The organism is Inquilinus sp. OTU3971 (genome assembly GCF_038440215.1).
Genome location: NZ_JASATH010000046.1, coordinates 1 through 44,406, shown reverse-complemented (window position 1 = coordinate 44,406; position 44,406 = coordinate 1). Strand labels below are relative to the sequence as shown.

The following is a 44,406-nucleotide window of genomic DNA, read 5'->3' as shown; positions in this document are numbered from 1 at the left end:
CGACCTTTCCCGAGTTTCGGGTCAGGCTCTGAGATACGTCGTTGGGGCCTTTGACGCGACCCGCGGATTCGATCTGTTGGCCGGCTTGAGACGGAAGCGCCCGCCGGCCCGAAGGCATTGGCGTTATATAAGAAGCGTCGTACGCTCTTCGCGAACCCCAAACGCACCCTGACCCAACTCCGTTGGGTCAATTCGCCGCCCCCGAGGCGGCGCTTTTATTTCGGGCACCAGGCGGCCGAGCCGCCCCCTCTGCGGAGCTGTGCCCGACCATGCCGCGCCTGTCGCCTATCGACCTTGGCTCTTCGAACCTCGCCGCGTTTTTGGACACCCTCGCGTATTCGGAGGGCACCAGCACGATCGCGGGCAGTGATGACGGCTACAACGTCATCGTCGGCGGCGAGCTGCTGAAATCTTACCTGGCGCATCCGCGCAAGCTCGTCTGGCTTCCCCGGTACCAGATTAAGTCGAGCGCCGCCGGCCGATACCAGTTCCTGGCCCGAACCTGGGATGATCTGGCGAAGCGGCTGCGCCTTCCCGACTTCACGCCGGAATCGCAGGACCTCGCCGCGGTGGAGCTGATCCGCGGCCGGCGCGCGCTCGACGTGATCAAAGGCGGGCGGATCGCGGAGGCGATCGACCGCTGCCGCAACATCTGGGCCAGCCTCCCCGGCGCCGGCTACGGCCAGCGCGAACACAAGCTCGAGGCGTTGCTCGGCGTCTATGTCCGCGCCGGGGGCGCCCTGTCCGACACCACCACCCTCTAGGAGCAGAAATGATCTCCCTGCGGCCCATGGCCATCTGGGCGGCGTTCGTGGCGCTGCTCGTCGTCTCCCTCATCGTCTCCGGTACGGCGGCCATCGCCGGCGACGGCACCACGGTGGATTTCTCGCCGACTGCGGCGCTTGTGCGCGAGTACCTGATGGTGGTGATCGATGTCCTGATCTCGGGCGTCGCCGGCCTGGTGCTGCGCTGGCTGCACCTGGCCGGCAACAGCAAGGCCGAGGATCTCGCCGTGCAGGCCCGCGACCACCTCCATGCCACGGCGCTCCGTGGTTTCGAGTGGGCCGAAGGGCAGATCAAGGACGACATCAGCAGTGTCGACGTGAAGAGCGAGATCATCGCCAGCGCCTTGACCTATGTGCAGTCCAACGCCCGCGGCGCGATCAAGCGGCTCGGGGCGTCTCCGGACGAGGTCCGGCTGCTGCTGGAGGGGCTGTTCCGACTGACCCGCGAGAAGCCGGGAGCCGCCTCGGCCGCGAGCCCGGCCGGCGGCCTCGTCCCGGCCGCGGCGTGATCACCGACCTGTTCAAGGGGCTGGCGGCGCTCATACGTGAGCTGCTGCCGGCCTTCCTGGCAACCCTGCTGGGGGCCGCCCGCGCGGAGCGCGACAAGGCCCAGAGCGACGCAGAGACCCTGGCGAAACAGAATGAAATCGCTTCCCGCCCTGATGTGCCTGATGGCGAGCTTGACGACTGGCTGCGGCAGCGGCGCTAGCGTCTGCCCGGCGTTCCCGCCGGCCGGCGCCGGCGTTGCGGACGAGTTCGCGGCGCCGCCGCCCAAGCCCGCCACCCGCGTCTGGTACCAGGATCTCAAGCGCCTCGACGCCCAGCTGCAGGCGTGCCGTGGCTGACGAGATCGACCGCGCGGCCGAGCTGGTCGAGCGCTTCCAATCGGAGGCGCTCGATCCGCACCGGGTCCGCCGCCGGCGCGAGGCGGCAGCCGAGGATACCGGGCCGCGCGATTGCGACGGCTGCGGGGAGCCGATTCCGACCGCACGCCGCAGGGCCGCACCCTGGGCGCGCCGCTGCGCCCCTTGCCAATCCTCGATCGAGCGCGGGGGGCGCTGATGGACGGCTTCTTCGACGCAGTGCGGCATCACTGGCTGTGGGTGATCGGGCTTCTGACGATCCTGGCCAACCTGGCGCTGCTGGTCCTGGCGCAGCGCTTCGCCCTCAAGACCGATGTCGGGGGATTGGCAAACCGTGTCGACCAGCTGGAGCGCGAAACTGTCCTCATCGGGGAGCGGATGAAGCACATGCCGACGAGCGACGACATGAAGGCGCTGCAGGCCGCCGTGGCGGTCCAGAACGCTTCGATCGAGAAGCTGAATGCCAAGTCCGAGGGGCACACCGGGGCGCTCAGCTCGATCTCGGACCAACTCGGGATGCTGACCAACCATCTGCTGGGTCGAGGTGACAAATGATCCCGCTTGCCGTGCGCCTGGCCGAGCATCGCCGCCTCGCCATCCTGCGCTGCCTCGCCGATCTGCCGGCCGAGGAGCGCGAACGCTTGCTCATTCTCGCGCTGCTGGCGCTGCTGCCGCAGGGCGCCGGGAACGTCTCGCTGCTGCGCGACCTGACCGCCGATGCCGGCGCGCCGATCCTGCGCGACAAGGTGCTGGCCCATGGCGCCTGGCTGGCCGATCACGGCCTGGCCGGCGCCGGCCGAGACCAGAGCGGCGTCGACACCCTGGCCGTCACTGAGCGCGGCGCCGAGGTGGCCGAGGGTCGGCGCGCCTGGCCCGGCGTGGCCCCCGTCGCCAATCTCGACTGGCTCTGCTCGCGCCTGGCCAGTCTCGCGATGGCCGCCAGCCGGCCCCAGGTCGAGGCCGACGTCTCGTTCCTGGTCGGCGCGGGCCTGCTCGACGCCAGCGCGACCGACACCATGCTGGTGCTGACCAGCCGCGGTGCCGATGTCGCCGCCGGCCGGGAGGTGGTGCCTGGCGTGCGCAAGCCGTCCTATGGCGCCGCCCTGCGGGCCGGGGCGCTGGCCGCGCGCTCGATCCTGGAGCGCTGACGATGGCGCACGCCCAGGAGATCAAGACGGCTGTCCGCGGCTCCTACATCTACGAGCGGATGTCGCTGGAGCAGGCATCGGCCAAGCACGATGTCGCGGTGGCCACCGTTCGGCGGTGGAAGAGCCTGGCCGCCGCCATGGGCGACGATTGGGACAAGGCGCGCGGCGCCGCCGCCCTGTCGACCTCCGGTGCGGGGATGATCGCCCAGATCGTGCTGGCCGACTTCCTGGTCCTGCACCAGGCGACCATGGAGCAGTTGAAGGACGCCGGCGACGTCGCGCCGCTGGAGAAGGCCGAGGCCATCAGCCGGCTCTCGGACGCCTTCCACAAGACGATGGCGGCCGTCGCCAAGGCCGCGCCGGATCTCGGCCGCTATGCCGTCGCGACCGAGCTGCTGCAGCTGCTGGCCGTGTTCGTCCGTGAGAAGTTCCCCCAGCACTCAGAGGCCCTGGCCGAGGTGCTGGAGCCGTTCGCCGGCCACGTGGCCGAGCGCTACGGGTGAGGCCATGGCGAAGCCCGCCTCGAAACAAGCGAAAAGCGCCGACTTCCTGGCGGCGATGGCGGCTTTGTCGGCCGAGATCCGCCAGGAGATCGAGAACAAGGTCCAGGGCTTCAGCCCGGACCCGGTGGCGCAGCGAGAGCGCAAGAAGCGGGCAGCGACCGACTTCGGCTATTTCTGCGCGACCTACTTCCCGCACTACGTCACCAGCGCCGCCAGCGGCTTCCACACCTGGCTCTATGAGCGGCTGCCGGGGCTGATCCACACCCCGGGGAAGTCGGCGGGCGCCCGCGAGGCCATCGCGGCGCCGCGCGGCAACGCTAAGACGACGCACGGCCAGATGTTCATCCTCTGGTGCATCGTCTACGGGTACAAGCGGTTCCCGGTGGTGATGTCGGACGCCAGCGACCAAGCCGCTGCCATCCTGGAAGGAATCAAGGTCGAGCTGGAGGTCAATCCGCGCCTGGCGCAGGACTTCCCCGATGCGGTCGGCCAGGGCCGGGTGTGGCAGGTCGGCGTCATCGTCACCCGCAACCAGGTCAAGGTGCAGGCGTACGGCAGCGGCAAGCGGCTGCGCGGCGTGCGCCACGGCGCCTATCGGCCGGATCTGTGCTGGCTGGACGATCTGGAGAACGACGAGAACGTCCGCTCGCCGGAGCAGCGCGACAAGCTCGAAGCCTGGATCGACAAGGCGGTCGAGCCGCTGGGGCCGCCGGACGGCTCCATGGACATCATCTATGTCGGCACCGTCCTGCACTATGACGCGGTGCTGAGCCGCAAGCTGCGGAACCCGCTGTGGCGCGCCACGGTGTTCCGCGCGATTGGCCGCTGGCCCGACCGGATGGACCTCTGGGAGCGGTGGGAGGAAGCCCTCCGCAACGAGGACGAGGCGGCGGCGGACGCCTTCTATGCCGAGAACCGGGAGCTGATGGACGCCGGCGCCGAGGTGCTGTGGCCGACCGTCCAGCCCTTCGTCAAGCTGATGAAGATTCGGGTCCGGATCAAGGTCGGCCCGTTCGATTGCGAGTATCAGAACGACCCGGTCAGCAGCGAGGATGCGCTGTTCGGCAAGGTGACGTTCTGGGTGAACCGCCTCGGCCACTGGATGATGTTCGGGGCTTGCGACCCGTCCCTGGGCAAGCAGAACCGGGGGCGCGACCCGTCCGCCCTCCTGGTCGGCGGCCTCAATCGCGAGACCGGCATCCTCGACGTGGTCGAGGCCCGGATCGCCCGGCGGCTGCCGGACAAGATCATTGAGGACGTGATCGCCCTGCAGCGCGAGCACCGGTGCCTGGTCTGGGGCGTCGAGGCCGTCCAGTTCCAGGAGTTCTTCCGCACCGAGCTGGTGCGCCGTTCGGCCGAGCGCGGTGTGCCCGTGCCAGCGGTGCCGATCATGACGAAATCGGACAAAGCCCTCAGGATCGAGAGCCTGCAGCCGCATGTCGCCAACGGCCTGATCCGCTTCCACCCGTCCCAGACCGTGCTGCTCGACCAGCTGCGGCACTTCCCCAAGGGCGATCACGATGACGGCCCCGACTGTCTCGAAATGCTCTGGGTCCTGGCGATCAAGCGCATGCGCATGACCGCCGGCATCCAGCGCGCCGGCCCGCGGCCGATGCCCTACGAGCAGATCCACAACGGGTTCCAGCAGCCATGACCGACACCTCCGCCACGGCGCCGGCCGTCACCCGCACCCGCGAGATCGCGACCGCGAAGCTGGACATCACCCTCCTGGGCTGGGGCGACACCCTCCGGCCGCAGGATGACATCCTGGCCCAGCGCAGCGTCGGCAAGGGGCTCAAGCTGTATGAGGACCTGGCGCGCGACCCGCGCGCCGGCGCCGTGCTGGACAAGCGCAAGCGGGCCGTGGTGGCTCGTGAATGGTCGGTGACGCCGGGCGGGCCGCGGCGGGCCGACAAGCAGGCGGCAAAGCTGGCGGAGCGCGTCCTGGACGGCGAATGGGGCTTGTCCTTCGACAAGCTGTGCCTCGACCTGCTGGACGCCCAGCTGAAGGGCTACGCGGTGTCCGAGGTGATCTGGGAGATGCGGGACGGCTTCGCCGTGCCGGTCGAGGCCAAGGCCCGTGACCCGCGCCGCTTCGTGTTCAATCGGGATTGGGAGCTGCGGCTTCTAACCCCGGAAAACCAGCTCGACGGGATTGCGCTGCCGCCGCGCAAGTTCCTGGTGCACCGGTTCGGCACCAGCTTCGATCCCTACGGCCTCGGTCTCGGGCACCGGCTGTTCTGGCCGATCTTCTTCAAGCGCAACTCGCTGCAGTTCTGGGCGAAGTTCTGCGAGCGGTTCGGCATGCCCTTCATCAAGGGCACCGCCGGCCCCGGCGAAGATCCCCGCGAGCTGCTCAAGGCCCTGATCGGCCTGGGTCAGGACGGCGCAATTGCGGTCCCCGAGGGGACCATGGTCGAGCTGCTGGACGCGGCCAAAGGCGCCGGCGTCAACACCTATGAGGGCTTCTGCCGCTATCTGGACGAGCAGATCTCGGAGGCCATTCTCGGCGAGACCCTCTCGACCAATGTCGGCCAGGCCGGCAGCCGGGCCGCCAGCCAGACCCACAACGAGGTCCGCGAGGATCTCTGCGACGGCGATTGCGACGAGCTGTCGGCCACGCTGAACGGCCAGCTGCTAACCTGGCTGGCCGAGGCCAACTTTCCGGACGCAGCGCCGCCAACCGTCTGGCGCCCCCGGCCGGAGAACCGCAAGGAGAATGCGGAAACCGACAAGGCCGAGACCGACGCACTATCGGCCGCGGTGGACTATGTCGAGAAAATGCGCCGGGCCGGCTATGAGCCCGAGGACGCGGGGGCCGAGTTCATCGACCAGGCCAGAGGGCGGTGGTTCTTCGTCGGCCGGCCGGAGCCACAGCCGCTGCCGGCGCCGGGGGGCACGCCACAGCCGGCAGCCTTCGCGACGCCGGCCGAGCGCGATCCGGCCCCCGATCCGGCTGACCACCTGGTCGATCAGGTCGAGGAGGCGGCCGGGCCGGCGCTGGACCAGATGATCGATGCGATCAAGACCGAGCTGGACGAGTCCATTCGTCTCCGCGAGACCCCGGTCCAGTTCGCCGCGCGCCTGGCGCGGATGGAGTCGACCATGCCGATCGACGGCCTGGCCGAGCTGCTGCGCGACAGCCTGGCGCTCTCGGCGCTGACCGGCATGGGCGACCAGCTCGATGGCCGGTGAAGCCGTCCCGGTCTCGGCGACGCCGGTCCACTTCACCGAAGCGATCGACTATTTCCGCAGCAAGGTGAACCTGCCGACCAACAGCTGGTCGGACCTGATGCATCAAGCGCACACCCGCGCGTTCACCGTTGCCGGTGCCACATCGGATGCGCTGCTGGCGGATTTCCGGCAGGCGCTAGACCGCGCGATCTCGGCCGGCGGCAGGCTGGAGACCTTCCGCGCGGACTTCGACCGCATCGTCGCACAGCACGGCTGGGCCTATCACGGCAGCCGGAACTGGCGCAGCCGGCTCATCTTCGAGATGAACACCCGGATGGCCTACAGCTCCGGCCGGTGGCAGCAGGCCCAGCGGCTGAAGGCGACCAGGCCCTATGCCCGCTATGTCGATGTCCACGATGCGCGCACCAGGCCGGAGCATTATGCCTGGCACGACATCATCCTGCCGATCGACCATCCCTGGTGGAAAACCCACTGGCCGCCGAACGGTTGGAATTGCCGGTGTCATGCCCAGACCCTGTCGGAGCGGGACCTCAAGCGGTTCGGCTTGAAGGTCACGCTCGAACCGCCCGCAATCGAGATGGAGCCGCGCGAGGTTCGCGCACCGGACGGCACCGCCGAGACGGTCTGGACGCCCAAGGGCATCGACACCGGCTTCGGATACAACCCCGGCGACTCCTGGCTGCGGGGTGTCACCCCGGCCGAGCTGCGGAAGCCGCTGCCGCCACCGGCGCCTCCGAACCCGTCGGCGCCAGGTGCGCCACCCTCGCAGCTAGATGCAGTGCCCGGCTCGACACCAATTCCGCAGCTGCCGCCTCTGCCCTCCACCCCGTTGCCGCCAGTGTCGAAGCTCCCGGCGGGTCTGGCGGAGGAAGACTATGTCCGCGCCTTCTTGCGGGAGTTTGGCGGCGACATTGGGCAACCCGTGCTGTGGCGCGATCCCAGCGGCACCCGAACGGTCATCACGGACGAGCTGTTCCGCAACTACGATGGGACCTTCAAGGTGGCAAAGAAGGGTCGGGAGAATTTGCTGCTCGCACTCGTTGCGGCCCTGAAGGACCCAGATGAGATCTGGCTGGGGTGGATCGACGCGGCTCTGTCTGGACAGCCCCCGCACTATGTCTTGCAGCGTCGCTATGTTAGGCGATTCGACATGGACGAGCGGAGCGGGAGGGTGGCAGTGTTCGAGTGGACATCTAAGGGTTGGTATGTCACTCGCCTGGCGCCGTCCGCCAGCTCTGCGGATTTCGATCAGGCACGCTACGGGGTTCTCTTGTATCGGCGTTGAAGGAAGATGACCGGCCATCCGCCCTCAATCATTCGTTGCATTCACACGGCACCATCGGAAGGCGACTGAAACATTGTTTAGTTTTCCAAGTAAAATCATCGCAGACCGAATGTTGACTCAATCGTGAATTGCAAGATTGGTGTATTATGGATTTGGACGAACAAACATCATCACGTTTCTTCACGCTATTTAGTTTAGCTTGTCGGAGGGTGGTGGCAGAAATTATAGAACGGCTGAATCAAGGAGAAAAGCCTCCGAGGCGATCCTACTATCCGGATGTAACCAAGTACGATCCCTACCCAAATTTCGAGATTCATCCGCCAAATTCTCCTCCTGATTATAGCCGCATGATCGCTGGCGCCGGCCTTCTCACGCCATACGCCGGGTTGGAGAATTTGGCCGAATGCGAGAATGCTTTGCATTTTATCCGAGACACTCCGGATCTGGCTGAATATTTCTCATTTCCATCGGCGACACAAAAGGATCCAACATTTCTATTTCTGAAGTGCGTAGCTAACACGGCAGACCACTATTTTCACGTTTCAAGCTGGCACAACAGTATTAATGATTCTGATTTATCGAAGATTTTGTCTATGATTGGAAATGGCATTCTATCAAAGGATCTTTTATTTCGCATTATAATTCCTTTTGCCATATCTCGTTTTGACTTCGAGAGAGTGAGGATCAATAAAAGAATGTTCATTACCAGGATGAGTAGAAATCTGCAAAAAGCACGATATGGTTGTGTAGATCATGGATCCGGCGCCCATCAGTCTGTGGTGCAGAGCAGCACACATGCTCTGGTGATAAAATTTTACCATTGGACAGGCAATTCGAATATTTTGTCCGCTGAGCAAAGTCTTGCAACGAGGTTTAGCTACCCAATAGCTGAATTTGACCGAATATTCTCGATCCTCCGGATGTGCTCCGAAGAGACGCTTGGTTATGCGCAGATTTTCTGCGTCCCGCACGGGTGGTGCCTCGATTTCGATGCTGATTTGATTGAATGTTACGGTTTTTCTATCCGCAGATATCCATCTCAGCATGATAATTTTGGCTGGATGCATTCACACGAAGGGCTATTACCTGAAGCATTTCAGGAAGCCGGAGACCTGATTGAAACTCTGAACCGATTGGATGACAATCGTTTTGAAGTAGCTCTTCGACGATACTCAACAAGTCTTCTGCGCGACAATCGAGATGATTCGATTATCGATGCGGCTATTGGACTAGAGGCTTTGATGTCCGAAAACAGTCAGGAAATCGCTCACAAGCTCGCCCTCAGAATCGCTGCTCTGTCTGGCCTAGATTCTTCGGAAAAGCGAACCAAGGCCGAAGTCTTTCGAGCCGTGAAGGAACTTTACAATCGCAGATCGAAGATCGTTCACGGCGGTCTATCGCAGAGGCGACCGACGCCCACCAACGTTCTGGGCGAGATGGCGAGCGAAATGCCGGATGTGGCCGCTACAGAAATGCTCAGGCAGTTGCTGCTAATCCTTCTGCGGAACCCCGAGTATCGTAAACCGGAGGACGTCGATCGGTTACTGCTGCTAGGTTCAGCGTAGAAGGCATCAGCCTGCGGATCGATGGGCTGTAGGCATGCCTGCACCACCAAGGCGTCAGACCGGCTATACCCCCCGTTAGCCCCCCGTTAGCGACGATGATGTGCATGGGTGGACGGGTTCGGTGCAAGAAGTCAGCCTGACCGCGCCATAAAAGGCGGCCCTGACCCAACGTCATTGGGTCAATTCGTGCTTGGCCCCGCATCCTATCACAGCCCTCGATCCCGCACCGATCGAGGTTCCTGTGCCCAACGCCCCGCTCAATCCCTTCGACGCCTTCCGCGCCGGCACCCGCACGGATGCCAGCGGCGCCCGCGTCACGATCACGGCAGCGGATCTCGCGGCGTCGGCCGCCGCCTACGACCCGGCCGTCCGGCCGGCGCCATTGGTGATTGGCCATCCCAAGACGGAGGACCCGGCCTGGGGCTGGGTCGGCAAGGTCGAAGCCTCCGGCAACACCCTGCGGGTGGTGCCCGAGCGGGTCGAGGCCGCCTTCGCCCAGCTCGTCAATGACGGCCGGTACGAGAATGTCTCGGCCTGCTTCTATCGCCCCGAGGCGAAGGGCAACCCGGTGCCCGGCACGTGGTACCTCAAGCATGTCGGCTTCCTCGGCGCCCACCCGCCGGCGGTCGAAGGGCTGCCGCCGGTGCGGTTCGCGGCCGAGGACGAGGCCGAGACGGTCGAGTTCGCCTGGGCCGAACGGACGGTCGCCAGCATCTTCCGCCGTATCCGGGATTGGATGATCGGCAGGGAAGGGCTGGAGACGGCCGACCAGGTGATCCCGACCTGGGACTTGGATTTCCTCGCGGAGGAGGCGGCCAAGTCCGATGACCCGGCGGCCAACCGGGTCGCCTACGCGGCGCCAGCCGCCGCCACCACCGACACCACCACCATCACGGAGACCCCGATGTCCGATGCGGACAAGGCGGAGCTGGAACGGCTGCGCCAGGAGAGCCAGGCAAAGGATCGGCAGCTCGCCGCCTTCGCCGCGCAGGAGACCGAGCGGCGCCAGGCCGCCGACACCGCCTTCATCGATAGCCTGGTCGCCCAGAACCGAGTTCCGGCCGGCCACAAGGCCGAGGTCGCCGCCTTCCTGGCGCATCTGGACGACAGCGAGACGGTCTCCTTCGCCGCCGGCTACGAGAAGGAGACGCCGGCCGGCTACTTTCGCCGGTTCCTCTCCCGCCTGGCGCCCACCGTCGCGTTCGGCGAGGTCGCCGAAGCTGGCGGCCGGCCAGCCGAGGAGAGCGCCCAGCAGATCGCAGATCGGGCGGCCAAGTACCAAGCCGAGCGGGCGCAGCTGGGCCACACCGTCAGCTTCGCCGCGGCGGTCGACCACGTCACCACCAACGGGGAGGCCCGCCGTGCGTAACCATGGCCTGGTCAAGACCTTCTTCGCCGCGGCGGCCTTCGCCGGCTACCGCATCGTCAAGTTCGGCGCCGATGATGATCACGTCGCCCTGGCGACCGCGCCGGCCGACAAGTCCATCGGCGTGGTCGACATGCTCGGCGCCGGCGCCGTCGACATCTCCTGCGACGTCGTCCTGACCGGTGTGGCCGAGGTCGAATACGGCGGCCCCGTGACGCGCGGCGCCGATCTGACCGCCGACGCCCAGGGCCGAGCGGTGGTCGCCGCCGCCGGCAATCGCGTCATCGGCCAGGCGATGGCCACCGGCGTCCTCGGCGACATCGGCTCCGTTCTCCTCGATCGCGGCGTCGCCGCCTAACCCCCCAAGAGAGGTCCCATGGCCATCCAGGCGCCGTTTCCCATCGATCCGAAGCTCACTGCGGTTGCGGTGGGCTACCGCAACCAGGCGTACATCGCCGACCAGGTGCTGCCGCGCGCGACCGTGCCGTCGCGGCTGTTCAAGTGGTGGGAATATCCGGTGGACGAGTCCTTCTCGACCACGGACACCAAGGTCGGCCGCACCGGCCGCACCAACGAGATCGAGTTCCGGGCCGAGGAGCGCGACGGATCGGTCGATGACTACGGCCTGGAAGACCCGATTCCCCAGGAGGACATCGATATCGGCGCCACCGTGGGCTACGACCCGCGGACCCATGCGACCGAGCGGCTGGCGGACTACATCGCCCTCGGGCGCGAGGTCCGTGCGGCCCGGCTGCTGTTCAACCCGGCCGTCTATCCGGTCGGCAACAAGATCCAGCTCGCCACCGCGGCCGATCGCTGGGACGATCCGACGAGCGATCCGGTCGATGACATCCTCACCGGTCTCGACACCTGCCTGGTGCGGCCGAACATCGGCATCCTGGGCCAGAAGGTCTGGTCCAAGCTGCGGCGGCATCCGAAGATCGCAAAGGCGATCAATGCCAACTCCGGCGACGAGGCGGTGGCCACGCGCCGGGCGGTGGCCGACCTGCTGGAGCTGGAAGACATCATCGTCGGCCAGTCGCGGCTGAACACGGCCCGCAAGGGCCAGCCGGCCGCGCTGTCGCAGGTCTGGGGCAATCACGCGTCCTTCGTCTACCGCAACCGCAACTTCTCGTTCCGTGCCCCGGACCTGACCTTCGCGGCCACGGCGCAGTGGGGCGACAAGGTCGCGGGCTCGCGCCCCGATGCCAACATCGGCCTCCGCGGCGGCGAGCGCGTCCGGACGGGCGAGAGCGTCCGCGAGTTGGTGATCGCCGGATATGCCGGCTACCTGATCCAGGACGCGGTCAGCTGATGGCCGAGGTCACCCCCACGCGCCACGTTGCCCTGGTCGCGATCAAGTATCGCGGCCAGCGCTTCGAGATCGGCGACCCGCTCCCCGACCTGTCGGACGAGGACGCCGCCCTGCTGGGCGAACGCATCGGCCCGGCGTCCCCTAACGCCAGCCGCAAGGGCAAGGCGAAGTGACCTATGCGACCCAGGCCCAGCTCGAAGATCGCTACGGGACCAAGTTGCTGGGGCAGTTGACCGACCGCGGCCAGCCGGCGACCGGCCAGGTCGATGCCGAGGTGGTCGAGCGCGCCTTGCTCGACACCGACGCGACGATCGACGGCTACCTGGCCGCGCGCTACCGGCTGCCGATTGCCTCGGCGCCCAAGCTGCTGGTCGACGTGGCCGAGGCGGTCGCGATCTACAAGCTGCATCGCCGGGCGCCGGACGAGAAGATCACGGCCGACTATCGCGATGCCATCAAGACGCTGCAGGACATTGCGGCCGGACGGCAGCGCCTCGACCTCGACGGGATCGAGCCGGAACGCGGCAACTCCTCGGGAAGCGTGTCGACCAGCTCGCCGTGCGTCTTCACTCCCGACAGCCTCCGGGGCTTCGTCTGATGGACGGCGTCTCGATCCGTGTCGACGATGCCGTCGTCCGGGCCGCGGTGGGCCGAGTGGTCGAGCGCATGACCAACGCCCGCGGCCTGTACGACAACATCGGCGCCGCCATGGTGGTCTCGACCCAGATGCGGTTCGAGCGCGAGCGGGCGCCAGACGGCAATCCCTGGCCGCAGTCCCTCCGCGCCCGGCTCGAAGGCGGCAAGACCCTGCAGCTATCGGCGCGGCTTGTGCAGTCCATCACCCATGTCGCGGATGACCACGGAGTCCAATGGGGCAGCGATGTCGCCTATGCCCGCATCCACCAGCTCGGGGGCACCATCGAGCGCGAGGCACGAACCCAGACCGTCTATCGCCGCTACGACGCCCGCGCCGACGAGCTGTCGCACCGCTTCGTGCCGAAGCGGATGTCCAACTTCGCCACGGACCATGAGGTGGGGGCGTACGAGATCGAGATGCCTGCGCGGCCTTATCTCGGCATCGACAATGACGATCGCGTCGAGATCGAGGCCCAGGTCAAAGAATGGCTCGCCATCGCGGATGGTGCGCCGTGACCCTCGTCGATCACGTCATCGCGCGCCTGGCCGAGCGGGTGCCGGCGCTGGCCGGCCGGATCGGTCGGGCCGGCGAGATGAGCGCGCTGATCCAGGCCGGCTCGCTGCCGCAGGGTGGAACCGCGGCCTTTGTCGTGCCCCTCGGCTTCCGGGCTGGGGAGACCATGGCTATGGCCGGCCCGCACAGCCAGCAGTTGCGGCGGCGCTTGGCGGTGATCCTGGTGGTGGATTTCGCCGGCGACGCGATCGGCGCCGAGACCATCCCCGAGCTGGACCAGCTCGAAGACCAGGTGCTGCGCGCCCTGGCCGGGTGGAAGCCGCCCAGCGGCTGGGAACCCTTTGCCGCCGAGCGCGGCGCGCTGCTCGGCCTCAACGCCGGCCGGGCCTTCCACCAGGTCGATTTCTCGATCCCGCAACTGTTGAGGATTTCGCAATGAGCCTGCCTGCGAAGGGTGGCAGCTACGTCCGCAAGCCGGACGGCACTCTGGAACGCGTCACCTGGACCGAGCGGGCGTCGCCGTCGGTGCGGACGCCTGCGTCGACCGCGAAGCCCGCGGCCGCGCCGCCGAAGGGGGAGAAGTAGGCATGGCCGAACCGATCCGCTGGGCCAGCAAGACCATCCTGGTTAAGCCCGAGGCGACCTATGGCACCGATGCGGTCCCGACCGGCGCCAATGCGATGCTGCTGACCAATGTCGAGTTCCGGCCGATGGAAGGCCAGGACGTCTCCCGCAACCTGGAGCGGCCCTATCTCGGCGGTCAGGAGCAGTATCCGGCCGGCCTGAATGCGGTGCTGACCGGCACGATCGAGCTGGTCGGTTCGGGCACTGCCGGCACGGCGCCGGCCTGGAGCCCGATGGCGCGCGCCTGCGGCCTGGCCGAGGTCATCACCGCCGGCACCAGCGTCGAGTACAACCCGATCAGCCGGCAGCATGAGTCGGTATCGGTGCATTTCTTCATCGACGAGACCCGGCACGTTCTCCTCGGGGCGCGGGGTACCGCCGAGCTGCAGGTCGAGACCCAGGGCTTCCCCGGCCTGCGGGTGACGCTGACCGGCCTGTGGCGCAAGCCGACGCAGTCGCCGCCGCCGGCCGTCGACTTCGCCGACTTCATGGACCCGCAGCTGGCGACCAGCACCAACACCCCGGTCTGCACGGTGAACGGCGTCACCATGGTGACCCGATCTGCCAACCTCAATCTCGGCAACACCGTCCAGCCACGCCTGCTGCTCGGCAGCGAGAGCATCATCATCGTCGACCGGGCCGAGGAGCTGTCGATGGTCGTCGAGGCCCAGCCGCTGAACCTGTTCGATCCGTTCGGCCTGGCCGAGGCCCGCACCAAGGTGCCCTTCGTCCTGACCCACGGCACGGCGCCGGGCTTCATCACGACCGTGAAGGCCGGCCGGTGCCAAGTCGGCCGCCTGTCCGGCTACCAGAACAACCAGGGCGTAACCGAATGGCCGCTGACCCTGCGACCGCAGCCGACCGCCGGCGACGACCAGTTCACCATCACGCTCACCTGAGAGACCGCACATGACCTGGATCCTGGACGAGAACCCGACGTTCAAGCGGCCTGTGAAGGCGCAGAAGCCGGCAGATGGCGGGTTCGAGACCGTCTCGTTCGACGCCACCTTTCGCCTGCTCGGGCTCGACGAGCTGGAGCAGTTCGACACCACGACCGTCGCGGGGACGACGCAGTTTCTGCAGTCGGTGGTGGTGGATCTGGCCGGTGTCCTCGACCAGAACAAGCAGCCGATCCCCTACAGCGACAGGCTGCGCGACCGGGTGGTCAACACCCACTACGCCCGCGCAGCACTGATCCAGGAGTATTTCGACGGCGCGAAGGGCGGGCGGCTGGGAAACTAGAAGAGGCCGCCCGGCAATGGGTGCGAGGCGGCCCCAGCACACCCGAGGCCGAGCCGGAAGCCATCCGGGACATGCGCCGGTTCGGCGCCTCCGAGGCGAAGATCGAGGCGATGCGCAAGCGCCTCGGTCTCCTCTCGATCGGCGCGCCCGTCCGGATCTGGCCCGACAACGTGCCCGCCATCTGCGCCTGGCCCGCGGTCTGCACCCAATGGCGCACCGAAGGCGTGCCGGGCGGCCTCGGCCCCGGCTCTCTCGTCTACATCGGCCTCGACTACGGCGCCGCCATCGCCAGCACCAAGGCCGCTGGAATCGACCTGACCCCTGAACTCTGGGCGGACCTCCGCGTGATGGAGGCCGCGGCGCGAAAGGCGTTGAACAGCCGATGACCGATATGCGCGTCGCGCTCCGGATCGAGGGCGACTCCAGCAGTGCCAAAGCCGCACTGGCCGATACCCGCCAGGGCATCGACCAGGTGAAGGCATCGGCCGCCGGCGCCGGCTCGGCCTCTGCGTCGATCGTCGCGATCGGCACCGCCGCCGGCGGCGCCATGACCCAGGTCTCGGCCCTCGGCACGGCCGAGCAGGCTGCGGCGACGGCCGCGGCAGCGATGGGACAGTCCAACGCCACCGCTGCCGAGCAGGTCCAGCAGTCCGGGGCGGCAGCTGCCGCGGCAGCCTCGGCGATCGAGGCGAGCGTCGAATCCCAGACCCGAGCGGTCAACGACAACACCCGTGCCCTGACCGAGGCCACCGCCGCCATGCGGGCTTTCCTGGCGGCCCAGGGCGGCGCCGGCGGCACATTGCCCGGCACCGTGCCGCCGCTCTCGGCCCAGGCCCGCGCGCTGCGCGACATCGTCGAGGCGGCCGATCCGGCTGCCCGGCAGATCCGGCTCCTGGCCGAAGCCCAGGACGTGCTGAAGCACGCGGTCCAGGACGGCACGATCACCCAGCAGCGCGGCGCCGAGGTGCTGCAGCGATACGAGCAGACCCTGCAGACGGGCGGCAACCGCATGGGTGGATTCGGCTCCATCGCCCAGCAGGCCGGCTATCAGATCGGCGACTTTGCCGTGCAGGTCTCGTCCGGCCAGTCGGCCCTGGTCGCCTTCGCCCAGCAGGGCACGCAGGTCTTGGGGATCTTCGGCGTGTGGGGCGCGGTCGCCGGCGCCACCCTGGCCATCGCCGCCGGCCTGGCCAACGGCTTCGGCCTGTTCGAGGACGCGACCGTCTCGTCCGACGAGGCGGTGCAGATCCACGAGGAGAATCTGAAGAAGTGGACCAGCACCGGCGAGCTGGCGAAGCAGAAGGCCGACCAGTTGGCCTACAGCTTCATCGGGATGTCCGGTGCCGCCCGCGAGGCCGCCGCCCTGGAGTTCCAGGATAAGATCAAGGGCCAGCTCGGGGCGATCGATCAGGCCGCCAAGCAGGCGATCGACGAGTTGGGCAAGGTCGGCGTCGCCTTCGACAAGGCGCGGTCATTGCCCGATGGCGAATTCGGCTTGGCGCGGATCGAGCCGGCGCGCGTCCGCGTCCAGCTCGACGTCGAGATCCCGGCGGACCTGGACGCGAAGATCCAGACCCTGTTGAAGCCGCTGTTCGAGGGCAACCGCGATCGGACCTTCCTCTCCGACCTTCACCGGGATCTGCAGAGCATCGCCCAGGAGACGGACGGTGACGCCCGCAAAGCCATCGAGAACATCGCCAGCAGCGTCTCCCGCCTGTCGCGGGACACTCAGACCGGCAGCCAGGAGATCCGCCTGCTCGAAGCCCTGATGCGCTCGGCGCGCGGCACGGCAGACGAGCTGGACCGGGACGTGATCGACGCGGCGGTCGCCATGGGTGAGCTCGGCACGGCCGTCGGTCGGTCGGCGGACATGGTCGACCGGCTCATCGGCTCCATCGACCGCTACCTCGACATGCCAATCGCCCGGACCATCGTGGACCAGGCCGAGGGCTTCGGCTCGCAGTTCCTGCAGACGTTTAACCGCATGCAGGCGGAAGCCGACATCCGCCGGGGCATCGACGACACCCGAGCGGACGCGGCGGCGATCGGCAATGAGACGGCCGAGCGTGCGCGGGCACGCCAGCGGGCGGTGGACCAGGCCAGGGAGCGTGCCGCCCAGGCTGCGATCCGAGGCCAGGTCATCAACGCCCAGCCGCTGATTGACGATGCCGGCATCGCTGCCGGCGAGAAGTTCGATCGGGAGCAGGACAAGCTCGCCGCCAAGGCCGCGGTCCGTGCCGCCAAGCAGAAGAACGACTATGAGCGCGAGATCGAGCGCATCCAGAAGGCGACCGACGAGACCGAGACCCAGGCCGACGCGATCGGCCTGACCTCGCGCGCCTCGGCCGAGCTGACCGTCAAGCAGCAGCTGCTCTATGCCGCCCAGACCGCAGGCCTCAAGGTCAGCGAACAGATGCGGGCGGAGATCGACAAGACGGCCGCCGCCTATGCCGAGCAGGGCGAGCGGCTGCGCCAGCTGCAGATCGAGGAGCGCAAGCGTCAGCAACTGACCAGCGAGGCGATCTCGCTGATCGGCGCGACGGCGACGCCGGACGAGGAGCTGTCGCGGCAGTATCGCCAACTCGCCCAGATGCAGACGGCGCTGCAGTCGATGGACCCCGGCGTATTGGAGAGCTTGGCCGAGGCCGGCTACACGGCGGCCGATGCCCAGGAGGCGATCCAGCGCCAGCTGCAGCGCCTCAACAACCCCGAGCTGTTCGCCTTCGCCGATGACGCCAAGTCGGCGCTAGGCGACCTGGCCCGGAGCATCACGACGGATTTCAGCACCGCCGGCGACGCGCTAATGACCTTCGGCAACCGCCTGGCCGACCTGGCGGCCGAGAAGTTCGTCATCGACCCGCTGATCGACCGCGCCGGCCAGTGGGCGGACGGCCTTATGGGCGATCTGCTGGGCGGTGGCAGTCACGCCACCGCCGGCCAGCAGGCCAGCCGGGGCGGCCTCGGCGGGCTGCTCGACGATCTGCTCGGCACCGGCGGCGCCAACGACAACGGCAAGCTGGCCCAGGCGGATTTTGCCGTGGCGACCGCGACCATCAACGTCGCCGGCGGCGCCATCGCCGGCGGCCTGGCCGGCGGGCTGCTGCAGGACCGGCCCGATGCGACGCTCGACAAGCTGGCCGGCAGCCTGGCCGGCGACAGGCTGCAGGGCGGCGCCGGCACCGACGTTCTCGGCGGTGCCGTCGACAAGGTCGGCAATGCGCTGAACGACGTGGCCGAAGGCGTGCGCCAGGAGGGATCGGGGTTCCTGGGCAGCTTCGGCGGCGCGCTCGGCAGCCTGGTCAACGGGATCGGCAGCCTGTTCTCCGGCGACGTCGGCGGCGGGCTCGGGGGCATCCTGAACGGCCTGCTTAGCGTCGCCGCGCCGTTCCTCGGCTTCAGCAAGGGCGCGGCCTTCGTCGGCGGAACGGTGCGGGCCTTCGCGTCCGGCACTGTGGTGACCGGGCCGACGTATTTCCCGATGGCGGACGGCGCCATGGGCCTGATGGGCGAGGCGGGGCCGGAGGCGATCATGCCGCTGACCTCCGGCGCGAAGGGCCTGGCCGTTCGTGCCGCCAACGCCAACGGCGCGATCGTGCCGCTGCACCTGACCAGGCTGCAGGACGGGTCGCTGGGCGTCGCCTTGCCGCCGGCGGTGCCGCATGCGCAGGGCGGTGTCTTCGGCGGCTTCGCCTTGCCGGCGGCGCCGCCGATGGGCTTCGGCTTGGGGGCGTCGGCCGGCGGGCCATCCGGCCCCGTTCGGGGCCGCAACGGCGAGCTGCAGCCGGTCGCATTCCATTTCCATGGCGTCAACGACTTCGACAGCTTCCGCCGATCCCAGGGCCAGCTGCTGTCGCAGTTCGGCGCCGAGATGGGACGGCAGCTCCGGAGGAACGGCGGCCATGGCTAGTTCCTTCGACGACGTCCGCCTGCCGGTGTTTATCGAGCGCGGGGCCAAGGGCGGCCCCGGCTTCAACACCACCATCAAAGAGCTGTCCTCCGGCAAGGAGAAGCGCAACCAGAACTGGTCTCGGAGCCGGGGCCGCTGGGACATCGGCTTCGCGATCGACGATCTCGATGGCCTGCGCCCGGTCCTGGCGTTCTTCTATGCGCGCCGGGCCAGGGCACGCGGCTTCCGGTTCCGCGACTGGTCGGATTACGAGCTGGACCGGCAGCAAATCGGTGCCGGCGACGGCGCGCGGCGGATCTTCCCGATCTTCAAGCGGTATGAGGCTGAAGGCCCGGCGCCGTTCGATCGGGCGATCACCCGGCCGGTGCGCGGGACCGCCAAGGTCTGGCGCGGCGGCGCCTTGCAGACGCTGTTGCCGGACGGCTGGGACAGTGGGCTGCCCACCTCGCCGCGGCCGATGCCGGCGGCCGGCAAGGTCGCGGTCGACTTCAACACCGGCGAGGTGCTGTTCGGCACGGCGCCAGCGGCCTTAGCCATGATCGAGGCCGAGTGCGAATTCGACGTGCCGGTCCGCTTCGACATCGACGATCTGGACCTGGAGCTGCGCGGCGGCGGCCTGGCCGCCATCCCCTCGATTCCGATCCGCGAGCTGAAGGAGCGCGACGAGTGAAGGCGATCACGCCTGCCTACCGGGCGCATCTGGACGGCGAGCTGACGACGCTGGCGACCTGCTGGCGGTTGGAGCGCCGCGATGGCCGGGTGCTGGGATTCACCGACCATGACCGCGACCTGGTCATCGGCGTGGTGCCCTACTACGCCTCCACGGGCTACAGCCGCAGCGCCATCGCCAATCAGTCGGGCATGGCGGTCGACAACCTCGACCTGGAGGGCGTGCTCGATCACGACACGATCCGGCCGGAGGAGGTTCGGGCGGGGCTGTTCGATTACGCCGAGGTCCGGATCTTTCAGGTCAATTGGGCCGACCTCACCCAAGGCCAGATGCTGCTGCGCCGAGGCCGGCTCGGCGAAGTCGTCACCCTGTCGGACGGCACGTTTCGGAGCGAGCTGCGCGGCCTGACGCAGGCGCTGGCCCAGAATGTGGGCGAGGTCTACCAGACCGAATGCCGGGCCGACCTCGGCGACAATCGCTGCAAGGTCGACCTGGCGCCGTTCCGGGCCGCGGCGACCATCACCCAGGTGGTCGACCGCCGGACGGTGGTCGCGAGCTGCGCCGATCCGCGGGCCGTCGATGGATGGTTCAACAACGGCCTGGCGACCTTCCGCGGCGGACCGAACGACGGCAAGTCGATCGAGGTCCGCAGTTGGACCCTGGCCGGCAACTTGGTGCTGCACCTGCCGGCACCGTACCTGCCGGCGATCGGCGACCGGCTGGAGCTGACGCCCGGCTGCGACAAGACCCGCGACCAGTGCATCAACAAATGGGCGAACATCCTGAACATGCGGGCCGAATCCCTGCTGCCCGGTCGCGACCAGATGCTGAGGTATCCCGATGCAACTGGTTGATGCCGCGCGCGCCTATCTCGACGTCAAGTGGCGCCATAGGGGCCGGTCCCGCTTCGGCATCGACTGCGTCGGCCTGCCGCTGCTCGCCGCCCGCGATATCGGCTACGCGATCGAGGACGTGCCGGAGTACGTCCGCGGCGCCCATGGCTATGACGTCGTGCGCGAGATCGCGGCTCGGACCCGGCCGGCCTCGCTCGCCGAGCTGCGCGAGGACCTGATCGTCCTGTTCCGCGACGGCGTCTATCCCTGCCATTGCGGCATCCTGGGCGTTAGCCCGCAGGGGGCCTGGTCCCTCGTCCACGCCTACGCCACCGCTGGAAAGGTGGTCGAGGAGCCCTATGACCGTTGGGCGGGGAAGGCTACCCACGCCTTCGCCCTGCCGGACCGGGAGGCCTGACCATGGGCCGTCTCGCAATCGGTGTGGCGGGGGCAGTGGTCGGGGGCTTCTTTGGCGCGCCGGGCCTTGGCTTCGCGGTCGGCGGTGTCCTTGGCGGCTTCCTGTTCCCCGAGCCGACCCAGGTGTCGAAAGGTCCGCGGCTCAGCGACCTGAGCGTCACGTCCTCGGCCTATGGCCAGTCGATCGCCCAGGTCTGGGGCACGATGCGGGTCAACGGCAACGTGATCTGGAGCGACGGGCTCAAGGAGCACAAGCACAAGCAGACGGCCGGCGGCGGCAAGGGCGGCCCGACGCAGAAGAGCGTCACCTACACCTATACCTGCAGCTTCGCGGTCGGGCTCTGCGCGGGGCCGATGGGCGCCGTCAACCGGATCTGGGCCGACACCAAGCTGATCTATGACGCGCGGGGCAGCTCGGATCTCGATATCGACATTGGCGACCTGGATTTCCGGTTCTATCCGGGCGACGAGACCCAGATGCCCGACCCGCATATCGAGGCGAAGGTCGGTGCCGGTAAGACGCAGGCGCATCGCGGCCTCTGCTACATCGTCTTCGAGGATCTGCCGCTCGACAACTTCGGCAACCGGGTGCCGAACATCACCGTCGAGGTGTCGCGCCAGGCGTCGGTGCCGAAGATCTACACCACCACGACCTCGCTGCCCGGCGGCACCACCGCCTATCAGCGGGACGAACTGGCCGTGGATTGGGACCGCGGCTACGTCTACATGGTCGATTCCGACCAGGACCCGCGCCAGGCGATCATCCGCCGTGTCAGGCTTTGGACGATGGAGGAAGACCGGCAGATTTCGGTCTTCGACATCACCGGTCGGGCGAACGACGGCTTCCCCGCGGGCATCGTTACCGGGCAGAACGGCGACCTGTATTTCGCGGTCACGGCGGGCAACATCCGGCCGATCGTCTGCGTCGACGGCCAGTCCCTGCGGGTCAAGGGGCGGTTTGGCGACGGGGTGACCTATCCGTACCTCGACAACCAGACCTTCGGCTTCGTCGGCACCGTGCGGATGGCGACGACGCTGGTCTACGGACCGACTGGGGTGGACGAGTATGTCGCCTGCGGCTCGCTCCTCGGCAACATCGGCGTGCTGAAGGGCGGCAGCCTGGCCTATGTGTGGGGCGCCGGACAGCAGGTCGACGAACAGCAGGTCAACGGTCTGTGCGGAGGCATGCCGGGCGATATCTGGGTGCTCGGCGGCGCGCTGAACGCCGGCAGCACCGTCACCGGCCTATATCGGATCAGGATCACCGCATCGGTTTCGACCTCGCCACTTTCGCCCGGCGTCGTCACCGATGTCGAGTTCCGGAAGGTGACCGCCATCACCCCGGCGATGGTCGAGACGGGCTGGGCGAACTTCCACGGAACGCCGTCCTCGCTGGTCTACGACCCGACCGACAACAGCGTGATTTTCCAGGTCCGGCTTGGCAACGGCTTAACCGTCGGCCCGTACTACACGATCAAGTGGCGCGACGGTGACGGCATCGTCTGGAAGACGCGCGCCCACTGGCAGATGAACTATGACGCGTCCGCTACCGGCCAGTTTCGGCTGCGGCGTGGGCGGTACGTGCTGCTGGGCGCCGGCGCGCTCCAGCAGTTCGACACCTCGACCGGAGAGCTGACGGCGCTGGACTCCAGCTGGGGTTCGACATTCGGCGGTGTCGGGTCGCAGTGCTACGACGGCGACACGGACACCGTCATCATCCAGTCCGACGCCTTGGGCCTGACGCGCGTATCGATCAACCGGGTGAATGGCGACGGCGAGCCGGTGTCCCGGATCGTCGGCGACCTGTGCGCGCAGGTCGGCCTGTCGGCCGACGACATCGATGTCGCCGAGATGACCGACATCGTCCGGGGCTACGCTATCGCACGCCAGGTCAGCGCCCGCGACGGCATCCAGCCGCTCGCCGACCTGTTCCTGCACGACCAGGTCGAGCGCGACGGCAAGATCCGGTTCCAGAAGCGGGGGCGCGCTGTTGCGCGGCAGCTCACCGAGGGCGACCTGGTCCGCGACGGCGACGGCCCGATCCTGACCGAGACCCGCCGGCAGGAGGTCGACTTGCCGGTCCAGGTCACGATCACGTTCTCGGACCCGGATCGGGACTATCAGGAACAGACGTTCACGGCCCGGCGCGCCCAACTGCCGATCCCGACCATGTGGTCATCGAACAAGCTCGGCATGGAGATCGCGGCGGCGGTGAAGGCCGACGTCATCAAGCAGCAGGCGGAGAAGATCCTGTTCTCGGCCTGGACCGAGCGGGCCGACTATGAGCTGCCGACCAGCTGGGCGCATGCCGATCTCGACCCTGCCGATGTCGTCCAGCTCACCATGAACGACGGCTCGATCCATCGTTTTCGGCTGACCTCGGTCGATCTTGGCGCGGATCTAACAGTCCAGGCGAAAGCGGTCAGCGAGGAGGCCGCGCAATACATCTCGATCATCAAGGCGGATCCCGGCGACTTCCCCCAGCAGCATCTGCCGTACACCGGCCCGACCCGGCTGTTCATCCTCGACACAGTGCTGCTGCGCGACCAGGACGACGTCGGAGGCAGCGCCACCCGCGCTTACATCGCGATGGGCGGCTACGGCCAGGACGGCTGGCGGTCTGGCCTCGTCTATCGCGGCGACGATCCGGCGACGCTGGAGACCGTGGCGGCGACCACGGCCGAGATCACCTGGGGCACTGCACTGAACGCGCTGCCGGACACCCACCGGCCCTTCGCCACCGACGAGGAATCCGAGCTGCTGGTGCTGCTCGCCACGCACCTCGATGCCGGGCTGTCCAACGTCACCCAGCTGGAAATGCTGAACGGCGCCAATGCCGCGGCCCTGATCCGCAGCGACGGCCAGGCCGAGATCATCCAGTTCCGCAACGCCGAGGAGACGGCGCCCGGCACCTGGCGCTTGACTGGCCTGCTGCGCGGGCGGCGCGGCTCGGACGCCTTTACCGGCGGCCATGACGCCGGCGACGCCTTCGTCCTGCTCGATCCCCTGGCCATGGACACCATGGGCCTGCCGGTCGCCCAGATCGGCGTCCTGCTCTACTACAAGGGCGTGGCCTCGGGGGCGCGGCTCGACCGGGCCGAGCTGATGTTCGAGGGGCTCAGCGGCAACGACCTGCGGCCCTACGCGCCGGTGCACGTCAAGGCCGCCTGGTCGGGATCGGATATCGCCCTGTCCTGGGTCCGCCGGACCCGTCTCGGCGGCGAGCTGCGGAACGGGGATTTCCCGGTGCCGCTCGGCGAGGCGTTCGAGCGGTACGAGGTCGATATCCTGTCTGCCACTGGGGGCGTGCTGCGGACCCTTACCACGAACACCCCGAGCACCGTGTATCCGGCCGCGCAGATCGCCGCCGACTTCGGCTCGAGCCCGGCCTCCCTTCGTCTCGTCGTCTACCAGATCAGCGCCGCGATCGGTCGCGGCTTCGGCAAAGAGGTGACCCTTGTCCTCTAACCTCGCCCTCAGCCAGGTGGCGGCAGCCCAGGCCCAGAAGGAAGTCACGATCAACGACGCCTTCGGCCAGGTGGACGCCGCCCTGACCGAGTTCCTGCCGCTCGACCTCTCAGCCGGCGATGTCACGGTGACCGCGGCCCAGGCCCAGCGGGCGTTGATGCTGCGGATCGGCGGCAACACGGTCGCGCGGACGCTGACGCTGCCGCAGATCAAGCGGGAGATCGCGGTCCAGAACCAGGGTACCGCCCAGCTGTCGATCAAGCGCGGCACCACGACGATTCCGCTGGAGGCTGGCACCCTCGCCAAGGTCTACCTCGACGGCACGGCCAACGGCCTGATGATCAGCAGTGGCTTGGCCGAGGCGAAGTTCACCCGCCTGGCCGACGTGCCGTCGAGCTATGTCGGCCAGGCCGGCAGGATTCCGAAGGTGAAGGCGACCGAGGACGGGCTGGAGTTCGACGATCCCACCGGCTCGGTCAGCGATTTTCTCGACCTAACCGACACGCCGAACAGCTACGCCGGCGCCCAGGGCAAGGTGCTGCGAGTCAACCCGGTCGGCAATGGGGTCGAATTCGGCGACATGCCGGCGGCCGGTGGCTTCCGCGGCGCCCTGGTCGATATGACCGCGAACCTGACCGGCGTGGCGTGGCCGATCGGCGTTCCGTTCAACCGCGTCCGGTACGACAGCAGCCGGTTCTGGCTGGGGCCGGATCTGACTTTCACCGCCGACCCTGCCACCGATCAGGTCACGGCGGCCGGCCACGGCATGGCGACCGGCGAAGGCCCGTTCTACCTGACCAGCACCGGCGCGCTGCCGACCGGCCTGGCTGCCAACACCAGGTATTGGGCGATCCGGGTCGGCGCCGACGTCCTGAAGCTGGCCGCGAGCAAGGCCGACGCCTTGGCAGGCACCGCGATCGACATCACGGCCGCCGGAAGCGGCACCCATACGCTGGCACGCGGCCGGTTCCTGGTCATCCCGGCGAACGTGCCGCGGGTGCGGATCACGGCTGCGGTCGAATTCGAGGCCAACATCACCGCTGCCGGCTCGGTGATCATCAGCGTTCAGAAGAACTCGGCCGACTTCTCTGCCTCGGTCGAGCCGGCCTATGGAAGCCCGCTCAGCGGCCCTCGGCAAGGCACCGGCGGCTTCAACAACAACAACTCCTCCCTGGTCACGGGTGTGATCGAGGTCGCCGAAGGCGACACCTTCGCCCTCCGCGCCAACGCGAACATGTCGGGCCAGGATCAGATCCTCGCCTCGGCCAGGACGTTCCTCGCGATCGAGGTGGTCGAGGCGTTCGGCGGCGTCTCGGGCACCCTTCCGATCGAGCAGGGCGGCACCGGCGCCACCGACCAAGCCGGCGCCCGCGCCAGTCTCGGCGTGCTCGCAAAGGGCGGCGACACGATGTCGGGCGACCTGGTGATGGCGCCTGGCGCCCGGATCTCGACCGGAGCCGGTCCCGTCGCGGGCATCAGCGCGGTGGTCGCGGACATCCAGTCCAACAGCACCGGTGCGGCCGGCCTGGCCGCCGTGCGCTGGAGCGCTGATCCGTCTCCAGCCCGGATCATGATCGCGAAGTCGCGCGGGCCGGCGATCGGCGAGCACGCGGCCGTGGCGGCGAGTGACAGCCTGGGGGAACTGAGTTTCGCCGGTAGCAACGGTTCCTTCATGATGCCCGGCGCGACGATCGACGCCCAAGCCCAGGCGGCAGCGACCGGAACCGGGCTGTCGACGGCGCTGCGGTTTTTCACGAGCGCCGGCAGCGCGAACACCGAGCGCATGCGGATCGCCCCGCCAGGCGATCTGCAGATGGGCGGCGCCAACACGGTGATCGACGCCCAGCGTATCCCACGGCTGCGCTCCTACACGCTGGCGACGCTGCCGGCCGCCAGCTCGGCGCCGCGCGGCGTGATCGACTGCTCTGATCTCGGCGGCGGCGCCGGGCCGCTCTACAGCGACGGCACGACTTGGCAGCGGCTGCAGGAGCTGTCGAGCTACGCAGTGAGCGCCGTCGACGCCAATTCGACCTTGAGCGTCCTCGGCAACGCCTCTGTCGTGGCCTTCTCGGCCAATCTCACGGCCGATCGCACCGTGACGCTGTCGACCACTGGCGCCTACCTCGGGTCGCTCAAGCGCATCATCTACACCGGCAACGGAACCGGAAAGCTGATCTGCAGCGGCATCACCCTGCGGCCAGGCTGTTGGGCGGACTTCATGTGGACCGGCACGGCCTGGACCTGCGTCGGCGCCGGCGCCCGGAACGACGCCATGCAGGTCTATGAAACCGGCACCTGGTCACCGACCCTGTTCGGCAACACCGCCGCCGGCAGCCAGACCATGCACGCCAACAACAGCGGCAACTACATCCGGGCCGGTCAGGTGGTGCTGGCGGTGGCCTATGTCCAATGGTCGGCGATCGATGCAGCGGCAGCCGGCGACGTGGTGATCGGCGGCCTGCCGTTCCCAGCCGCCAATCTCGCCAACAACCTGCCGACCGCGGCAGTGACCGGTCAGACCGTCTCCTATCCGGCGGGCCAGACCCAGTTGCTCGCCCGATTCCGCGGTCCGAACGGTACCGCGGTCAGCCTGATCTTCAGCGGCCCCGGCGCTGCCCAGGCCTTCGCCCAGATGAGCCAGCTCAGCGCGACCGGCGTCCTGTCTTTCACCATCGTCTACCGCACCAACTGAGGCCCTCTATGCCGACCCTCGAAGAAGTCACTGGACCCTATGAGTTCCTCGCCCGCTGGGATCATCTCACCGGTACCCTCGTCGGGCAGCATTTTGCGACGGCGACCTCGATCCTGCGGGATGGGACAATCGTGCCGGGCGCGACCTCGATCAACCCGCCTGAGCCGATCACCGCCGAAACGGCGACGACGATCGCGCAGGTGTCCGAGCTGCTGAACACCGGCGCGCTGAAACGGATCACCGAGCTGGAGGCGCAGCTCGCGGATGTACTCGCGCAGCGGGACGCGGCGATTGTCCGCGCGGAGCTGGCTGAGGCGGCGGCTCAGGCTTCGGCCTGACGCGAAGGGTCGCTCCGGCGGCCGGGCGGATCTTGTACAGGTGAAGACTGTCAGGGAGGTGCGGATGCTGCTCCGCACCTCCCGTTGACCGCATTCGTCCCGTTGCGGTCGTCGGTTCCCAAGCGCATCCTTGGCACCGGCAGAGCGGCGCCTGGGGCCATTCGCGTTGCACCTTGAGCCTCGTGGCGACATTGACCTCTGAAGAGGGGCATCCTGCGATGGCCACGCCGTGAGCGACATTCGGGAACTCGTCGCATTGAACCTCCGGCGCCTGCGCCGGGAGCGATCCATGACGCAGACCGATCTGGCGTTCCGGGCCGAAGTGAACCGCGGCTATGTCAGTGAGCTAGAGAGCGCGCAGTACAGCGCAACGGTCGACATGCTCGGCAAGCTGGCTAAGGCGTTGAACGTCGCGCCTGGTGCGCTTCTGGAGCAGTCGCCAAAGCGGATCAAGCCGTGATCCGCCGGCTGTTCTCGCCAGCGAAGCGTGGAATTATCGCGCATCTGAGATGCGAGAAAATTCCACCCGGGCGGCGTTCAGCCGTCGCCAGCGCCGCTTGTGCGCCTCTGAGATGATCTCGCCCGAGCTTCTCTCCCAATTTACCAAGGCGTAGGCAGCACGAAGCGAGCCGAAGCGCCTAATGATGAGAGGGGCCGATGGAACGCCGGGCGCGCCATTGATCAGGACGGATGAAAGATAGCCGTGCTGTTCGAGCAAATCCCGTAGGGCAGTCAGGATCACATCGGTCGGGATGCGAGTGGTGACGCCACACCCATCGGCTCGCGGGTACATCTTGCGAGGCGCGAACTGCTCACGCTCCCGGCGGCGCGCTTGGGCTGCGAGCTGAACTTGGCCGAGCGTCGGAAAGCCGAGGCCGGCGAGTGCGTATGCCCTACGGCCGGACCCGAACCGGCGAGCAAACATGTAGAACGAGGGAAGATCACGATCGGCGTCGATCAGGTCGCCGGTGACGTATCCGTGCTTCGCGTGGAGCCGACGCAGGCCGTCCAGAAGTTCCTCGTCATTCCAGGGCCGGCCGAGCGGGCTGATATCCCTATACACCGGCGCGGCGTAGCCGATGAGTGCGTATGCCTCGCCCAGGCTGCCGAAGTGGTTGACGTAGGTGGTGGGAGACGGGCACTTCCGCGATTTCCAGATCAAGCGCGCGGAGAGGTATCCCTTCTGCTCAAGGAGGGAGCGAAGCGCCCGCAGCAGACGCTCGTCCGGGAGGCGTGTGCCGTCGCGCCGCGCGCGCTGCTTCTGAGCCGCTCGGAAGACTCGATCTGACACCATGCGGGTCAAGGTTGAGGACCGGACCCAATGCTCTCTCGGCGCCGGCTTGCGCGGTCCCATCAGCAAACCGGTCGTCTTGCTGTAGGTGTAGTCCCCGATATAGGCCTCGTTGCCGATGATCTTGCGTACGGCCGACCGCGTCCACGGGCGGCCGGTATCGGTTCGCGGCCCGTCTTCGGCTAGGCGACGTGCTATCTCGTCCATGGTAAGGGCGTTCCGGCTGTACCAGCGGAAGATGCGCCTCACAGTCTCCTGCTCGCCCTGTGGCCCCGGAACGAGGATGACCCGGTCTGTCGAGATGGCCTTCTGCTGCCCTGGCTCGAGAAGCGCCCGCGGCCGCCCCTCGCGGTCGATCACTAGGCGGCGAAATGCATAGGGTGTTCCTCCACCCTGCTTGAAGCCGAGGGCGGCCTGCTGTCGATGGGCGCGGGACAATTTGGCCGACAGCTCGCGACTCCACTCGCCCGCCATCACCCTTTTCAAATGCTTCAGGATCTTGGCCTCGAACGAACTGGCGTCGTGGAACATCTCCCCGCAGTAGACCACCCGCACGCCCGCCTGGCGGCAGATGAACTCGTAATGAGCCGCCTCGTCCGGATCCTGGAAGCGTCCCCACCGGCTGACATCGAGCACAAGGATGGCCTTGTAAGGTCGATCGGATGCCATGACATCGGCCAGGAGAGTCTGCAGGGCTGCGCGCCCCTTCAATGTCAGGCCGCTCTTCCCGGAGTCAGCATATGTCTGGACGACCTCATAGCCGTGGAGCGCTGCGTACTCACTGATCGCGGCCTGTTGGTTCTCCAGCGAGTACCGCTGGTGGTCCGAAGACATGCGGATGTACTGCGCGGCTGGGATCTCTGGTGCGGCGACAGGCGAAGCAGGCACTAAGGCCTCCCTCTGTGGGCGGGTGCCGATCTGGTCGTGACGGTTGGTGCGGAATCGATGCTACGCCGACACCGTGTCAATCTCATCCGGATAAACCCGACAATCGCGGCGCAGAACCCACGCGATCCTGGCGATCCGACGCCACGGAGCCGCCTGGCCGCGGCGATACAAAACCTCGGACGTTTTGCGACAGTACCCGAGGGTTTGTATCCTCATTCAGGATTGCTGCCGGGAGCACTATGGAGTGGCGGCGATAGAGTCCGGCCACCGTCTAGCCATGTCGCGACTCCGTGCTCCCGGCGGCCGATGGTCCACCCCGATCGAAGCAACTGCTGGACAACGTCAGCGGCCACGATGCTGGCCCTCGCTTCGTCCATCCCCTTTGTCCGTCGACTCGGATGACCGTTCAGGCAGCGCAGCACGATGCCAATGTCCCATTCCAGCTTCTTGCGAAGATCGTCCATCGTTCAAATCTCAGCGAAGCCCTCAGGCAGGCGACCGTAGCTCGCCAGGATGACCGGCTCGTCATAGTCGCCAGCATCAGGGTCCGCGGTCTGCTGCACCGCCATAGCGCCGGTCGCGCGGCCCGCTTCTACCATCTGCTCGGCGGCCCGGAGAGCCTGGCCCTTCATTTTGAAGCCGGTATCCGGCAGCCGCTGCCATCCGATCCGCCTGCCTTTCTTGGCCTGCATCTCGCCCCATTTCACGGCGGTGACGATGTACAGCGTGTTCCTACCGCTGCGGGCCGCGTCCACGTACTCCGGGGCCTTGGCCTCAGCGTTCGGCCGTGCGGCCACGAAGACGGGAGCCTGCGGCAGGATCACAGGTTCGGCATTCGAGGGAGCCGCATCGTTCGGCGACTCTACCGACTCGGCCTTGGCCAGGAAGGAAGCCTCGGCAGCCCGCACAGCTGCTTCTAGCTCGGCGTTCGGCGCTGCCGGATTCAGCGGCAGGGCGAGGGTCATCTGGGGCTTGGTCTTCTTCGTCCTTTTCATCGAACACCTCCGTCCGCTGCGACGGGGGCCGGGCGCGCCAACGCCCAAGCCGCGAGACAGGCACTCGCTCGTTTCCGACCCGTCGATCGCCGCGCGGCGACGCGAACAAAATAGGAACATACTGTGCGAGAGTCGAGTCGATTCATCGACCTGCGATGCCGCTGCGGACGCTTGCTCTGCCGCGTCGAGCCAGGTAGAGGCATCGAGATCAAGTGCCCGCGCTGCCGGACACTGATCCGCGTTATCCCGGCCGAGAGCCCACCACCCGAACGCCCTGGAGCGTCCACGAGGACGCTTCATGGGAAAGAGACCCGCACACCATCCGGCACCGGCCGAGCCATTCTATCCGCCTGCCGGTGACCGACCAGACTATATCCTCGGCGCCGACAAGGCCGTCCTGGGATTCGGTTCGGCCGGCCTCTACGTTGCCCTGATCACTCGCACGGAAGCCTGCGAGGTGATCAGGGCGAACCACTACTCGGGAAGGGTAGTGGCCAACAGCTACATCCATCTCGGCATCTGGGTTGGTGGCGAGCGGTTGGGGGTATTGCAGTTGGGCTACGCGCTCAATCCGCGGCGGGTCGAACACATCGTCGCCCGGACTGCGGTCGATGAATATCTGGAGCTGAACCGGATGTGGCTCTCTGACAGGGCGCCTCGCAACAGTGAAAGTCAGGCGCTCGCCTACGCCGTCCGCTGGCTTCGTCGTGCGCTACCGCGCATCCGGTGGATACAGAGCTTCGCCGACGAACGCTGCGGCGGCTGGGGCGTGGTCTATCAAGCGGCAAACTACCTCTATGTCGGCTGTCACCTCAGCAACTTCTGGTCTCTCGATGGCGAGGCGTTCCACCACCTGCTGACCACCGCACACCGAGATACGCCCCGTGGTCGGTACCTAGCTGAGAACCAACACCGTGCCGTGCGGTGTTCTTATCGCCAGTTCCGCTATATCTACTTCGTCAAACCAAGTGCAAGACGCGATCTTCAGATGGCGGTGCAGGCATACCCGAAGGCGGGACAACTCATGGCGGCCTAAGATGGTTGCGACGGATGCCGCTAATGCGCGGCAGCCTGCTGGCGGCCTTCGACCTTTGCTGACGTTCGAACGAACGTCGACCCGAAGCTCCTGCCTGTGCCGTTTGCGGACCTGCTCTTACGCTGAACCATACCGCAACGCGGACGTGCCGTTAGCTCAACGCATGTTCACGGCGAGGATCATTCATAGGCCAAAGAATAGTCCTTCACGAGCGCGTTGTGTCGCATCCGCTCCTTACCCATTTCGAGCATCGGCAAATCGAGCGCGGTTAGCAGGTAGCAAACGGCCTCCATCGCAAGTATGGACTTAGTAAAAGCTCGAAATTCCTCGTCGCTCTTGGGGTCAAAATGTTTATGCGCCGATTTTCCTCGCAAGTGAATAGCTCGCCGTAAATGGAGTACAGCGTTTTGAGGAAGAATGCTTTTGCCGAAGGCTTTTTCTATCATCGTCACAAGGCGCGTGAAGTGCGCCTCAGCGGACTCTGCCTTGATCCGACTGATAGCGCCGGTGATCCGCTCCCGAATCGCGGAGGGATGACCAAGCTTTTCTGCACACTCCGTTGCAGCATTGGCGATCGCATCCATATGCGCGTCCGAGAGGGCGCTCTGCGCCGATGCAATTGGGATCTCTTCGAACCATCGACAGGCATTGATGAGGCGCTCCGTCGAGACGGTATTTCTGAGCGCAAAGCTTCCCGTCATCATTGCGTACGACTTTTTCCACACATTGACTCGGCCCATCCAGGCAAGAAGGCAAGCGCGAAGTCCGCTCAGTTCTTCTTCATCCCACGCCCGGACAGGGGAGCCACCGACCCAGAGATCGCGAGCATCAATCTCCGCTTCCGGCCAGACATAAAAGACCGAGTAATCACCACGATAGGTTTGCCTTTCAACGGCCGCCACTTCCTCTGCACGAGAAAGCCGGTCAATATGAATGTCCTGTGGCGTTAACTTTGCTCCGACACAGAATGAAATGAAATCAATATAATTAGATACCAATTCTATGTATTCACGAATGCTCATTGGTTCGTCAAATTCTATTTCGAAGGTTGGTCACAGATCTTTTGGCACATCGAAGTCAAATCCAAAAACCCCGCCATACCAAGCCTTGAATGTCACGCCATCGATTTTATCTTCAAAGATTATAAAATCTTCTTCCTTTCGCGATTCCGATTTGCCAAGCGCTTCAATTTTCGCCTTGTGCCGAAGAAGCTCCATCGCATGTTTTGCTGTAAAGGTTACTCTCTTCACCTTGTCTGTATCGACCCATCGATCATGACCAACAATTGCGACATTGGAAATGAATCCCTGATGATATACCGGTCGATCGTAGTGATAGTTGGTGCCGAGGCCATTACCGACATTGGAGTGAAGCGAGACCACCTGCCCGGTCTGTGCGATTAGATAGATTGGTCGGGCCGCTTCTATACGGAAGAGCTTTGAAAAGCTGTAGAGCTCGACGCGGATTCCATCCTCGGCGAGGGAAAGCGTACCGGTCAGGTTTTGCCCCGTGATCGTCTCAACGCAATGCAAGGCCTTGGCTCTATCGATCTTCGCCACGACTCCTCCTCCCGATGCAGACATGCCGCGCTTCAGAGCATACCGTCGTGCAACACCCATGCGATGCCCACAATTGGCATTTTGAACATCGTGGCTCCGGAATGGAGGGCCGTCCAGAACCGGGTGCCCTATTATCCAAAAGCGCGCGCCCGGCTATAGCTGCGGGCGGTGTGCATCCGCGAGGTGCAGCGCTCGCTCGACCAGTCGGTCAAGCGGCTGATCGAGGACAAGATCCAGGCGCTGGGCCTGGGCCGCCACTTCCGGGTGCAGGCCGACCGCATCCTGGCGCCCGGCGGCGGGCGGATCATCTTCCAGGGCATGCAGAACCACACGGCGGAGAGCATCAAGTCGCTCGAGGGCTACGACATCGCCTGGGTCGAGGAGGCCCAGGCGCTGTCGATCCGCAGCCTGGACCTGCTGCGCCCGACCATCCGCAAGCCAGGCTCGGAGCTGTGGTTCTCGTGGAACCCGGTGAAGCCGACCGACCCGGTCGACGCGCTGTTCCGCGGCGGGGCGCCGCCGCCGGATGCCGAGGTGGTGTGGGCCAACTGGACGGAGAACCCGCATTTTCCGGAGGTGCTGCGGGTGGAGATGGAATGGGACCGGGCCCGCGACGCCGACAAGCACCAGCATGTCTGGCTCGGCGGCTATCAGACCTTCAGCGAGGCCCGGGTGTTCAGGAACTGGAAGGTGGAGGCGTTCGATACCCCGGCCGGCGCCCGCTTCCTGTTCGGCGCCGACTGGGGCTTCGCCCGCGACCCGACGGTGCTGGTGCGCTGCTTCGTGCAGGGGCGGACGCTGTTCGTCGACCACGAGGCCTATCAGGTCGGCTGCGAGATCGACCGCACGCCGGCGCTGTTCGACACCGTGCCGGGGGCGCGGCGCGGCCCGATCATCGCCGACAGCTCCCGGCCGGAGACCATCAGCTACATGCAGCGCAACGGCTTCGGCAGCATCGCCGGATCGACCAAGGGGGCGGGGTCGGTCAAGGACGGGGTCGAGTTCCTGAAGGCGCACGACATGGTGGTGCACCCGCGCTGCCGGCACCTGATCGACGAGCTGGCGCTGTACAGCTATCGCACCGACCCGAAGACCGGCGAGATCCTGTCGGAGCTGGAGGACCGCGAGAACCACGTGGTCGACGCCCTGCGCTACGCCGTCGAGGGGCAGCGGCACAGCACCTATGACAGCTCGATGAAATGGGTGTAGAGACCGTTTCTAAATGCTACTGGTGCGGCCGTCTGGCGGCGGTTTCTCCGCTTCCGGTGCTCACGGACCAATGTCCGCTGCGCGCCGGTTCTCGAAACCACCGCCAGCCGACTCACACCAGCGCATTTCCAAACGATCTCTGAGTACTGCTTCGGCCGAAGCCGGTCATGGCTTCAGCGCGGGCGGTGGCGAGAGGCTTGGCGGACTGAGGTTGCCCGGCTTGGCCGGCTGGGGGGCCGGGATCGGCTTGATCGGGGCCACCTTCTGGACGGGCTTCAGATCCTGAACGACCGGTCGCTGGCCGCGGACCAGCGGTGGAGATCCGCCGGTTCTCCCTCCGACACAGGGAGTTCCGACAGCATTCGGGTCCACGACGCATTGCGCGCTGGCCACCGGTGCGATGGCCAGAACCGCGCCGGCGAAGACCACCAGCCGGATCAGGGATGTCATGCCAACGACATGCGCCGGAACCGGCCGACGTCAACGGCGACCCTCAGGCCGATGCGTCGGCCGGCCGCTGGTACAGCACCGGGGTCGGCAGCGGCAGGAGGGCCTTGCCGCCGCGGTCGAGATAGGGGGCGATGCGCTCCATCATCCCCGGATACGAGGCGCTGGCCAGCAGCACCACGCCCGGCCCGCTTTCGTTCACCGTGTCGGGCGACTGGATCGGCAGCCCCAGCCCCTCGATCTCGAGGCCCCATTTCTTCGGGTTGCCGTCATAGATCGCGACGATCTCGGAATGGTCGAGCGAGGTCGAGCTGAGCAGGTTGGTGAAGTAGTTGCCGATGCCGTAGACCGCCATCGGCAGCCCCTGCCGGCGGACATCCGCCAGCACGGCGTCGAAGCGGGCGACATAGTCGCGGTACTTGCGGCGGAACTCATGCGCCAGGGCGATGTCGACGGCGACGTCGTCGGTCGGCAAGCTGGCCTCGCCGGTGTTGCGGCAGACGGCGCGCAGGATGCCCTTGTGCGAGGTCACGGCGCCGTCGAAGCCGTGCCGCCGCATCGCCCGCAGCAGCGAGGCGGCGGTGAAGTAGTTCGGATGCTCGTACATCCAGAACGGCGCGCCCTCGGCCATCACGATGCCGCAATCCGGCACCTCGAGGGCGACATGGCCGCCGGTCCGCACCACCTTCTTCAGGCCGCCGAGGAAGGTGTCGGGCTCGGTCACATGCTCCAGCACCAGGCGGGCGCTGACGAAGTCGAAGCTGTCGGCCGGGAAGGTGTCGGGGGTGAAATAATCCAGCGTCGTCTCGACCCCGAAGGCGCGCCTGGCCTCGGCCGCCGCGGCCTCGTTCGGGTCGCAGCCATGGACGGTCATGCCGGCGTCCTGCAGCCGGGCCAGGAAGCGGCCGTCATAGGAGCCGATCTCCAGCGCGTGGCCCGACATCGGGATGCCGGCGGCGACCAGGAACGCCAGGAACTCGCGGTGGCGCTCGTCCATCTCCGGATCCGAGGCGAAGGTCGGGTAGGAGCCGTAATATTTGCTGTAGATTTCGTCCAGCGCCGCGCGGTCGGGCGGCAGCAGCTGCATCGAGGTGCCGCAGGCGTGGCACAGTCCGACCGTCATCGGCACCGTGCGCCAGATGCTCTCGAACTCGGTCGGTCGGATCAGGTAGCAGTACTTCTCGATCTCGACCAGGACCTCCAGATCGGAGGCGCCGCAATGCGGGCATCGGTCGATGGTCCTATTCATGAAACGCAATCCCCCCAACATTCGGCAATCGATTTGACGACCGTCGCGGCCGGCCATGCCGGGCTCGTGGTGGACATGCGCGCCCCCTCGCTGCCCGCGGTGCCGAGTGTAGTCACCGACCGCCGCGGCGGCCAATCCTGGAATTGGCCGGCCGCGCCGCGGCTGGTGCCCCTCAAATCGGGCGCGGGACTCCCCATATGTCGCAGGCATCGAGACCAACATGGATGGCGAAACCGAGATGAGCCTCTTCCGCAGCCGCCTGGGCAGAGTCGCCGCCAGCCTCGTCCTCGGGCTGGGGGTGCTGCTGGTCGCCATCGACCAGGCCGACGCCCGCCGCGTGAATTCGGGCGGCTTCGGCAGCCGCGGCGTGCGGACCTTCCAGGCGCCGCCCGCCACCCCCACCGCGCCCGGCACCGCGGCGCCGATCGACCGGTCGATGACGCCGCGCACGCAGGCGGCGGCCCAGCCGGGGCAGGCCCAGCCGATGGCCGGCGTGCAGAGCCCCGGCCGCTTCGGCGGCTTCGGCAGCATCCTCGGCGGCCTGGCGGTCGGCGGCCTCGTCGGCATGCTGCTGGGCCACGGCTTCGGCGGCGCCGCCGGGCTGATGGGAATGGTGCTGCAGATCGGCCTGGTGGTCCTGGCCGTGATGGCATTCCGGCGCATCTTCAGCCGCGCGCCCCGCCCGGCCTATGCCGGCGCGTCGATGTCCGCCATGCACGGAGGGACCGCCGGCGGTCCCGCCCCGGGGCTCGCGGGTTCGGGGCGGTCCGGGCCGGAGAGTGCCGCACGCGGTGCGCCAAAGGACGGGGTCGGCCTCGACGGTTCGGACTTCAATGCCTTCGAGCGGCTGCTCGGCGAGATCCAGGCCGCGCATGGGGCGGAGGATTTCGCCGGCCTGCGCGCCCGCACCACCCCGGAGGTGATGTCGTATTTCGCCGAGGAGCTCGGCGAGAACGCGACCCGGGGCGTGCGCAACGAGGTGTCGGATGTCCGCCTGCTGCAGGGCGACCTGGCCGAAGCCTGGCGCGAGGGCGACACCGACTATGCGACCGTCGCGATGCGGTATTCGAGCGTCGACGCCACGCGCGACCGGGCGACCGGCCGGGTCGTCGAGGGCGACGCCGACAAGCCGACCGAGACCGTCGAGATCTGGACCTTCGCCCGCAAGAACCGCGCCGACTGGAAGCTGTCCGCGGTCCAGGCGGCCACCTGAGGAGAGGCGGGGGGAGAGCGCGAGAGCAACCGCGCCCTCGCCCCGCCGGGCGCGGAAGACCGCTCGAAGTGCACTGGACCGTGATCCGGTAATCCGGCGTCACCGTGATCCGGCTACCGGGCGGCGCATTTGTAGTCGGCCGGCGGCCGCGCGGCGACGATGTTCGTGAGCCCCCAGGACAGCTGCTGCCCGAGGACGAGGCAGACCTGGTACTCGATCACCTTGCTCGCGGGAAACCCGACGAAGGGGACGGACTGGACGCCGTCATACACCGACGGCAGGCTGGTGCCGTAATAAGGGGTCGAGCCCCAGGCCATCTTCTCCGAACTGGTGGTGCCGAGGGGATTGTCATAGGGCAATTCGTATTGCGCCGACTGGTACGGCCATTCCCAGTCGCAGGGCAGCTTCTGCGCCTGGTCCGGGCATCCCGCGCCGCCATTATAGGTCGCCGAGGTCTTGCCGCGGGCCTCGGAATAGCCGTCGCGGATGCCGGAGGACGCGTAGGGCGTCGGCTCGAACAACCCCATCTCGAAGCCGCTCGCCAGCAGCGAGACGAAGCGCGCGCCGGTGTTCGCCCTGTTCCACTGCCAGCCCGTGCTGCGGGTCAGCGGGGCCGTGTTCGGCTGGAACCGGTAGCGATCGGCCCAGAACACCCAGTTGATATGGGCGTCGCGGGCGTCGAAGTTCATCTTGCCGTAGGGCCCGCGCAGATCGAAGCTGACCCGGTCCGGGCCGGGAACCGGCGCCAGGCTGACCTGGGTCACGATCCGCGGCCAGCTGGTGCCGTCCTGGAAGTACCAGGTGATGGTCACCGGCAGGTCGTACCGCTTGAACAGCGCCGCGCTGGTCCCGAGCGGCGGGCTGTCCTCGCCGGTGTCCGGGTTGATGCCGTTGGGCGCGACGGTGCCGTATTTCGGGTAGGTCAACTTGTATTCGATGATGACGCGATTGGCCGTGGTCGGCACGATCCGGCTGGTCACCGGAAAGCCGCGGCCGAGCGGCGAATCATCGGCCCTGAAGATCTTGCCCGCGATGGTGGCGTTGGACCCGTCGGAGAATCTCCGCTCGCGCTCATGCCCGACGAAATAGCCGAACCCGTCCCCGGCGTCGCTCGGGTTGACCGTCATCGTCGTCAGGACGCCGTTCTTCAGGTAGCGATACGTCATCTGCACGGCATAGCCGCCATGGCCCGCATTGCCGTTGCCCTCGCGCTTGAGCGCGACGGTGCGGATCCGGCCATCCGCGTCGGTCCAGGTGACCTGGTCGACCACCGACCCGTTGACCGTCGCCGTCGCCCGCGTGGCGGCGTCCGCCGGCGGCACGAAAGCGGCGAGGGTGCAGCAGGCGGCCGACAAAATTCCCGCGAATATCCTGCCCATATCAGCATTCTCCGAAATGTCGTTCGCCGAATCGTCACGGGGGCGTGGTGCCCCGGTGGTCGAACAGCTGTAGCCGACATCCCCGGACCGGGCGTCCTCCATATGGATGATCCGGAACCGCGGCGCCTGCGCTAGGATGACGGTTTCGGCGACCTCGCCTTCCGGGGCACGGCCGAGCTGATCGCCGAGGGCGACCATGTCGTCGGCCGGTGGGAGGGCGGCGGCACCCACACCGGGCCGGCCTTCGGCGACTTCCTGGCCGGCGGCCTGCCGGCCGCGACCGGCCGCAGGATGCACTTCACCGGCACCACCGTGCTGAAGCTGGTCGACGGCAGGATCGTGGAAGAGATCGGCCTCGACGACGGTGTGACCGCGCTGACCCAGCTGGGGCTGATCAAGGCCGCCTGACCGACGCCGGCCGTTTCCTGGCACAGGCGATCGGAGCGCCTGCCCCGGACCATCGCGGCGGGCGCCTCCTCACGCCAGCATCGGCCACAGCGTCGCCGCCAGCAGCACGGCCATGGCCAGGTTGAACCATCTCAGCCGGGCCGGATCGGCCAGCACGCGCCGCAGCGCCAGGCCGCAGCCGGCCCAGGCCAGGATGCTGGGCAGGTTGACCAGGGCGAAGGCGGCGCAGATCGGCAGCACCGACAGCAGCGGCGCTTCGGGGCTGGCATGGACCGCCATCGTCGTCGCCGCCACCGCCCAGGCCTTCGGGTTGACCCATTGGAAGGCGGCCGACTGCCACAGGGTCAGCGGCCTGGCCTCGCCGCCCGCGCCGAGCGATCGCGACCGGCCGATGCGCCAGGCGAGATGGAGCAGATAGGCGGCGCCCGCGACCCGGAGGCCGGTGTGCAGCGCCGGCCAGGCCGCCAGCGCGGCGCCGAGGCCGAGCCCGACCGCCAGCAGCAGCGCGGTGAATCCGAGGGTGATGCCGGCCACCTGCGGCAGGGTGCGCCGGAGGCCGAAATTGGCGCCGGAGGCCAGCAGCATCAGGTTGCTCGGCCCCGGCGTGATCGAGGTCACGAAGGCGAAGAGGCAGAACGCCAGCAGCGCATCGGTGGGCATGGATTGGCTCCCGTCGCGAAAGTGTCGACGGAGAGTTCTGGCGCGGGAGCGGCTGTACGTGGGGTCCGGAATCCGGACCGGTTATGTGCAGGTCCGGAGGCAGGAGAAGGCGTCGGCCGAAGGTAAACCAGTCCCCCCTCCCGCAGGGGGAGGGAGGACAAAAAATAGCCGGACCGTGAATCCGGTAGCCCTTGCGAGGGCAGGCAGGCAGCGGACCGCTACCCGATCTCGGCCCCGCGCTGCTGCAGCAGGGCGCGCAGCACCGAGCGGTGGCAACGGCCCTCATCCGCGCAGTAGCAGCCCAGCGAGAAGTGCGCGTCGCGCGACAGGGCGGCGAGCAGGTCGAGGGTGCGGCGCGGCGCCGGGCGCTCCATCTCGGCCCGGAAGGCGCGGGCGAAGGCGTCCCACTCCACATCCGTCCGCACCGCCTTGCCCCGGGCCAGCAGCTCCGGGCTGGGCGAGAGCTCCGGATACCAGACATCGAGCCAGTCGTCGGCGGCGTAGCGCGCCTTCGGCACGCCGCGCGGCAGGCGGCGGACGGCGCCGATCCGCGTGCCCTCGCCCGGATGGCGCGGACTGCCGAGGCGGACGATCCGCAGGGTCATGCGTCGAGCTCCGCCGGCACCGCCGCCGGGGCGATGCCGGCCAGCTGGTAGCGCAGGAACCAGCCCGGGAAGGCGCGCGCCAGGACCCGCGGCCCCTGCACCGTGAGGCCCATCCGCCGCGCCTCGGCGAAGCCGGTGTCGCCGCGCCACCAGGCGACCAGGGCGGCGAGCGGCCCCTGGACGCAGAGCGGCTCCGGGAAGCCCGGATTGTGCGTGCACAGCGACGCCTCGGCCGGCGTCAGCAGCAGGAAGTGCTGCGGGTGGCCGCGGATCTCGAAGCGAACCACCAGCGGGTCGCGGGGCAGCGCGTCGAAGTCGACGCGCCGGCGCAGGTCGACCAGCAGCGGTTCGAGGTCGAGATCCTCCGCCTCCGCCCGCCGCGGCAGCCAGCGCTGGCCCCAATGGCCGAGCGCGCCGACCAGCCCCGCCAGTTCGCGCCCCGCCTTGGTGAGGAGGTATTCGGGCCCGGGCTCGACCCGTTCGACCGCGCCGATCGCCGCGAGCGCCTGCAGCCGCTCCGACAGCATGGTGCGCGAGATCCGCGGGATGCCGCGGCGGATGTCGTTGAAGCGCCGGCTGCCGCACAAGAGCTCGCGCACCACCAGGAGCGTCCAGCGCCCGCCCAGCACTTCATGGGCGCGTGCCACCGCGCAGAACTGACCGTATCCCGCCATGTGGACAGCCTAGCACGGCCGTCCGGCGCGGGCGGTCCGGAATCCGGACCGGATCAGGGCACCGCCACCTGGCCGCTGGAGACGACCTGCAGCTTCCAGCCGTCGATCTGGGTGCCGCCGGTGTTGAGGTGGCCGACCAGGAACTTCAGCCGCTCCGGGTCCTCGCCCTTGGCGGTGCAGAAGCGGTCCTGCAGGTAGAAGGGCGGCGTCGCCTGATAGTACAGCGTGGCCTGGACGGACGCCGGTCGGCTGCCGGCCGGAAGGTCGCCGAGCGGGACCTGATAGACCAGGCTGTCGCCGCCGCCGGCGACGTAGTCGGGGTCGTCGCCGACGCCGGTCGGGCCGGCCTCCTTGGCCAGCTCCTCGCCCGCGCCCAGGGCCTTGGCGATCTCGGCGCGGTCGGCCAGCGGCAGATAGCCATGCGGCAGGATGCGGTTGTCCTTCACCGTGTTGCAGATCGACAGGAAGCTGGTGGTCAGCATGCCCTGCGGCGTCGTGCCCGGGCCGCACATCGCGGCCGTGGCGTCCGGCGGCGGGGTCGACACCAGCTCCTGGTAGATCTGGGCCTGGTCCTGGCCGGTGATCCGCTGGTAGTGCGGCTGGTGCAGCCGCGCCTCCGGCTGGATGCGGGACGTGCAGTCGTCGGCCCACCAGTACTCCCCGTCGAGCGGATTGCCGGACTGGTCGACCAGGGCGCCGGCCGCGTTGGTGCGGCCGGAGGCCCAGAGGGTGTTGCCGAGCTGGTCCAGGACCTGGAACTCCACGAAGGCGCGGCGGAAGCCGACGCCGGAGGGCAGCTTGTGGCCGGTTTCGCTGCGCACGGTCACGGTCGCCTGCAGCGTGCCGCCGGCGGCCGAGACACCGGTCACCGCAACCTCCGCGGTGCCGGTGCTGGCGAGGTCGAGCATCGCCTGTTCGGTCCGCACCAGCGGGTCGACGCCGCCGGAGCCCATCATCGGGTCCGAGGTGGGGATGCCGAGCACGTCGGGGAATTGCTGCGCGATCTTGATCAGGAAGACGTTCAGCCCGACCAGGGTGTGGGCGGCGAAGCCGTCGCGCACCGGCAGGTCGATATCCTCCGGCCCCAGGTTGTTCTCGGCCTCCGGGAAATTGCTGTATTCCTGGATGCTGGCGATCTTGCTGCGCATCGGCTTGCCGTCCGCCGATTTCGACGGCATGTGGCAGTCCTGGCAGGACTGGGCCAGGCTGCCAGCCCCGTGCGGCAGCGGGCCGTCCGGCGTGGTGCCGGTGCGGTAGGCGCTGAAGGCCCATTCCGGATAGGTCGTCTGCTCGTAGATATGGGTGATGGACTTGCCGTCCTGCCGCACCGGCAGATGCACCGTGTGGCAGGTGCCGCAGACCTCGGAGCTTTTGATCGTCGTGTTGTGCTCCGGCGTGATGCCGAGCGCGGCCTGCATCGGCTTCACCTGCGGCGTCTCGAACGGGCCGATCAGCTTGTCGGACGGGCCGACCAGGAAGCTGCCGGTGAAGGTGCGGGCGAAGCCGGTGTTGTCCGGGTTCAGGAATTCCTGCCGCTTGGCGATGCAGGCGTTCTGCGGTGCGTCGGCGACGCCGGCGGCGGCGGGACCCAGCGCCATGCGGTGGCAGGAGGTGCAGGAGATGCCGTCACGGGCGAGCGCGCCGTATCTCGCATTCGCCACGGTGGGGTTGCCGTCCGGCCAGGGCACCGCGTTCACCATGTCGCGGGTGAAGGGCTCGCACTTGTCGGCCGCGGGGAAGGTGTCGATGTGGAACTGCCGCTGGCCCTGGATGCCGTGGCAGCCGAGGCAGGAATCCTCGATGATCTGCTTCGAATCCGGGTGGAAGGTCTGGGTCTCGCTGGCCAGCTGGGCGAAGAAGAACGGATCGCGCCCGGCCAGCCCCATCGGCGAGCTGCGCCAGGTGCCGTAGGGCGACAGGTTGATCATGTTGTCGCCATGCGGGTTCGGCACCGTCATGTCGAACTGCAGCCCGGTGCTGCCGGCGTCGTGGCAGCCGAGGCACTGGGTGGAGGTGACGAACTGGTCCGCCGCGCGCGGGCCGCCGGCGCCGACCCAGGTGTTGTCATAGGTCGCCGACGGCATGTTGGTGACCGTGTCCCAGGTCGGCATCTTCAGCAGATAGGCGCGCAGGGCCCGGTCGACCGCCTTGTCGGCCTGGTACAGCGGCTCGCCCAGCCGCTTCACCTCGTCCGGCGGCAGCGTGACGGCGCGGTGCTGGGACGGCGGCGACGGCGCCGAGAACCAGGACTGGCTGAGATAGACCAGCGGCCGCCCGGGCTCGCCCTCGATGTTGCGCGGCGAGGCGAAGGTCAGGTTGTCCTTCGCCGAGGCGTGACAGTTCATGCAGTACTGGGCGAAGCCCATATTGCCCAGGAGGTTGTTCGGGCTGGGCGGCCAGTCGGGCGACCAGCCGCCATTCGGCCCGAAGCCGTACCAGCCCCAGAACCAGCCGTCATGCGAGGCCTTGCTGTCGCGGATCATGACCGCGGCGCCGGAGGTCGGGAGCAGCTTGAGCGGATCGACATCGGCGCAGGCGGCGGCCGGATAGGGGAACATCTCCTTGACCATGATCGCCCCATCCGGCACCGGGGGCGTCGGGTTCGACCCGGCATCCTCGCCGGAGCGGTATTTCACCAGCCAGTCGGCCATGTCGGGCGAGTACCAGATCACCACCGGAGTATGGGTGCCGAAGCCTTTGCCCTGCCAGGCGCCATCCACCAGGGCCGCGGTGAACGGGCCGGCGTCGCGGACATGCTTGTCGCGGCGCCAGCCGGAGGCGGTGTCGCGGTGGCAGTAATTGCCGAAGAACTGGTTGAGCTTGGCCTCGTACTGGTCGAGCGGCAGGGCCGACGGGTCGCGCACGGCGGCGATCAGGCTCTGGCACAGCGCCGGGTCCGTCGGGACCAGCGGCTGGGCCTGCTCGGCGGTGCAGCGGGCCGGGTCGGCGACACCCGGGGTGGCGAACAGCATGATGCCGGCGGCGATGAGAAGACCGGCCCAGCCCCGGCGCAGGGCCCCATGCCGCCGCGCCATGCCCCAATCCGCTGATTCGATTAATCTTTGCATGACGCACCACATCATTGGCCGGCGGTCTGCCGATCACTGGCGGAAATCAGAACAGGAATCGGTCTCAACAACCGAATGCTTGGATCTCGAAAAGAATTGAAGGCTATCACCTGATTCCATCGATATCTATTTTCATTATTTGCGAAAAATTTTCTGCGAATGCGCCGCGACGCGGGGCGGGGCGGGGCGGGGCGGGGCGGACAGGCACCATCCGCCGGCCGCGCCGGCTCATGTCAATCGGGCGACATTGCCCAACCGACACTGTTCTGGCACCATATCGCCTTACATTCGCGCTCGGCCTATTGCGATACCGTTGGCTTTTTATTGTTTCGCCTTTTTCGAGCACAAAATTTCCTAAG

General features: G+C 67.4%; 47 protein-coding genes and 1 pseudogene. 37 read left to right on the top strand and 11 right to left on the bottom strand.

Annotated elements, in window-relative coordinates; genetic code table 11:
• The first annotated feature begins 269 nt into the window (after nucleotides 1-269).
• From AAHM41_RS14160 to AAHM41_RS14010, 31 genes are all read left to right on the top strand, one after another.
• Nucleotides 270-764 (top strand): glycoside hydrolase family 24 protein, encoded by a 495-nt coding sequence (locus AAHM41_RS14160; protein ID WP_342237195.1) that lies wholly within the window; start codon nucleotides 270-272, stop codon nucleotides 762-764.
• 8 nt (nucleotides 765-772) lie between these two features.
• On the top strand, nucleotides 773-1,294 hold the full coding sequence (locus AAHM41_RS14155) for a hypothetical protein (RefSeq protein WP_342237194.1): 522 nt from the start codon (nucleotides 773-775) through the stop codon (nucleotides 1,292-1,294).
• The gene (locus tag AAHM41_RS14150) at nucleotides 1,291-1,494 is read left to right on the top strand and encodes a hypothetical protein (RefSeq protein ID WP_342237193.1); all 204 of its coding nucleotides are present in this window, start codon (nucleotides 1,291-1,293) and stop codon (nucleotides 1,492-1,494) included. The genes AAHM41_RS14155 and AAHM41_RS14150 overlap by 4 nt, the downstream gene beginning before the upstream one ends.
• A complete protein-coding gene (locus AAHM41_RS14145; RefSeq protein ID WP_342237192.1) occupies nucleotides 1,457-1,630 on the top strand; it encodes a hypothetical protein in 174 nt (57 codons plus the stop codon). The genes AAHM41_RS14150 and AAHM41_RS14145 overlap by 38 nt, the downstream gene beginning before the upstream one ends.
• Nucleotides 1,623-1,847, top strand: coding sequence for a TraR/DksA C4-type zinc finger protein (locus AAHM41_RS14140; protein ID WP_342237191.1), 225 nt, complete (start codon nucleotides 1,623-1,625; stop codon nucleotides 1,845-1,847). Before AAHM41_RS14145 ends, AAHM41_RS14140 begins: the two co-directional genes overlap by 8 nt.
• Nucleotides 1,847-2,203, top strand: coding sequence for a DUF2730 family protein (locus AAHM41_RS14135; protein ID WP_342237190.1), 357 nt, complete (start codon nucleotides 1,847-1,849; stop codon nucleotides 2,201-2,203). Before AAHM41_RS14140 ends, AAHM41_RS14135 begins: the two co-directional genes overlap by 1 nt.
• A complete protein-coding gene (locus AAHM41_RS14130; RefSeq protein WP_342237189.1) occupies nucleotides 2,200-2,796 on the top strand; it encodes a hypothetical protein in 597 nt (198 codons plus the stop codon). Before AAHM41_RS14135 ends, AAHM41_RS14130 begins: the two co-directional genes overlap by 4 nt.
• Before the next feature lie 2 nt (nucleotides 2,797-2,798).
• On the top strand, nucleotides 2,799-3,299 hold the full coding sequence (locus AAHM41_RS14125; protein ID WP_342237188.1) for a DUF1804 family protein: 501 nt from the start codon (nucleotides 2,799-2,801) through the stop codon (nucleotides 3,297-3,299).
• Nucleotides 3,300-3,303: 4 nt separating this feature from the next.
• A complete protein-coding gene (gene terL, locus AAHM41_RS14120; RefSeq protein ID WP_342237187.1) occupies nucleotides 3,304-4,953 on the top strand; it encodes a phage terminase large subunit in 1,650 nt (549 codons plus the stop codon).
• Nucleotides 4,950-6,494 (top strand): DUF935 domain-containing protein, encoded by a 1,545-nt coding sequence (locus tag AAHM41_RS14115; protein ID WP_342237186.1) that lies wholly within the window; start codon nucleotides 4,950-4,952, stop codon nucleotides 6,492-6,494. Before terL ends, AAHM41_RS14115 begins: the two co-directional genes overlap by 4 nt.
• Nucleotides 6,484-7,779 carry a PBECR2 nuclease fold domain-containing protein gene (locus AAHM41_RS14110; protein ID WP_342237185.1) on the top strand — a complete coding sequence of 432 codons (1,296 nt, stop codon included), beginning with the start codon at nucleotides 6,484-6,486 and terminating at the stop codon, nucleotides 7,777-7,779. Before AAHM41_RS14115 ends, AAHM41_RS14110 begins: the two co-directional genes overlap by 11 nt.
• Nucleotides 7,780-7,925: 146 nt before the next feature.
• Complete coding sequence (locus AAHM41_RS14105; protein WP_342237184.1) at nucleotides 7,926-9,344, top strand: hypothetical protein; 1,419 nt, start codon at nucleotides 7,926-7,928, stop codon at nucleotides 9,342-9,344.
• 241 nt (nucleotides 9,345-9,585) lie between these two features.
• Entirely contained in the window at nucleotides 9,586-10,713 is a 1,128-nt protein-coding gene (locus AAHM41_RS14100) for a hypothetical protein (RefSeq protein WP_342237183.1), read from the top strand.
• Nucleotides 10,706-11,068, top strand: a complete 363-nt coding sequence (locus AAHM41_RS14095) for a DUF2190 domain-containing protein (RefSeq protein WP_342237182.1) — start codon at nucleotides 10,706-10,708, stop codon at nucleotides 11,066-11,068. Before AAHM41_RS14100 ends, AAHM41_RS14095 begins: the two co-directional genes overlap by 8 nt.
• Nucleotides 11,069-11,086: 18 nt before the next feature.
• On the top strand, nucleotides 11,087-12,025 hold the full coding sequence (locus AAHM41_RS14090; protein WP_342237181.1) for a major capsid protein: 939 nt from the start codon (nucleotides 11,087-11,089) through the stop codon (nucleotides 12,023-12,025).
• On the top strand, nucleotides 12,025-12,198 hold the full coding sequence (locus AAHM41_RS14085) for a hypothetical protein (protein WP_342237180.1): 174 nt from the start codon (nucleotides 12,025-12,027) through the stop codon (nucleotides 12,196-12,198). Before AAHM41_RS14090 ends, AAHM41_RS14085 begins: the two co-directional genes overlap by 1 nt.
• Nucleotides 12,195-12,623 (top strand): gp436 family protein, encoded by a 429-nt coding sequence (locus tag AAHM41_RS14080; RefSeq protein ID WP_342237179.1) that lies wholly within the window; start codon nucleotides 12,195-12,197, stop codon nucleotides 12,621-12,623. Before AAHM41_RS14085 ends, AAHM41_RS14080 begins: the two co-directional genes overlap by 4 nt.
• Nucleotides 12,623-13,177, top strand: a complete 555-nt coding sequence (locus AAHM41_RS14075; RefSeq protein ID WP_342237178.1) for a phage virion morphogenesis protein — start codon at nucleotides 12,623-12,625, stop codon at nucleotides 13,175-13,177. The genes AAHM41_RS14080 and AAHM41_RS14075 overlap by 1 nt, the downstream gene beginning before the upstream one ends.
• Entirely contained in the window at nucleotides 13,174-13,614 is a 441-nt protein-coding gene (locus AAHM41_RS14070) for a phage tail terminator protein (RefSeq protein ID WP_342237177.1), read from the top strand. The genes AAHM41_RS14075 and AAHM41_RS14070 overlap by 4 nt, the downstream gene beginning before the upstream one ends.
• Nucleotides 13,611-13,760 carry a hypothetical protein gene (locus AAHM41_RS14065; protein WP_342237176.1) on the top strand — a complete coding sequence of 50 codons (150 nt, stop codon included), beginning with the start codon at nucleotides 13,611-13,613 and terminating at the stop codon, nucleotides 13,758-13,760. The genes AAHM41_RS14070 and AAHM41_RS14065 overlap by 4 nt, the downstream gene beginning before the upstream one ends.
• Before the next feature lie 2 nt (nucleotides 13,761-13,762).
• Nucleotides 13,763-14,698, top strand: a complete 936-nt coding sequence (locus AAHM41_RS14060; RefSeq protein ID WP_342237175.1) for a phage tail tube protein — start codon at nucleotides 13,763-13,765, stop codon at nucleotides 14,696-14,698.
• 10 nt (nucleotides 14,699-14,708) lie between these two features.
• A complete protein-coding gene (locus tag AAHM41_RS14055; RefSeq protein WP_342237174.1) occupies nucleotides 14,709-15,041 on the top strand; it encodes a hypothetical protein in 333 nt (110 codons plus the stop codon).
• Nucleotides 15,042-15,112: 71 nt separating this feature from the next.
• Nucleotides 15,113-15,427 carry a DUF1799 domain-containing protein gene (locus AAHM41_RS14050; RefSeq protein WP_342237173.1) on the top strand — a complete coding sequence of 105 codons (315 nt, stop codon included), beginning with the start codon at nucleotides 15,113-15,115 and terminating at the stop codon, nucleotides 15,425-15,427.
• On the top strand, nucleotides 15,424-18,948 hold the full coding sequence (locus tag AAHM41_RS14045) for a hypothetical protein (protein ID WP_342237172.1): 3,525 nt from the start codon (nucleotides 15,424-15,426) through the stop codon (nucleotides 18,946-18,948). Before AAHM41_RS14050 ends, AAHM41_RS14045 begins: the two co-directional genes overlap by 4 nt.
• Nucleotides 18,941-19,618, top strand: coding sequence for a DUF2460 domain-containing protein (locus tag AAHM41_RS14040; RefSeq protein ID WP_342237171.1), 678 nt, complete (start codon nucleotides 18,941-18,943; stop codon nucleotides 19,616-19,618). Before AAHM41_RS14045 ends, AAHM41_RS14040 begins: the two co-directional genes overlap by 8 nt.
• On the top strand, nucleotides 19,615-20,472 hold the full coding sequence (locus tag AAHM41_RS14035) for a DUF2163 domain-containing protein (RefSeq protein WP_342237170.1): 858 nt from the start codon (nucleotides 19,615-19,617) through the stop codon (nucleotides 20,470-20,472). Before AAHM41_RS14040 ends, AAHM41_RS14035 begins: the two co-directional genes overlap by 4 nt.
• Nucleotides 20,459-20,869, top strand: coding sequence for a hypothetical protein (locus AAHM41_RS14030; RefSeq protein WP_342237169.1), 411 nt, complete (start codon nucleotides 20,459-20,461; stop codon nucleotides 20,867-20,869). Before AAHM41_RS14035 ends, AAHM41_RS14030 begins: the two co-directional genes overlap by 14 nt.
• A 2-nt stretch (nucleotides 20,870-20,871) precedes the next feature.
• Complete coding sequence (locus AAHM41_RS14025) at nucleotides 20,872-24,336, top strand: phage tail protein (RefSeq protein ID WP_342237168.1); 3,465 nt, start codon at nucleotides 20,872-20,874, stop codon at nucleotides 24,334-24,336.
• Entirely contained in the window at nucleotides 24,326-27,028 is a 2,703-nt protein-coding gene (locus tag AAHM41_RS14020) for a hypothetical protein (RefSeq protein ID WP_342237167.1), read from the top strand. The genes AAHM41_RS14025 and AAHM41_RS14020 overlap by 11 nt, the downstream gene beginning before the upstream one ends.
• Before the next feature lie 8 nt (nucleotides 27,029-27,036).
• The gene (locus AAHM41_RS14015) at nucleotides 27,037-27,366 is read left to right on the top strand and encodes a hypothetical protein (RefSeq protein WP_342237166.1); all 330 of its coding nucleotides are present in this window, start codon (nucleotides 27,037-27,039) and stop codon (nucleotides 27,364-27,366) included.
• Between the two features lie 229 nt (nucleotides 27,367-27,595).
• The gene (locus AAHM41_RS14010) at nucleotides 27,596-27,826 is read left to right on the top strand and encodes a helix-turn-helix domain-containing protein (protein WP_342237165.1); all 231 of its coding nucleotides are present in this window, start codon (nucleotides 27,596-27,598) and stop codon (nucleotides 27,824-27,826) included.
• Between the two features lie 33 nt (nucleotides 27,827-27,859).
• On the opposite strand, the gene AAHM41_RS14005 is transcribed toward AAHM41_RS14010, so the two are convergent.
• Both AAHM41_RS14005 and AAHM41_RS14000 read right to left on the bottom strand, forming a co-directional pair.
• Nucleotides 27,860-29,545 (bottom strand): recombinase family protein, encoded by a 1,686-nt coding sequence (locus AAHM41_RS14005; RefSeq protein ID WP_342237164.1) that lies wholly within the window; start codon nucleotides 29,543-29,545, stop codon nucleotides 27,860-27,862.
• A gap of 467 nt (nucleotides 29,546-30,012) precedes the next feature.
• The gene (locus tag AAHM41_RS14000) at nucleotides 30,013-30,540 is read right to left on the bottom strand and encodes a hypothetical protein (protein ID WP_342237163.1); all 528 of its coding nucleotides are present in this window, start codon (nucleotides 30,538-30,540) and stop codon (nucleotides 30,013-30,015) included.
• Between the two features lie 123 nt (nucleotides 30,541-30,663).
• Here AAHM41_RS14000 and AAHM41_RS40605 point away from each other — a divergent pair, with 123 nt between their 5' ends.
• Entirely contained in the window at nucleotides 30,664-30,900 is a 237-nt protein-coding gene (locus AAHM41_RS40605; protein ID WP_446719450.1) for a Com family DNA-binding transcriptional regulator, read from the top strand.
• Entirely contained in the window at nucleotides 30,839-31,576 is a 738-nt protein-coding gene (locus AAHM41_RS13995; protein ID WP_342237162.1) for a Mom family adenine methylcarbamoylation protein, read from the top strand. The genes AAHM41_RS40605 and AAHM41_RS13995 overlap by 62 nt, the downstream gene beginning before the upstream one ends.
• A 179-nt stretch (nucleotides 31,577-31,755) precedes the next feature.
• On the opposite strand, the gene AAHM41_RS13990 is transcribed toward AAHM41_RS13995, so the two are convergent.
• Both AAHM41_RS13990 and AAHM41_RS13985 read right to left on the bottom strand, forming a co-directional pair.
• Nucleotides 31,756-32,598 carry a hypothetical protein gene (locus AAHM41_RS13990; protein ID WP_342237161.1) on the bottom strand — a complete coding sequence of 281 codons (843 nt, stop codon included), beginning with the start codon at nucleotides 32,596-32,598 and terminating at the stop codon, nucleotides 31,756-31,758.
• Nucleotides 32,599-32,628: 30 nt separating this feature from the next.
• Complete coding sequence (locus AAHM41_RS13985; RefSeq protein WP_342237160.1) at nucleotides 32,629-33,135, bottom strand: hypothetical protein; 507 nt, start codon at nucleotides 33,133-33,135, stop codon at nucleotides 32,629-32,631.
• 168 nt (nucleotides 33,136-33,303) lie between these two features.
• On the opposite strand from AAHM41_RS13985, the gene AAHM41_RS13980 reads away from it, so the two are divergent.
• A complete protein-coding gene (locus AAHM41_RS13980; RefSeq protein WP_342237159.1) occupies nucleotides 33,304-34,344 on the top strand; it encodes a PBSX family phage terminase large subunit in 1,041 nt (346 codons plus the stop codon).
• A 165-nt stretch (nucleotides 34,345-34,509) separates the two neighbouring features.
• Here AAHM41_RS13980 and AAHM41_RS13975 read toward each other — a convergent pair whose 3' ends face one another.
• Both AAHM41_RS13975 and AAHM41_RS13970 read right to left on the bottom strand, forming a co-directional pair.
• Nucleotides 34,510-34,794, bottom strand: a complete 285-nt coding sequence (locus AAHM41_RS13975) for a hypothetical protein (RefSeq protein ID WP_342237158.1) — start codon at nucleotides 34,792-34,794, stop codon at nucleotides 34,510-34,512.
• A gap of 43 nt (nucleotides 34,795-34,837) precedes the next feature.
• Nucleotides 34,838-36,040: a class I SAM-dependent methyltransferase gene (locus AAHM41_RS13970; protein ID WP_342237157.1), complete on the bottom strand. Its 1,203-nt coding sequence runs from the start codon at nucleotides 36,038-36,040 to the stop codon at nucleotides 34,838-34,840.
• A gap of 220 nt (nucleotides 36,041-36,260) precedes the next feature.
• On the opposite strand from AAHM41_RS13970, the gene AAHM41_RS13965 reads away from it, so the two are divergent.
• A complete protein-coding gene (locus tag AAHM41_RS13965; protein ID WP_342237156.1) occupies nucleotides 36,261-37,253 on the top strand; it encodes a Tim44 domain-containing protein in 993 nt (330 codons plus the stop codon).
• 113 nt (nucleotides 37,254-37,366) lie between these two features.
• Here AAHM41_RS13965 and AAHM41_RS13960 read toward each other — a convergent pair whose 3' ends face one another.
• Nucleotides 37,367-38,632, bottom strand: a complete 1,266-nt coding sequence (locus tag AAHM41_RS13960) for a hypothetical protein (protein ID WP_342237155.1) — start codon at nucleotides 38,630-38,632, stop codon at nucleotides 37,367-37,369.
• A 153-nt stretch (nucleotides 38,633-38,785) separates the two neighbouring features.
• Here AAHM41_RS13960 and AAHM41_RS13955 point away from each other — a divergent pair.
• Nucleotides 38,786-39,040, top strand: a pseudogene (locus AAHM41_RS13955) (ester cyclase); the annotation flags it as partial.
• A 69-nt stretch (nucleotides 39,041-39,109) separates the two neighbouring features.
• Here the strand turns inward: AAHM41_RS13955 and AAHM41_RS13950 are convergent.
• The 4 genes from AAHM41_RS13950 to AAHM41_RS13935 all read right to left on the bottom strand — a co-directional run bounded on the left by AAHM41_RS13950 (nucleotide 39,110) and on the right by AAHM41_RS13935 (nucleotide 44,014).
• Entirely contained in the window at nucleotides 39,110-39,700 is a 591-nt protein-coding gene (locus tag AAHM41_RS13950; protein ID WP_342237154.1) for a LysE family translocator, read from the bottom strand.
• Between the two features lie 218 nt (nucleotides 39,701-39,918).
• Nucleotides 39,919-40,305: a DUF488 domain-containing protein gene (locus AAHM41_RS13945; protein WP_342237153.1), complete on the bottom strand. Its 387-nt coding sequence runs from the start codon at nucleotides 40,303-40,305 to the stop codon at nucleotides 39,919-39,921.
• Entirely contained in the window at nucleotides 40,302-40,979 is a 678-nt protein-coding gene (locus AAHM41_RS13940; RefSeq protein WP_342237152.1) for a winged helix-turn-helix transcriptional regulator, read from the bottom strand. The genes AAHM41_RS13945 and AAHM41_RS13940 overlap by 4 nt, the downstream gene beginning before the upstream one ends.
• Nucleotides 40,980-41,032: 53 nt before the next feature.
• The gene (locus tag AAHM41_RS13935) at nucleotides 41,033-44,014 is read right to left on the bottom strand and encodes a hypothetical protein (RefSeq protein ID WP_342237151.1); all 2,982 of its coding nucleotides are present in this window, start codon (nucleotides 44,012-44,014) and stop codon (nucleotides 41,033-41,035) included.
• A 192-nt stretch (nucleotides 44,015-44,206) separates the two neighbouring features.
• Between AAHM41_RS13935 and AAHM41_RS13930 the strand changes: the two genes are divergently transcribed.
• A partial coding sequence (locus AAHM41_RS13930; RefSeq protein WP_342237150.1) for a hypothetical protein occupies nucleotides 44,207-44,406 on the top strand: 200 nt, incomplete at its 3' end.

Excerpts from the sequence above, each read along its gene's own strand:
- AAHM41_RS14160 (WP_342237195.1), top strand. The coding sequence starts at position 270 with ATGCCGCGCCTGTCGCCTATCGACCTTGGCTCTTCGAACCTCGCCGCG.
- AAHM41_RS14155 (WP_342237194.1), top strand. The coding sequence starts at position 773 with ATGATCTCCCTGCGGCCCATGGCCATCTGGGCGGCGTTCGTGGCGCTG.
- AAHM41_RS14145 (WP_342237192.1), top strand. The coding sequence starts at position 1,457 with ATGGCGAGCTTGACGACTGGCTGCGGCAGCGGCGCTAGCGTCTGCCCG.
- AAHM41_RS14135 (WP_342237190.1), top strand. The coding sequence starts at position 1,847 with ATGGACGGCTTCTTCGACGCAGTGCGGCATCACTGGCTGTGGGTGATC.
- AAHM41_RS14130 (WP_342237189.1), top strand. The coding sequence starts at position 2,200 with ATGATCCCGCTTGCCGTGCGCCTGGCCGAGCATCGCCGCCTCGCCATC.
- AAHM41_RS14125 (WP_342237188.1), top strand. The coding sequence starts at position 2,799 with ATGGCGCACGCCCAGGAGATCAAGACGGCTGTCCGCGGCTCCTACATC.
- terL (WP_342237187.1), top strand. The coding sequence starts at position 3,304 with ATGGCGAAGCCCGCCTCGAAACAAGCGAAAAGCGCCGACTTCCTGGCG.
- AAHM41_RS14115 (WP_342237186.1), top strand. The coding sequence starts at position 4,950 with ATGACCGACACCTCCGCCACGGCGCCGGCCGTCACCCGCACCCGCGAG.
- AAHM41_RS14110 (WP_342237185.1), top strand. The coding sequence starts at position 6,484 with ATGGCCGGTGAAGCCGTCCCGGTCTCGGCGACGCCGGTCCACTTCACC.
- AAHM41_RS14105 (WP_342237184.1), top strand. The coding sequence starts at position 7,926 with ATGGATTTGGACGAACAAACATCATCACGTTTCTTCACGCTATTTAGT.
- AAHM41_RS14090 (WP_342237181.1), top strand. The coding sequence starts at position 11,087 with ATGGCCATCCAGGCGCCGTTTCCCATCGATCCGAAGCTCACTGCGGTT.
- AAHM41_RS14085 (WP_342237180.1), top strand. The coding sequence starts at position 12,025 with ATGGCCGAGGTCACCCCCACGCGCCACGTTGCCCTGGTCGCGATCAAG.
- AAHM41_RS14075 (WP_342237178.1), top strand. The coding sequence starts at position 12,623 with ATGGACGGCGTCTCGATCCGTGTCGACGATGCCGTCGTCCGGGCCGCG.
- AAHM41_RS14065 (WP_342237176.1), top strand. The coding sequence starts at position 13,611 with ATGAGCCTGCCTGCGAAGGGTGGCAGCTACGTCCGCAAGCCGGACGGC.
- AAHM41_RS14060 (WP_342237175.1), top strand. The coding sequence starts at position 13,763 with ATGGCCGAACCGATCCGCTGGGCCAGCAAGACCATCCTGGTTAAGCCC.
- AAHM41_RS14055 (WP_342237174.1), top strand. The coding sequence starts at position 14,709 with ATGACCTGGATCCTGGACGAGAACCCGACGTTCAAGCGGCCTGTGAAG.
- AAHM41_RS14050 (WP_342237173.1), top strand. The coding sequence starts at position 15,113 with ATGCGCCGGTTCGGCGCCTCCGAGGCGAAGATCGAGGCGATGCGCAAG.
- AAHM41_RS14045 (WP_342237172.1), top strand. The coding sequence starts at position 15,424 with ATGACCGATATGCGCGTCGCGCTCCGGATCGAGGGCGACTCCAGCAGT.
- AAHM41_RS14040 (WP_342237171.1), top strand. The coding sequence starts at position 18,941 with ATGGCTAGTTCCTTCGACGACGTCCGCCTGCCGGTGTTTATCGAGCGC.
- AAHM41_RS14030 (WP_342237169.1), top strand. The coding sequence starts at position 20,459 with ATGCAACTGGTTGATGCCGCGCGCGCCTATCTCGACGTCAAGTGGCGC.
- AAHM41_RS14025 (WP_342237168.1), top strand. The coding sequence starts at position 20,872 with ATGGGCCGTCTCGCAATCGGTGTGGCGGGGGCAGTGGTCGGGGGCTTC.
- AAHM41_RS14015 (WP_342237166.1), top strand. The coding sequence starts at position 27,037 with ATGCCGACCCTCGAAGAAGTCACTGGACCCTATGAGTTCCTCGCCCGC.
- AAHM41_RS14000 (WP_342237163.1), bottom strand. The coding sequence starts at position 30,540 with ATGAAAAGGACGAAGAAGACCAAGCCCCAGATGACCCTCGCCCTGCCG.
- AAHM41_RS13995 (WP_342237162.1), top strand. The coding sequence starts at position 30,839 with ATGGGAAAGAGACCCGCACACCATCCGGCACCGGCCGAGCCATTCTAT.
- AAHM41_RS13990 (WP_342237161.1), bottom strand. The coding sequence starts at position 32,598 with ATGAGCATTCGTGAATACATAGAATTGGTATCTAATTATATTGATTTC.
- AAHM41_RS13975 (WP_342237158.1), bottom strand. The coding sequence starts at position 34,794 with ATGACATCCCTGATCCGGCTGGTGGTCTTCGCCGGCGCGGTTCTGGCC.
- AAHM41_RS13970 (WP_342237157.1), bottom strand. The coding sequence starts at position 36,040 with ATGAATAGGACCATCGACCGATGCCCGCATTGCGGCGCCTCCGATCTG.
- AAHM41_RS13965 (WP_342237156.1), top strand. The coding sequence starts at position 36,261 with ATGGATGGCGAAACCGAGATGAGCCTCTTCCGCAGCCGCCTGGGCAGA.
- AAHM41_RS13960 (WP_342237155.1), bottom strand. The coding sequence starts at position 38,632 with ATGGGCAGGATATTCGCGGGAATTTTGTCGGCCGCCTGCTGCACCCTC.
- AAHM41_RS13950 (WP_342237154.1), bottom strand. The coding sequence starts at position 39,700 with ATGCCCACCGATGCGCTGCTGGCGTTCTGCCTCTTCGCCTTCGTGACC.
- AAHM41_RS13945 (WP_342237153.1), bottom strand. The coding sequence starts at position 40,305 with ATGACCCTGCGGATCGTCCGCCTCGGCAGTCCGCGCCATCCGGGCGAG.
- AAHM41_RS13940 (WP_342237152.1), bottom strand. The coding sequence starts at position 40,979 with ATGGCGGGATACGGTCAGTTCTGCGCGGTGGCACGCGCCCATGAAGTG.
- AAHM41_RS13935 (WP_342237151.1), bottom strand. The coding sequence starts at position 44,014 with ATGGCGCGGCGGCATGGGGCCCTGCGCCGGGGCTGGGCCGGTCTTCTC.